Source organism: Metallumcola ferriviriculae, assembly GCF_035573695.1.
Lineage (GTDB): Bacteria > Bacillota > JADQBR01 > JADQBR01 > JADQBR01 > Metallumcola > Metallumcola ferriviriculae.
In genome coordinates, this window is sequence record NZ_CP121694.1 from 3,046,076 (window position 1) to 3,103,746 (window position 57,671).

Consider the following 57,671-nt stretch of genomic DNA (forward strand, 5'->3'; position numbering starts at 1 on the left):
AGGTTACTCTCAATATTTTCAGAACGGTACAGACGGTCATAAGTAAAGCTTAAACCGGACCAATAGGTATCCTTCCAGGGATATATCTTTACTGCCAAACTATATTTTTCGATTGCTTGACGATATTGCTGTTGCTCGGTAAACCGAGACCCCTGCCGGGCCAGCCAATCAGAACCAAACTGCATTCCCCCGATCAGCAGCATCGCCACCATGGCCAATGCCAAAAACCGCCGGCTGCTCGCCACTGTGGTGGGGTCAGTTAAAGACCAGGCCATGCCTACAACCGCCCAAAAGGTCAGGGTCACCGCCGGCATATCCCAGCTAAAATCAATACCCATATGTATAATAAAGGAAAGTAATGCCAGGAAAAATCCCCAGTAAAGCGGGTCACCACGCCTCTGCCGCCAAAGAACCCATATAACCATTGCCATTGTCAAAGTGAAAAAGAAAAAACCGAACATCCCTGTCTCCGCCAACACTTGAAGATATTGATTATGAGTAAAACGAGAATAAAAACGGTCATCATTCCAAAAATAGAAGTAAGCGTTATGGTAATTGCCAGCACCCACACCAGTAAAGGGATGGGCCTGAAATTCCTTTAGGGCCACCAGCCAGAAGCTGAGCCTACCGCCCACAGAACTTGAGGCAAAGGAGCCAGCCCGCACCAGATTATGCTCCAATAATTTCCTGCCTTTAGCTATGGGATAAGCATCTCCGACAGTCTCATTAATTGAAGTTTGCACACAGGGAGCGATGATAGATATCAGAATAACAACGGCAACCACCAGGGCAGTCACCTTCATCAATCGCCTAACTCCGCCTGGTATGCGTAATCTTACAATTTGTATTAAAGTAATAAGGTACGGTAGAAAAGCAGCAACCATCGAACCACGGGAGCCGGTAAGCATGGCCCCAGTGCCGGTCAGCAATAAAGCCAACAGATAACCCTTCTTACCGTTATAGAGGTAAGGAAAGAGGGCGAGAAAGAAACCCATCACTAAAAAAAGGCCCAGTGGGTTTGAATTGATAAAGGTTGACTCGATGCGGCTGCTATTTAAGAGCAGAAAGTAGAGAATGCCGGTAGAAGCAACCAAAGAAGTAACAACGACAAGGAAAAGGTTGAGCCGATAGATTTCCTCTCGGATCAAAGTGGATGAAGCGAGGTAACAAACACCCAAGTAAAGCAGTAGTTTCAAGCCAACGTACAGAGTTTCATGAGGGTCAATCCCCGAAAAGAAGGTTAAAAATACTATGATAATGTAACCGGAAAAATAAATTACAGTCATCTTATGCCAGCGGGGTCGAGCGCCTTTTCCTAAGGCATAAAGTACTGCAAGCCCTACCAGCATCATGTCTAGATATAATATCCAGTGATAAAATCCGTTTTTCAACAACGGAGTGACACCCAGTACCAGCATCAGTACGAGCAGGTAAATGTTTGTGGCTGCACGCTGCACTATGTCATCTCCTTAATATCACCAAGTACTGAAATACCAGCCCAGGAGAGTTTCCCCCCATAAAAGTGCCAATAGCGCTCCCACTGCCAAAAAGGGGCCAAAGACGATAGCATCCTTACGCCCTTTTTTTCCCGCCAATATCAGTGCCACACCTGCTGCCGCCCCTAATGCCGAGGCAAGTACCAGTGTCACCAATACCAGCTTGGGGCCGAGAAATATACCCATTACTGCGGTCAATTTAATATCGCCGCCACCCATTCCGCCCCGGGATACCACAGCCAGCAGAAGCAGCAACCCGCCACCGGTAAAAAAACCCAGTAGCTGCTGCTGCCAGGTAAGTGAAACATTAAGAAAAATATCTGCCAGGCCAACAACCAGCCCAGCTATTATTAATTGATTGGGAATAATACCGTGTTTAAAATCAATGGCTGATGCGGCAATTAATATTGCTGCCAGAAATAATAGGCCAATTAACTGCCATCCCTGGAAATATAAAGAAAGAATAAGAAAAACAAGTGCCGTAAACAGTTCAATCAGAGGATAGCGCCTGGATATCCGTGTCCCGCAGTTGCGACAGCGTCCCTGAAGGAAAAGCCAGCTTAAAACCGGAACCAAGTCCCGAATCAGTAGGTGCACGCCACAGTTTGGGCAATGAGAAGCAGGAAATATTATCGATTGTTTTAGAGGCAGGCGATATATTACTACGTTTAAAAAGCTGCCTATTACTAAGCCAAATAGAAAAACAATAATCTGTGTCATACTGCCACCCCAACAATAGGAATAAGGCCCCCGGAAGGGGGCCAGATAAAACGAACAAATTATAAATCATTTGAAGCTATATCGTCGCCACCGTCAGTAGTATCAGGACCTTGAGAGTAGAAATACAGTAAGCTGTCACTTGTACCATCTTGGTAAGAATTACCCCAAGGGTCATTTTTAGCAGTTGGGTCATACCCAATCTCATCAACTAAGTCCGCTGCTGCAGGCGAGGCATTATACTCTAAATAATACACCTCAATCGCATTCTGCATGGACCTCAATTCGGCCTTAGCCCTGGCAGCTCTTGCTTTGTCAGTACTATTACTGAACTGGGGAATAATCACCGCGGCTAAAATGCCTAAAATAACTACAACCACCATTAACTCAATTAGGGTAAAACCAGATTCATTGTTCTTTAACCACTTATTGATTTTGGCAAACATTTCCTTCACCTCCTCCCTTGACATGTCAGTGTACGTCCTAATGCAGGAAAAGCACCTCTTTTTTGTCTCCTGCTTCCATCCGAAAATATGTCAGCCGATGGCATCAACCATGCTGAACATGGGCAGCATGATGGAAATGATAATAAAGCCGACGATCCCGCCAAGAAGCACTATCAGGATGGGCTCAATGATAGTAGAAAGTCTGGATACCATCTCATCCACTTCCCGATCATAAAAGACGCTAAGACGTTCAAGCAAGTCATCTAAGGTGCCGGTCTCCTCACCTACCTGAATCATCTGAATGACCATGGGCGGGAAAACGCCTGTATCTTTTAAGGGCTTCACCATGCCCTGCCCCTCTCGGATAAAATCTTGGGCCCGGCTTAAGCCTGCTTCAACCACCGAATTGCCAGCTGTCTTTTTGACTACCTCGAGAGCTTGCAGTACGGGTACACCACCGCGAACGAGGGTTCCCAGCGACCGACAAAAACGTGAAATAACAGTCAACTTATGCAGTGAACCGGCCACCGGTACCCTAAGGAGCAGTCTATGCCAATACATTTTCCCGGGGTTTTGCCTGATGGCGTTGTAAAATATGAGAGGCAGGCCAATAAATAATAACGGTAACAGGTACCAAAAACGCCTTAGAACATTACTTGTTCCAATGACAATTTTTGTGGGCAGCGGCAGTTCCGCACCTAAGTCAGTGAGCATGGCCGTGAATGTAGGAAGAACGAATGTCAATAAAAAAATGATTGCAACTAAAGCAATGATCAGTACCACCGCAGGATAGGTCATTGCCGACTTTACTTTTTCCCGGATATCATGTTCACGCTCATAATTTACTGCCAGCTGCTCAAGCACTTCATCCAGCACACCGCCCATTTCCCCTACCTCGATCAGGTTAATAAAGAGAGTGGGAAAGAGCTTGTCATGCTTCTTGAGGGCTTCGGCAAAACTGCTGCCACTTTCCAAGTCTTCTGCTACGACAGATAATACATCCCGTAATTTGTCATTATCCAGCTGTTTGGTACAAATGTCTAATGCATTTAACAGTGGTAGACCGGCGTTTATCATGGTAGCCAACTGCCTGGCAAACACCGATAAATCCCGGCTGCTAATCCTTCTGGCAGGTAATTTAATAGAAAACTGCCGATTACTTACTTTCTTCTTATTAATATCAATAACGAAGCAGTTGCGGTCCTGCAGGCGGCCCACCACCTGGCCCACAGTATCCGCTTCAATGGTCCCCGTCATCATTCGCCCGGTTCTGTCTCTTACCTTATATTTAAAATGGGGCACCGTTAACACCTCTAGACACTAGTCACGCTATTAATATCCATGTCAGGATCTATTTCCTAGTAAAGACAAATTTTAACAACTTATTTCTAAGCAACGCTTCGACATTATCGTCCATATCCCTGCTGAAATATGGATTATTTCCGCTATTTAGAGCATTGTCGCTGTGCCGGAACTGAGCCGCGCATACATATCATCGGAAGAAATCAAACCGCTCTGCATTAACTTCTTTAGATGAGAGTCCATCGTCTGCATGCCGTACTGACCGCCGGTTTGGAGGGCATGCATCAGTTGGTGACTCTTTCCTTCCCGGATGATATTACGTACGCCGGGAGTAGCAACCAGAATTTCCACTGACGCAACCCGACCGCCGCCTATTTTGGGAACTAGCTGCTGAGCAATTACTCCACGCAGGGTTTCCGCCAGCTGCACCCTGATCTGGGATTGCTGATAAGGAGGAAATACATCGATAATCCGGTCAACAGTTTGTGCGGCATTGTTGGTGTGCAGGGTTCCTAACACCAAATGCCCCGTCTCTGCCGCTGTGATAGCAATGGCAATAGTATCTAGGTCCCGCAGTTCCCCTACCAGAATTACGTCGGGATCCTGACGCATGGCAGAACGCAGGGCGGCGGTAAAACTCTTAGAGTCCGCACCGATTTCACGCTGGTTAACTATACATTTGTGGTGCTGATGGATGTATTCGACAGGGTCTTCTAAAGTAATGATGTGAGCGGCTCTCTCCCTGTTAATCATGTCAATTATGGCAGCCAAAGTGGTAGATTTGCCGCTTCCGGTAGGTCCGGTGACCAGGACCAGCCCGTTGGGCCTACGGCTTAATTCCTTCACTACCGGGGGCATCCCTAACTGTTCTAAGGCCAAGATTTGAGAATTAATTCTCCGCAAGGCCATGGCCATGCTGCCGCGCTGGTGAAAGGTGTTGACACGAAAGCGTCCTAATCCAGCCACAGAATATGCCAGATCCAGTTCGCCGCTGGTTTGAAATTGTTCAAACTGTTCTTCAGACATTACCTGAGTCACAAGGTCTCGGGTATCATCAGGCATTAATACTGCAAAACCTTGTACCGGAGATACAGAACCATTTTTACGAAAAACCGGCGGCCTGCCTACGGTGATGTGAATGTCAGAAACGCCCTGTTCTACTGCCAACTCCAAAATTTCATTGATATTCACTAAGGTCCCCTCCCTAATCTATTACCTGATCGGAATGTGCCACCCGCATAACTTCCTGAATGGTAGTCAAACCTTTAAAGGCTTTATCTATGCCATCTTCCTTCAGGGTGGCCATTCCCTCGGCAATGGCTGTCTGGCGTAATTGGTCTTGGCCTTCTCTTGCCACCAAAGAGCGTAGTTTAGGGCTGAGCGGCAGCACCTCATGGATGGACAGTCTCCCCCTAAAACCTGTATGGTCACAGTAGCCGCAGCCCTCACCACGATAAAGCTCCACTGTCTCATTCTGTCCGACACCCAAATAAAGTCGGGCCGGGTCTTCCGAGTCCAACTGGTAGGTGGTACGGCAGCGACCGCAGATTCTACGCACCAAGCGCTGGGCGACCACGCCCACCACCGATGAGGCTACTAAAAACGGCTCGGCACCCATATCAATTAACCGCGTCAACGCACCAGGTGCATCATTGGTATGCAGTGTGCTGAAAACCAAGTGCCCGGTGGTGGCAGCCCTAATGGCTATACTTGCCGTCTCTCCATCACGAATTTCACCTACCATTACCACATCAGGGTCCTGACGCAGGATAGAACGCAGGCCCGCAGCAAAAGAAAGGCCGGATTTCATATTTACCTGCACTTGATTAATACCGCCCAACACATATTCTACCGGGTCCTCCACGGCAATTATATTCAAATCCGGGGTGCTGATGGCGTTAAGTGTAGTGTAAAGGGTAGTGGTTTTACCGCTGCCGGTTGGTCCGGTGACCAAAACCATCCCGTATGTACTGCTAATCATTTCTTTAAACCTTTTACCGGCGGCAGGAGAAAATCCCAACTCATCCAAGCTAAGCATAAGCTGTCCTTTATCCAAGATACGCAGCACTGCTTTTTCACCGAAGATGGTTGGCAGGGTAGAAATCCTCAGATCCACTTCTTTTGTCAGGATATGTACCCGAATGCGTCCGTCTTGGGGAATACGTTTTTCTGCTATATCCATCCCCGCCATAATCTTAATTCGTGAAATCAAAGAAGGATGAGAATCCCGGGGTAGATTCATATAGTCCCGCAGTAATCCGTCAATACGCATGCGTATCCGCACCGTTTCTTCGTGGGGCTCAATATGAATATCACTGGCCCGCTTTTGCACCGCCTGGCCGATAACAGAGTTTACCACTCGTACTATCGGTGCTTCATCCATCATCTGATTTTCCATTTCGTCCAGTTTAAAAGTCTTATGGTCACTTAAGTTTTCCGAAATCTGGTCAAGGTCAAATGCTCGGCTCATTAGATCCTGCATTCCAAAAAACTTCTGGATAGTTTTATCTATTGACCTCTCAGCAACCATCACCGGCTTCACTTCTAGACCGGTAGCAACCTTTATATCATCTGCGGCGACAATGTTTAAGGGGTCAGCCATGGCCACCGTCAGCACATTACCTGCTTGGGCAATTGGTATTACTCGATGCCGCCTAATCATTGATTCGGGGATTTTATTAATAACCTCAGGGTCCACCTGGGTGTTTAAAAGGTCTACCTGGTCAATGCCCAATTGGAACTCCAGTACGTCCATAATGTCCTTTTCGGTAACGTAGCCCAGGTTAACCAGGATTTCGCCTAACCGCCCTGCCGAATTTTTTTGTATACGCAGTGCTTCTTGGAGCTGGACATAGGTTACTAATTTATTCTCAACCAGAAACTCGCCAAGCTGCTTTCTTCTTGCCACGATGTCATCACCCCTCTTCCCCCTGGTATTTCGATTAACAGCGACGTATTTCCTTTTTTTTCTTATTTTAGGCGCACAATAAATAAACCGGCGATTTCCGCCGGTTAAAAAATATGTTCAATTGGAAGTAGACCTTATTCTACGGGAAGGAGGTCATCCAACTGCTGGTCAGATACTTTTTTAATGTGCACTCGCCCAATACATTCCGGTAGCACAAAAAACATTTCGTTGCCCACCGCCTTCTTATCTTGGCGCATTAGTTCTATCGCCTGCTGCTTATGCCATTCGCCGGGCAGAGAAATATCCAGCGGTACCTTTTGAATTAATGCCATTAGACGCTCCAGTTCCTTTACATCCAACTGCCCCATTTGCCGGGCTAACACCGCCTCCATAACCATGCCCACTGCCACCGCTTCACCATGATTCTTCAAATGATAGCCGCCTAATGACTCAACGGCATGGCCGATAGTATGACCGTAGTTTAATATGGCCCGCAGGCCGCTTTCCCGTTCGTCCTCGGCCACTATCCCGGCCTTTATCTCACAACAGCGGGCCACAACCGCTTGCATGACCCGGCTATCCAACCCCATGGCTGCGTCCAGATTACTCTCAAGGTATTGAAAAAATGCATCATCCCAAATTACCCCGTATTTAATTACTTCCGCCATACCGCTGCGCATCTCGCGGACCGGTAGAGTATCAAGCAGGGAAAGGTCACTGATTACCGCCGATGGCTGATAGAAAGCACCGATAATATTCTTCCCCCTCGGGTGATTGACGGCTACCTTGCCGCCCACGCTGCTGTCTACCTGGGCCAAAAGGGTTGTGGGTATCTGAATAAAGGGCACGCCGCGCATATAAGTGGCGGCAATGAACCCCGCCAAGTCTCCAACTACGCCGCCGCCTAAGGCAATTATCGGCGAACGGCGATCTAGGCCATGCTCAAAAGCGCGGTCATAAAGCGCTTCAGCACCCGCCAGACTTTTGCTTGCTTCTCCAGCCGGGACCACTACCTTGGCCGGTCGGAAACCAAGGCTCTTTAAGACGTTGATCAATCTTTGTCCATAGATGGGATCCACATTATCGTCAGTTACCACTAGGCACCTGGAACTGAGCTCCCGGGGGAGAAATTCTTCTAAGCGCGCCAACAAATCCCGCCCAATAAATATTTTATAATTCCTTCGGCCCAAAGCCACTGTCACCGTATTCATTGCCGCACCTCGATCTGCTTAAGAATTTCTGCGACTATTTGGTCGTGATTCTTGTCCTTAGTATCAATCACCATATCTGCTGCATCACGATAATATTTTTCCCGGGCGGCCAGCATCTGCCGGATTTTATCCAGGTCAGGACGCGGCCTCAGCATCGGTCTATTTCGACTTCGCCCGATACGATTAGCAACTTCCCGGCTATCTGCTTTTAACCAGATAACAATACCGTTTTCCTTAAGCCGGCGGACATTATCAGGATTTAATACTACCCCGCCGCCCGTGGCTATAATGGCATTACCCCCGGCAACTACCTTTTGCACCATTAACTCTTCCTCCGAACGAAACCGCCGCTCGCCGTGCTTGATAAATATCCGCGTAATGGTCAATCCGGTCAGCCTTTCAATCTCCGAATCCGTGTCTATGAATTTTCTTTTCAAAGCACGAGCCAAGCGAAAACCGATGGTGGTCTTCCCCGAACCCATAAATCCAATTAATACAAGATTGGCCATAACATCCATCCTTAAACACTTTTTAGATACTGCTGCCATTCCTGCCAGCGCTGCTTGATTGTCTCTAAATCGTCCCCGCCGAAATGTTCCAAGATGCTTTGGGCCAAGGTGAAAGCGACAACCGCCTCACCAACGACACTGGCGGCAGGTACCGCGCAGGCGTCAGACCTTTCCACAGCAGCATCTTCGGCGGCCTTAGTATCCATATTTATACTACGTAAAGGCTGCATCAGGGTGGGAATGGGCTTCATCGCTGCCCGCACCACCAGTTCTTCACCATTAGTAATACCGCCCTCGATACCGCCGGCACCATTTGTTTCCCGAAAGATCCCCCGTTTCGGCCCATGAAATATTTCGTCATGTACTTGGGAACCAGGCAGCATGGCACTTTCAAAGCCAAGGCCTATTTCCACTCCTTTGATAGCTTGAATACTCATCAATCCTTGGGCCAGCATCCCGTCAAGGCGACGATCCCAATGAACATGGCTGCCCAAACCTACCGGCAGCCCCTTCACCCGCACTTCAAAGACTCCGCCCAAGGTATCACCTTGCGCACCGGCCCTATCAATGGCAGTAACCATTTGTGATGAAACATGGGGGTCGGCACAGTAAACCGGGGAGGCGGCCGCTGCCGACAGCTGCTCCCAGGGCAGCAGCTTTTCTGCTGCAGCTTCACCAACACGCACCACATGAGCAGCCAACTCTATCTCCAGTTCGCCGAGCAGTTGCTCAGCCACCGCGCCAACCGCCACCCTTACTGCGGTTTCTCTGGCGCTAGATCGCTCTAGCACATTGCGCATATCCTTATGTCCATACTTTATGCTTCCAGACAGGTCCGCATGCCCAGGCCGCGGCCGCCTCACTACCCGCTTTTCAGTATCCGCCTCGGCAGCAGCTGACATAATCCCCTGCCAATTTTTCCAATCTTTATTTTTAATGTTAAGGCAAACCGGACTGCCTAAAGTAAAACCGCCACGAACACCGGCAGTTATTTCTACCCGATCTGTCTCTATTTGCATACGGCCGCCTCTGCCGTGGCCGCCCTGACGCCGAGCCAGCATACTGTCAATAATGCCAACATCTACTGGTAATTTCGCCGGGAGTCCCTCTATTATCGCCGTCAATGCCGGCCCGTGGGATTCCCCGGCCGTAAGAAATCGCAGCAATTGTACCGCCTCCAGTCCGTTTTCATCTGTTTCGCCATTTACGACATATTTCCTGCTAACCTGCCTCGGGAGTTCTGGCGGACAAACGGCTTTTAATCATTTCCAGAATAGTCTTATTCTGTTCTTCAACCAGTCGTTGTTCCATCTGCTCTTTCTGCTCCCGCAACAGTTCAATTTCCCTGGCTAATTTCTTGCTTTCCTCCCGGGACTGCTGCAGTTCATCCATAATTGCGGAAAACATATATAGCACCGTGGTTTTTAATGTCTGCTCGACACCTAATGCAGAAGTCAGAGTTCGTTCCAAATCCAGCCGGCGTTTGGCCCCTTTAATGGTGTACTGCTCGGTATAGAGAAGTTCCTTAATTTGGCCGAATACCTCCATGTGGTTCTGATTATAACGGCGCCTTTTTTTCTTGTCTACCTTAGTTAGATAATCTTCAAATTCCTTTTCCCAAAAACGCACCGTACTCACTTCAACTTGAAGGATATTTGCCAACTGCTGAATGGTTAATACTTGTGACATATGCCCTCACCTCAGTTACAAACATTCCCCTTTCACGCCATAAATTCCTTCCTCTTTTTTCCAGCAGAAACGCAAAAAAATCGACAGACTTACTGCCGATTTTCCTTTTTGAGTACCTGAAGCATTAGTTCCACCGGTGCTTCCCGGCCGGTCCATATCTTAAAGCTTGCCGCTCCCTGATAAATGAGCATACCTAGTCCGCTGACAGTGCGACATCCCCTCGCCCGGGCCTCAATCAACAGCTCAGTCTCAACGGGGTTATAGACAAGGTCCGCCACTATCAAATGGGATTTGATAAGCTCAGCCGGAATGGGTAGTGCTCCGGCATGAGGATACATCCCCACCGACGTGGTGTTGACTAAACAATGACATGCGTCAATAACCTTTGTCAGATCATCTCGAAAAAATCCGGCGGCTGCTCCGATATTAGGCGGCAATGCCCCCGCTAATGCTTCGGCACGGTTGAATGTACGGTTAGCAATAAATACTTTATCCGCCCCTGCACCAACTAGGGCAAAGGCTGCCGCCCGGGCGGCCCCCCCGGCCCCCAACAGAAGAAACCTCTTTCCCGTAGGATTAAAGCCTGCCTCAGCGAGGGAAGCAATGAAGCCTGCCCCATCGGTATTGTAACCCTGCAATCGGCCTTGGTGCAGCGTCACCGTATTGACCGCCCCCACCGCTTGGGCGTAGGGGTCTATTTCGTCTAGACAGTCCATTACCCGCACTTTGTGAGGGACAGTAACATTAACACCCTTTACACCCGCCTGAAAAAGGCCGCGCACGGCCCGAGCCAACCCTGTAGGCGGCACCGGAAACGGTATATAGGCGTAATCCATATCCAGATATTCAAAAACTGCATTATGCATCGCCGGAGAAAAAGAATGCTCCACCGGCCAGCCCAGCAAACCGACAATTTTTGTTGTTCCCGAAATCCGTTCCTTCATTATTTAACCTCATTTTTACTGAGAAATGGCAGTACCAGCCGCTCAACCCGACGCATGATACGAGTACCGAAAAACTCCACAGAACTAATTGGCGCTACCAGGATGGTATACAACCCGGCACGATTGCCGCCCAGTACATCAGTAAATACCTGGTCTCCAACCACCGCGAGCTCTTTTTGATCTAATTCCAGCAAAGACAAGGCCTTCCTGTACGCACGCCTCCGGGGTTTTGCTGCCTTGGATAAAAAGGGTACACCCAACATCCTCCCGACCCGGGCTACTCGGTCTTCATTATTATTTGAGGCAATGCAAAGCTTAAAACCCTTAGCATCCGCCTTTTTAAACCACTCTATTACTTCCGGGGTAACCTCTTTGTTGTTCCATTCAGTGATGGTATTATCCAAATCAAGCACAAAACCCCTAATACCCTTGTTATGAAGTCGGCCCATAGGTATGTCGTGCAGGGAATCAACATATAAATCAGGTCGCAATATATTCATGATAAAACTCCCTCTAATAGTATGTTTTGACCAAGCCGCAACCTTGCCCAATTCTATCACCATATTATACCATAGGTAAATACTTACTCAAAATACTGAAGAGCTCAGCCCCTTACCAACTCCCCATGTATAGGAAATTATCCACAACCCATAATTTCCCATACATAAAAAAAGACAGCTCACCGATAAGGCAAGCTATCTTGGAGCTCGGGCCTGGCATATACACTGCCGGTTATTTCATGTAGTCAGCCAATCTATCAAGCTCTCCCAGCAGTTTTTCGTGGGCACCTTCACCCATCACATCAACCTCAATTCTCTCAAACTCCGCTATCACCTTTTCCCCTTTTTCCTCTATCATCAATTTATCCGCCAGGGGAAACAGCACTTCATTTTCTTTGACTATATGGTCACGCAGCATATTTACGTAACTCCTCGCCGCTTCTTTTATTTGGGTGAGGCGGTGGTGGTCAGCGCCGTCCTCAATTGCGGCAATCAGCTTCCTGCCCCGCTCGTGTTCCGTGAGCATTTGGCCGATAGGGCCGCCATCCACCGGCACACCTACCCGTTCTAGTTCTGGGAAGAGCACCTTTTCTTCTTTACCATGGTGGCAGGTATCCGCAAATTGCCGCAGGAAGCTTACTGAACCGTGGAAAAAATCCATATCTACTTCCTTACCATCATCCAGACGTCTACAGGCAGTTTCCAACAATCCCAATAACCGCTTAATCACTTCGTGTTCATGCACCAATTCTTCAGTTACTCTCATCAATAATCACCCCTTATTAATATAATCCTCATAAGTTACCCCTGTTTGGTAATATTCCGTAGAACCGGAAAATAAGCCAAGGCTGTCTTTGACCAGCCACAACGTCCCCCAAGCAAAGAAGAAACCGGCAACTAAACGCCATAACAACCAGAAGTTGGTAAAGCTGTTCTTGACGTAGGTGAAATCAAGGCCCATAATCCGCTCCATATACACCTGGGTGATGCCCGCGCCAAACATAATCAGACTCATGGCACACATACTGAGCAGCATCATCCAAAAGATACGGGAACCGCTTTTACGGGAAACCAGTGCACCGGTCATCTCCGGAACCATGTAATACATAGCCGCTATCACCAGCATGGCAAAAGCACCGTAAAAAGCCAAGTGACCGTGGGCAGCAGTCAATTGGGTCCCGTGCGTCCACTTATTAATTGAGGGTAATGTCTGCACCACACCCATCAAACCGGCGCCGACAAAGTGGGTAATAGCAGCACCAACCAGCCACAGCAGCGCCACCCGATTGGTACCTGCTGTCTTCATGCCCTTCGTGTGACGAAGGGTATCAATAACCATCAGTAGTATGGGAATTGGCTCGAGTAAGCCAAACAGCCCGCCTATCATTAACCAGTACTTAGGCGTGCCAATCCAGTAATAATGATGTCCAATACCCAATACTCCGGTAAAGACCACTAGAGTTACTTCAATATACAGCCATTTTGCCACCACTTTAGTATTCACGCCGGTGAGCTTTACCAGTAAATAAGCAGTAATGGCCGCAGCGATTAACTCCCATGTTCCTTCAACCCAGAAGTGGATAACCCACCACCAAAAAAACTGGTCCACACTGATCGAGCCGAAAAACTTCATGCCTACCAAATACATTAATGATAACCCTGTCATACCGGCAAACAGAACTCCCATAATGGCGGTCCAGCGCCGAGATTTCAAAATAGTCGCTAACACATTGAAAAGGAAAATAAGCGCGCCAATGACAATCAACCAATCTAGCAGTCGCGGCGCCTCAATATATTCTCGTCCTTCTGTCCAACCAAAGAGGAAGCCCACCACCGTGGCAACTCCTGTCAGGCCTAACAGCCAAAACTGCAAAGAAGCGAGCTTTGTGCTATATAGCTCAGATTGGGTCTCTTCCGGAACTAAGTAGTATGTCGCACCCATCAATCCCAGCAGCAGCCAAAAAACCATAGTATTCAGATGAACCTCTCTGCCAACGCTAAAGGGCAGAATATTCCTTAACAACTGCGGCCAGATAAACTGTGCCGCTATAACCAGGCCAAAAAGCACCTGCAAGCCAAACAATATCATTGCCAGCACAAAATACGGATAGGCCGCCCTTTGAGATTTATACTTCATGTTCTGCACCTCCTATTTTAATGTCACTAAGTAATTAACCAAAGCATCCAGCTTTTCTTCAGAAAGATCTGCCGCAGGCATAATAGATCCCGGAATCACTGAACCAGGGCTGCTGATAATGTTACGTAGATACTTGTCACTGCGTTTGCCACCAATATGGGATAGGTCAGGACCTACATTGCCGCCACGGTCGTCAACCGTGTGGCAGTTTGTGCATCCTGCAGTGAGGAAGATGTTCTTACCGTCAAGGCCACTTCCTTTACCGCTATCAGCACCGCTACCTTCTTGCTCCTGCCCGGTGCGTGTCGACGAGGAATCGCTGGACATTATCGCCTCGGGCGGCCAATCATTAGTATCCACCTCGTTCACCCATTCCAAGAAACGTACCACATTCTCTGCATCCGCAGCATCAAGCTGCACCGAGCTCATAGCCGTTCCCGGCATTACCGCATCAGGGTTTTGAAGAAACTTCATCAGCCAATCACTGCTGCGCTTACTGGCCTCTTTGGTTAGGTCAGGCGCAAAATAAGCACCATTACCCAAAATTGTATGGCAATTGATACAGTTTTCCCGCTGCCACACTTTCTTACCCTCTACCACGCTGACAGTAAGCGGTGGTGAACTAGCCTGAATGTGCTGCAGCGAGTCAATAGTAAGAAATATAAACACCGTGAGACTTAGAAGTGAAACAACAATAAAGAGATTCCGATGTGTTCGTGAACTTGCCATTTACACCATCCTTTCAAATTTTTATCTTAAGGTGTCCGCTTACTAAAATCCTATCGGACTTTCCAAATATGGCATATGATTCCTATCACTAATCTGATGTGACATCACTCACAGTTAACTTTAAAGCTCAAGAAAAGCGATTTCATCGCCTTCGCAATCTTAAGGTAATCGTTTTTCCTCTCCGAACCTATAATTGCCTAAACATTCAAAAAAGCCCATCTTCTCCGATGAGAAGATGGGCCGTTTTTTTTTAGTATCTAACTACCTTTGTCCTACGGGGCAGGCAGCAAGACATTTGAAGCAGAAATATTGAAATCCAATAAACCCTGCCTGATATAACCGCCAAAAATAATCATCCCGCAGCATTTCTTTCCTGTCTTCCGGTGATGCGTCAGCAAACTTACTCCAAAAACGAATGTTCCCTCCCAGACCATAAGGCTGGGAGTTCTTTAAGCACTTGAAAAAGTCAGTTTTACCCTCTTCATTTAAAGCCTGCGCCGGACATGCCTCTACGCATTGATTACATTGGTCGCATGGGTTCTCCTTTGGCGGCGCATCAGAGGTGATTTCCAAATCAGATAGTATCGCAGTAAAGATCATCCGACTGCCTAATTGGGGGTGTACCACCAGATTATGCCTGCCAAACGCCCCCAATCCCGCTGCTATGGCGGCATGCCGCAGGGAAACCTCCCCGATTACCCCTTTAGTTTTGTTATTAATATCCATCGGCCAAGAGGCAGGTACGGTCATAGCCTTGGCACCACACTCCCTTTCTAAAAACTGGGCCACCTTATAATTGCAGGAACGAGAAAACTCCATTACATCTAGCCTGCCGTTCATAGCAATCTGCGGGTTTGGGCTTTCACAGGTGGACAATTCCCTGTATGCCAGCACCACCATGCTTTTAGCTCCTGGGTAAATACTTTCCAGTGCCGGTGACTGAGGGCTTTGGTAATCTTCCACTGCGGCAATACCCACATCTTCTACGCCAAGCTCCACTGCATATTTTTTTATTTTCTCTCTCATTTTTAAACCTCCTTGTAAATGCCTTTGTTACTATATTATTTAAATATTCTGCACTTTCCTGCTTAAGACCAAAATAATTAGCAGCTTCAAATTTAATAGCAACTGTCACACCCCTGGAATAAACTAATAGAAAAAGAACACAACAGCTAAAATCAGAGAAAGGAGGCTGTCCATTGTCTCATCATGATCTTTCAGCCGGAATAGCAGAAAAAAGTATTGAAACAGAATGTATCGATGTGATATATCCCCAGGTATCACTAATTGACCAAAATGTGGAAAACAAAATTAACAGCATGATCGAACAGATGGTCAATAGCTTAGTACCCACAGATGTAGAAGATGCGGAAGGCTGTACCGTCAATGTCACCGGCCGTTATGAAATCACCGTTAATCAGGATGGTATCTTGAGTTTGTGGATTGACGTTTTCACAATTCGCCGCATGGCAGCTAATGGTATCACCATACGGGATTCTTTAACTGTAGATTTAGGTACCGGTAAATCTTACGAACTTTACGAATTATTCAAGCCGGGTGCCAATGACCGCATAGTTATCAGCGACATCATTAAGCGAGAAATAAAAAAGCGTGATTTACCCACAATTACAGAGTTCATAACTATTACTGATAACGAAGGATACTATCTTACTCCTACTGATTTGGTGATCTATTTCCAAGAAATTACCTATTTCCCCCATGCAGCGGGTATCCAGGAATTTCCTATTCCCTTCGTGGTGCTGGCCAATATGGTGCGTCCCGGCACCCCCATTGCCAAACTCCTTAATGCCTAAGGTAAGATGAACCCTTAAGCCCTTCTTTTTTAAAAGGCATCAAAAAACCCGCTTATAAGCGGGTTTTTCATGTTAGATAATGTTTCGAGTTTTTTTCGAGGAGAGTACCGCATCTATTTTTTCCAGCGCTTTTGTAATATTCTCCTGCGAATTGGCGTAAGAGAAACGCAGATAGCCATTCCCTGCTTCACCAAAAGAACTGCCGTTGAGAGCCGCGACACCACCTTCTTCCAACAGCTTATTGGCCAAGGTTTTACTATCAAACCCAGTGCCCTCTATATTGGGAAACGCATAAAAGGCCCCCTTAGGAGTAGGACAGCGAAAGCCATTGATGTTTCGCAAGCCCTCTACTAAAATATCTCTTCTTTCTTTGAACTCCTTGACCATTCGTTCCAGGCTTGCTTGCCCTTCTTTAAGAGCCTCCACACCGGCCAACTGCACGAAGGGCGGCGTACAGGAATGAACATTAACTGCCAGCTTGCTGAATTGCTCCACCAACATTTTAGGCATAATACCATAACCTAATCGCCAACCGGTCATAGCGTAACTTTTGGAAAACCCATCAATAATGATGGTCTTCTCACGCATTCCCGGAAAAGAAGCTATGGTAATTGGCGGCTCATCATAATAAATATCGCTATAAATCTCATCAGAAATGACCAAAATATTTTTATCCTGCAGTAAAGACACAATGGCAGCCATATCCTCCTGCGGAATAATGCCGCCGGTAGGGTTATGCGGCGAATTTAAAATAATTGCCCGAGTACGAGGGGTAATTGCCGCCTCCAATGCATCAAGGTCCATGGTAAAGTTGTCATCCTTCTCAATAATAGGGACATGCTTAGGAACGGCACCACAGTAGCGAATCACAGACTGGTAAATCGGAAAACCAGGATCAGGCAGGATAACTTCATCACCCGGGTTGACACAGGCCTGCATGGCAAAAAACAAAATTGGTTTTGCACCCGGTGTAACCACTACCTGCTCCGACAGCACTTCTATCCCCCGCCTGGCGCCGGCATGACCGGCAATCGCCTGGCGCAGTGCAGGCAGCCCTACCGGCGGGCCGTACTTGGTGTGCCCTTCCTCTAATGCTCTGGCAGCAGCCTGCAAAACACTACTGTCAGTACTAAAATCCGGTTCCCCTATTTCCAGGTGAACCACTTCCATACCCTGAGCTTGCAAACGATTGGCCTTTTCCAAGACTTCAAATGCTGACTCTGTCTCCAATAACTTTACTCTATCTGCTAATTGTATTCCGCTCAACGGCAATGTCCTCCCAGTGTGTATATTTGTATCTGCACCAAAAACAAAGATTGCTTGAAAAGATTGTAGAACTTGCAGCGAAATTTGTCAACCTTTTTGTCCTTTTTTACCATTATGAAGTCTAGGCTTAAGATAACATCTATTTATTAGCTTTAGGACATCTGTTTAGGACATCCTTCATAAGAATTAATTTTCCTAAAAGTTCCATCATGTTTCTAAGCTTTTGGTAAGAAACTATGCTTAAGGGGTGATTTAATTGACCAAGGAAGATAATAAGGAAAAGAACCTGACAGATAAAAGTACGCATGTCCCATTATCCGCAAAATGGCGGGATACTACCGCAGAGGAATTAAAAAAGATGTACGCTGTAGACATCCCCAGAGTTTCAGCCGGTGAATTGGAACAGGAATATAATTATGATGAGGGTTCTGAAGAAGAATAGTTAGTCCGACCGTAAGAAAGGTCGAAACTTGTCCCACCTCCTGCCAATTTAATTTTTCAACAAATGTTTTTATGTTATAATTTTTATGATGCGCATTGGTAAAGGAGGAAGTTATGAAAATAGTCTTAGGAATAACCGGTGCCAGCGGTGCCATGTACGGTATACGACTGCTGGAAGTCCTGCAGCAAAAGGGACACGATATCGAACTAATTATCAGTCCCTGGGCAGAGAAAACCATACACTTTGAAACTGATTACACCTTGGCTGATATTAGGCCGCTCGCAGCCAAAGTATATAACTTCGACAATTTGGCAGCAGCAGTTTCCAGCGGTTCATATCATGTAGACGCAACGGTTATTGCCCCCTGCAGCATGAAAACCTTAGCGGCCATTGCTCACGGGTATACCGATAACTTAATCAGCCGAACAGCTGATGTGGCCTTAAAAGAAAAAAGGAAATTGATACTAGTTCCTCGGGAAACACCACTAAATGTGATTCATCTAGAAAATATGAAAATAATTGCTGCCGCCGGCGGGATACTACTGCCGCCTATGCCGTCCTTCTATCACATGCCCAAGACCATTGATGACATTATTAATCAAACCATTGGCAAAATCCTTGATTGCCTTAATATCTCCCATAATCTGTTTGACCGATGGGGAGAAACTAACATCCGTGACTAATAAATAACAAATTTATTAAAACTAAGCTCAATCCACCGATTGAAGCTCATTTATTATCTAGTATACCATCCCATATTGTGTTTAAATCAACACAAATTAACCTGTACTAGTTTCGTTTATCTGCTTTACTTTTTTCCTGATAAGCACAACTACAATGAAATAGAGTAGAAAAACGGGCGCAGCCAGATAGAACTTGCTAAAATCATTAATGACCGCGGCCAGCAATCCATAAACCAAGGTTTCCGGCAAAAATCCTAAAAACGAAGCCGTAAAAAAAGAGGTAAACGGGACATTGGTTGTACCTGATACTGCGGATAAAATGTCGAAATGTACCAACATACTCCCACGTAGAAACAATATGGTTTCGAATCCGTATTGTTTTGTTTTCTTCAACCACCGATTATTGGCCCAGTATTTCAGTAAAGGATTTGCAAATCTGCGGGAGATAGAAAAGATAACTGTAGAACTAATGAAGGCGGATATGTTGAGAATAATGATACTTCCAAGAGACGAGTGGGTGGCCGCTACGATAAAGCCCAGCATAGAAATGGGTATCAAGGTAAATGGCCTAATCAAAGAAAGCACGACAATCCATCCTATTGATGTCAGATGATGACCTAAAATAAAGTTTTGTAGGTAATTATAATATACGGTGAAAAGGTTTAACCCAATAGATGGGGATAATGAGCCCATAGAATTCAACTCCCTGCTGTCCAAAAACACCTACCAAGGAAGTGGCTCTCGGCTAGCTTTCTTATAAACCACAACCTTTTGATGTTTTACTACATTTTATCCCCAATCGTTAAAAAAGTGAAGCAATAAATAGTTCCGGATCATTCGATTTCCACCATGGTACCAATGGATACCATGTCGTACAATTCTTTCACATCTTTATTATACATTCTGATGCATCCCCCGGAAGCATCAGTGCCAATAGTAGTCTCATCATTAGTTCCATGAATGCCGTATTTTTGGCCTTTGGGTGCCCGGTGATCCGGCCCTCCGTCAACCTTATTACCACGCCTATCCTTAGCAAAGGGAACCTCCATCCCCATCCATCTAGGGCCCATTGGTGCTTCAGGAGCCTTTCCTTTAGGATATAAAAGCTTATTAGTTATTTCAAACACTCCCTCAGGGGTATAGTAAGGTTCTTTCCCTGTCGACACAGTATATTCTTTTGCCAACAATCCTTGTTGAAAAAAATATAGACGATTTTTCTCTTTATTTATTAGGATATAATCTTTGGTTTTATAAATAGTCGGGTATCTACTTAAGAGGCTAAATTCAGGCATAATCTGTACCACAAAACTTTCTTTGTCACCAACCAAGAGAATGCCTTTCTCAAATGTTTCATTAATCAACGGAACCTGCCCAAGCGCTTTATCAGTAAATATCTCAGTGCGGTTTAATGCAGCCTCACCAATTCTTAATGTTTTTTCCATGCCATTAGCTTTATTTTGTAAGGTTATAGTGTCTTAATTTTGGTAGAGGATATGTTCTTTATCTTCGATAAGCTTTTTGCCTGATGTCGGGGTAGGTGGCTTTTTATTCTGACCAGGGATTGGCTTTTGTATCGGCGGTACAGTTCCAAGTAAAAAACCATAGATAATTATCGCCAATGTCACTACGATTAAAGAAACTATTGATGCCTTGCGCCACATTTCATTCACCTTCAGTTCGAGATTGCTTTAACCATATTTTTTAACAAAACCCGCACTGATATTTGTGAAAATCATGGTAACAGTTAAGTAGTAATCTAGATTATAAAGAGCCTCGGCATGAAAACCAAGGCTCTAAGGTACTAATTGGTAGTAATTTTTAAAGCGTCTACCATCAACCCTCTCTCTTCTAAAAATTGTCGCAAATCATCCATCCCACTTTTGAAAGATGCTAGCTCTTCCTCAGTAATTAACTCCCTGCCAAAAGGGGTCAGCGTAGTTTCGGTAATTTCTTGGGCAGAGTAACCACCCGCATAAGGTTCATATTTATTTACAGTGCTATCTCTATCTTGCACAACACTCTTAAGTACCATTACTCTAAAGTCCTTACCCAATTTATCTTTTACCTTTAACGTGTTACTCTCGGATAAATAATCTTCAATACGTAGTGGTACAATATTCCCTTCCGTAACCTCCAGTAATAAAAGGAGCCCTTTACCTTTAACAACTTTATAAAAGCTGTCGTTATAATTAAACCACTTACTGATTATTGGTTCTATATTTTTCTCCAGGGCCTTTTGATGCTCTAATAGAACCTCTTTTTCTCGCCAATCCATTCCAATCAATTCCTCTTCTTTACCTTCCTTACCGCAAACATTACACCTGAAGGTATGTGGAAAAGCAAAAGGAATCCAGCAGAAGAATATCCCAAAGGGAACGAATAACAGCACAATAGTACCACGCGTAAGCCAATAGATGAAGTTCTCTCAATGTTGTCACTATAACATTCCGGGCAAACTTTCAACCGATGTCTTCTCCTCTTTCTAACATTCTCTTTCACCTTTTCCAATTAGGGATTCATCCTAATAATCCCTGCATTGAGTTTGAAATTAGACCAAAGAGCATTTTGGGTTACGAAAGCAGGAAAGGGAAAAGAAATCGGTTAATAAAAAGGACCAAAAGAAGTGTGCTGACTTCGAGACTAATCTAATCTTAGCCTTTTCTAGCCAGTATAAATGAGAATTGCCTCTCTTAAAAAGGCTGCTGTACCCGGCTGCTTTTGATCATAATATGCTCTAAACCTGTTATCATCGACATACATTTGGGCTAGCCCGGCATGGCCCTCCTTACTATATTGTCCCCAACAAAGGGTTATCCACTGCTTGTGCAAACCAGCTGCTTTTTGAGCTAGGTCACTTGCCGGGTCACCAGTTTTAATTGCTTGGGAAAGTACTTCCCTAACTTGAATTTCAAGACTTGTCATTGCTTCATATTCTTCTTGTGTCATATTCTTGAATTTTTCATTCGCCTGATTCATAATATCATTGCCATACCTTTTCCGAATTTCTTCACCGTATTTCTTCTCATTATCATCAACCATTTTTAGTCTAAATCCTTCAAATTTTTCTTTATCCGTCATTTTAAGTCTCCCTTCTTTTGAAGCTAAAGTTTTATCCACATTGGCTATCAATATATCCAACTGTTCTCTCTTTTTTAGGAGCTTTTCGCGATGTTCCCTTAGTACATTTGCTGCATCAAAGGAAGGTGCCGTTATTATATTTTTGATGCTTTCTAAACTCACACCCAATTCTCTGTAGAATAGTATTTGCTGTAGCCTATCAACTTCCGCCTGCCTATAAATCCGATATCCTGACGAATTAATTCTTGCCGGCTTAAGAATGCTTATTTCATCATAATACCTTAGTGTTCTAGTGCTAACGCCTGCCAGACTGCCGAGCTTTTGTACTGTATATTCCATCTTTCCGTCCCCCTTATAACCTTACTTTACACCTTTACGCAACGTTAATGTCAATAGCTTATTAACTGATAATATACGGTTCCACAAGATAGTGTAATAGCGGCAATTAACGGGAGTAAATATTGCTTTCCCCGTAACACACATTCCTGAGGTATCTGTTTGAGGTTCAAAAATTTAATTACCATATAGATTTGGATATCAACGTACATAAGGAACAATAGGGGCTCAAATAACTGGGTAATACTACTCGCAACACCAAACAGTAAGTCTATTTGATGAAAGTATTATAGGTAAATATCCTTCCAAAGTGTTTAAAATATAGAATTCGCGCGGTGCCCAGCACACCTGTTATGGCCTTCTTCACAGCTTGCCTTTAAACTAAAACACGTATATTATTTAATTAGGCAGGTTAAGCATGGAACCCACTTGAGACCCGACAAAACAAAGGATAATAACACGTAACCTTTAAGAAAGGGGTTTTTTCTATTAGTTCTCTCAGTCCAATACATAAATGGCTTCAAACGTACAGAATATTGTTAGTGTTCGTAGTTATGGTGACTGCCTTTCTAAAACCTGATAACGTCTTGCTATTAACTTTTATTGGATGGATTGGTTTGTTTGTTTATGTGTTAATTGTCAGCCTCAAAATGTTTGGAATCAAACTTTTGTATCGTATTGAACCGTTTCCGGCAATGATTATTGATTTGGCTTTAATTTCCGTTTTGGTAAAAGTAACGGGTGACACCCATAGTGTCCTCCACCCACTATACGTTGTTGAATTTTTATTTATGGGCTACTTCTATGGCTTTAAGGAAGTATTTACAGCGGGCCTACTGGCAGCAGCTGGCTTTTATTACGCGTCCTACTCTGAACATCATATCGCGGATACCCTTATACACGTGAGCATAACATTTAGTACCGCGTTATTTATTGGCTTTATGTCACGAAAAAGCACCCTCTTGAAAAAACACTTCCAAAAGAATGCAGACGACCTCAAGATACAACAATCTAAACTCTCTAAAACACAGAATATAATTGAATCCCTTAACGAAATAGGTCTTGCTATGAGTAAAGCTGAGAATTTAGATCAGATTGCAGAACTGCTTGAAACTTATTCCCGTTTTATAAACTACACAGATAAGGCTGCTTTTATTTTCCCCTTTGAAGACCATGGTGTTATATATTTAAAGGATATTGCCAAAGAGTTAAAAATGACCCGTTTAAAAATTAATAATTTTAGCAAATTAAGCTATCAACTAGTTATTGAAGACAATAAAACAAGGACTATCACAGATGCAGAAAATGACGAACAGTACCGACGTTGGTTTGAGAATTCTAGGTCAATCCCCGGATTACGTGATTTCTTACATGATGTTAAGAGCTTAGTAATCTCACCAAATGTGTATGCAAATGAACCTTATGGACTTATTATTATGGCTAACTGTAATCATACCCATGCTTTCGGAAAAGACCAAATGCAAGTGATAACATTGTTAAGTTATTCTTTAGCAAATTACCTAAAGACTATAGACTTTTCCACAAAATTAAATGAGAGGTACCAGGAAATAGTGAAGTTGACTTCTAGGGTTGTTGACTTAAAAGACCACTATACCAATACCCACTCCCAGCAGGTGGCAAAATACGTCCGCCAAATAGGCAGTGCTTACGGTTTTGATGAAAAGAAGCTGGAGAAACTAACTATTGCTGGTTTACTACATGATATTGGCAAGGTTGGATTGCCAACTAACCTGCTTAACAAACCAGGAAAGTTAACTAACGAAGAGTTTGAACTTGTTAAGAAACACCCAGAATACGGATCAAAACTTTTGCGCGATATGAATGATTTTAAAGAAATTGCTGATTGGGTCGAACAACATCATGAACGTTTCAATGGCAAAGGATACCCCTATGGCTTAGCAGGAAGAGATATTTCATTGGAAGGTAGAATTATTGCAGTGGCAGATGCCTTTGAGGCGATGACTTCTGATAGGCCTTATCGAAAAGCGTTTTCTTATTTTGAAGCTCTACAGAAACTTAGAAAAAATTCCGGAACACAATTTGACCCTGATGTAGTAGAAAAATTTATTAAAATTCTCGTCAATGCTGATACATTAATGGAGAACACAAACGATACTGTCCTTTAGCCCCAGTTGGTTTCATCAGACAGACGCACAACTAATCCTTTTGCACCATTTAAAAGTAATTTTTTATGTGTACTGCACAAAAAAAGGCAGCGTGCCGAAAGCACGCTGCTAAATGGTATATATATGAAAGGAGGTCCACAAGAAGTTATTGCTTTACCAGCTCAAATCCATTTCCTTCAACCCAGCCGGCATTAATTCCTCTATTAAGCGATACTGTCTTAATTCCAATGAGGTTTAATACAGCATCAGTTTGGCCGGCAGTCTGCCCTGTATAGCAGGCTACTACAGCAGTTTTACCTTTTGCCATTTCTGTAATCTCAGCGAAATGCTTGGAAACTTCTTTAAAAGGAATATCAATAGCGCCAGTGACGGTTCCTTTGGCATACTCTTCATGACCCCTAATGTCGATCATTACGAATTTTTCCGGGTTTTTCTCCAGCTGATCCTTCAGATCTGGCTCGGAAATTTTATAACTTTTAAACATCCCGTTACTTGGCATTTTGTCAAAATATTTTTCCACAGCTTCTTTAACAGGCAGTTTATCGCCCCAATCATATGCTTCTGCCGCCTTAAGCTCAACGGCGTCTTGAACCATGGGATAATTCTTTGCTTTCCAGCCTAATTCCATTCCTAAATTGATGCTTCTAGCATTTATGCCCAACATATTTAACACTGCTACCGTTTGTCCAGCTGTTTGCCCTGTCCAACATACCACCAGCACTGCCTTCTTACCCTTGGCATTAGTAGCAATTAAGTCTAGATTCTGCCCAAGCTCAGCAAACGGAATATCAATTGCTCCTTGGATATGACCCTCAGCATAATGATCATGCCCCGTGATATCCAATACCAAGTAATCCTCTAGGGTCCCACTATCAAGCAGGTCTTTAACTTCATCGCTAGTAATCTTATAAATGTGACTTGGCATTTTCTCATAGTATTTAGTAGCAGCGTCCAAAATAACTTGCTGTGCGTCGACCTTAGAACCGGTGTCTTCCTTGGGTGCAGCTTGTTCAACTTGCGGTTTTTCAGGTGTTTCTGCCAGTTGGCCTTGCCCTCCGCAGCCCACAACCAAGCTAATACTAAAAATTAATACCAATAACAAGCCAAAAAACTTTAACTTTTGTCCTTTAAAAAACATTTAACTTCCCCCTTTGTGTTTTACTTTTTAGCCTCAATGGCTTCAGGAATCTCCGTCACCACATATTCTAAAGATGCCTTACTATCGGTGGGCAGAATATCCTCTTCGGTAAGAAAGACCTTTTCCACTCCATGACAAGAATTACAATCAGCTGCCTGAGGTGTGTACAACTGGGTATTATGCGTTGGTGATTCCTTCCAGCTGGATATTTTATCGAAGTTATCTAGTTCAGGATAGCCCATACCCTCAAGCGAATCACGAACCATCGGCATATGCCGTACCGTAATGAATTTATTAGGATGCAGTTCTGTCGGATTAGGATTTTTGGCAATTTTAAAAACGTCAATAACTTTTGAAGAAGGTAAAACACTGTTCTGTTTTTCATCCTTATAGGAAACATGACAATCACTGCACCCATGCGCCTCTTGAGAATGACAGACGGAACACGATAGCAAATCGGGGTCCTCATGCGCTAAGTGCATTTCAATACCCTTTTCCTCTGACAAGGTATCCGCATGACAATTGGCTGAAATACAGGTTGGTAAATCCTCCTTAACATGCATGTTTTCCGGTAAATCCCCGGTGCCATGAAAATTTGACTTAGGATGGCAATCAGTGCACACCATATCGTAATCATAATAATGGGTATCAGCAGCCGGCCCCACATTACCAATAAATTCTCCGCCGTTTCTTGTAGAGTGGCAGCCTACGCAAGTTTTCTCCATTGGTGGAACCTTTTCAAACTGGTGAGCTGAGAGCAATCCGCCTTCCTGTACCTTAGGTCGGCTTACATGACAGCCGCCGCATTCTGCATGACATTCGTTACAATCCAATTCCCAACCCTTGGTTATGGCATTTGTCCCTTCCGCCAATATGCCTTCATGGGTATATGAAATCATAGAATTAACTTGACCATTTTGTGTGTAATGCAGCGATTCAGCATAAAATTCTGTAACGTCATCATGACACTTTTCACAGACACCAAATTGCAAACCTTCATCGTTCCATTCGGGTGATGCGGGACTTTCTATCATTCCTTCATGAGCAGTTTCAGGTTCCATAGCGTTCTTGCCGCCGTGGCAGCTGCGACAGCTAATAAACCCATGGGTAGTTGTAGAAAAATCCTGAGACACGACAAACTTGTCGGTCAGCGAAAGCTTTGGAGGCGGAGCTCCTCAACCGCCACCGGCTTCTTCTACTTCCCCTTCCCCCTCCGGCTTTTCATAGGCACTTATTGCTTCAGCATCCGTATGGCATCCTTCGCAACTGGTACTGTCTAAAATCTCAATCCCTGCTTCCGCCGGGGTCTTTGGTATAGCATTTGTAGCAACAGTTGTTTGTTGAGCACACCCGGCAAAAGCTGCAGCAATCAATATGGCAATGATTACGAGAAGCAGCAGTCCATAGTAGTTTCTATTTTTAGTCAATGATTTCACCTCCTTTTAGTTAAGTAAGCACCTGTGGTAGGAAATAAAGATATAAAGCAATCAATATAGCAGCATATAACATAATCTCACTAATGAGTAGCACTAGGTTGTTGTGGTACTTCCCTGCCATCCAACGATCCCTCCTTGTTCTCAATAAGGGCTAACTCCAAGGGATATTCATGTTCCATTACTTCCCGGCTTACTTTACCAGTTAGCCAAACATTATTCATGGGGAAAAAATCCAGTGAAAAGTGTACCGCGTAAATATGCCAGGTAAAAATAACCAAAAAGGCAAGCATTCCTTCTCCCTGGTGGGCAAAATGCGAGCATTCAATGACCCACCTGGGCATGATAGCTATTGCTTTTCCCGGATATAACAAAATCAAGCCAGTAATAATCATCAGCGGCGTACCCCAGTATTCTGCCAAGTAATCTATCTTTTCTTTATAGGAGTATTTCGCAAACTGCGGTGCACTTCTTGTTAAACCACAGTAAAAACAAATATTTAATGCAAAATCCTTTAGGTCTTTCCAAACAGGCAGCATAGTTCCCCTTAAATTGCCCTTGAAAACTCTATGCACCAAATAAAACAAATGATAAACTCCCGCAATAATCATGATGACAGCCCCAGCCAAATGTATTGCAAATAATGTATTGAAGTTACCAAATAACTTGGCAAAGCTCTGCGCCCACGTTGTATACGCGAATTTAATCACGATACCGGTTACGGCGCAGCTTAAGAAACTTATCACCGTTAGATAGTGCTGAAGGCGCTGATGAATATCCCAACGTTTGTACATAGTTGATGTTCCAGTCATTTTTACACCCCCTTTGTTTCATCTTTCTTCCTAGTCAAAGCAGTTCGCAAACGATGGAATAAATCTAACTCAATGTGCAATAAGAAAACAGTGACAACAACCAAGATAAGCCATATGAATATCTCTTTTGTCAAATACATCGGCAAACTATAACCCTCTGGCTGTATTACATAGTGCTCCATGCTTTCCGTTCCTAATAGACTGCTGCCATGACAGCTTTTGCAGAGAAAAGATTTCTTTTCCTCACTAGTCATAGCGACTGGATTGTCTTGACTCAGAATTTGGTGATATCCATGACAGGTGACGCAATCTGCGGAATTTTCCGCATTAAGAGCTGCGGCCTTGCCATGAAAACTCTCTTTAAAATGTTCACTCTCTTGAGCATGGCATTTCTGCCCACAGGTATCGGCAAGACTAACCGCCGCGACGGGAGAATCCACTCCGTCAATTTTCTTAATATAATGGCCCCCATGACAATCGACACAATTTGGCTGCTCCTGTTCGCTGTTTTGGTTATGCACACTGCGGCTATACTCGAAGGTAGCTCCGGTGTGACAGTTGGCACATTTTTCAGATACTCTGTTTGTCAGCACTTTCCCGTATTGATGAGGTTCCTCAAATTTGTGGCAGCCGATACAAGCAAACTGACCATGCACCGAATTCTCATATTTCTCCTGATCCACATATAGCGAGATCTTCTTTCCCTCTTTTTCAATACCAAAAGTTTCTTTTTCGTGGCAGCTTAAACATTGCTCTTTGGTTTTAAAGGGTTTTGGCTCAGTTTCCTTTGCAGTTGCATTTGTCACACCACTGATAATTGTGATTACTATCACAATTAAAATCAAAACTGTATATCTTTTCAATTCACTCCCCCCTCCCTAACTGAATTTTTGATTAAAAAAAATCAGAGGCCAGCAAAAAACACCGGCCTCTGGACTACAGTCTCATGACTTACAGTATTGTGATCTATTTCACGACCTTGCCAAAAACAATTAGTCTTAAATTCACATACAGGAGATCCTTTTGTTATTTATATTATTCACAATTCCATGTCAGTTTTCTTTTAACCTTTTTATATGCCATCAGCGTTCCACATAACCATATAGAAATGTGTTATAGAAGCGAATATTCTTAATATTTACTTAAAAGGATAACCATAATGAATAGCGAAATAATTCCATAATATAATCTTTAAAGGGGTTATGCTAATGCAGATTAACCAATTAGAAATATTTTGTATGGTTGCTCAAATAAAAAGCTTTTCAAAAGCAGCAAAACTGCTATACATGACTCAACCGGCTGTCAGTAATCACATTATCTCTATGGAGAATTATTACGGCGCTAAGCTCTTTCACCGACATAGCTACGGTGTCTCTCTCACTGAAGTTGGCGATGTTGTCTATAAGCATTCCCAGAAGCTTTTAGACTTACATGATGCTATGGAGAAAGAAATCGACAAGGTCTTGAGCAAAGAAAATAGAAAATTAGTCGTGGGTGCAAGTTCAACCATCGGAAATTACACATTACCATGCAGTATATGGGCCTTTAAAGAAAAGTACCCCACTGTTGATATTAGTTTAGAAATTGGCAATTCAGCCACAATTATTAAAACGGTATTAAACAACCAAGTAAACCTGGCCGTGGTGGAAGGCCCTATTAATCATAAGGATTTAGAAGCTACTGATGTATTCCAGGACGAATTAATCTTAATTACTCCTCCAAAGGGGAAATGGCTAGATATCCAAGAAATCACGTTAACGGAAATAAAAAAAGAACCCTTAATTATTCGAGAACAGGGCTCAGGAATTAGAAAGCTATGGGAAGAATTCTTACAATCTAATGGACTTGACCTGACCGACTTACAGGTAGTTACCGAGATGGGCAGTATTGATGCCATTAAATCAGCGGTTGAATCAGGCCTTGGAGTTGCAATCGTTTCCAAACTCTCCGTAAAAAAGGAAATTAGGCGGGCGACTCTGAGAGAGGTTAAAATAAAAGATATTGTTTCTGATATAAATTTCCAAATTATCTACCGGCCAGAGAAAAACCAACCGACAATTACTAAGCGTTTCATCCGATTTTTGACTGTGCCCGAAGAAAGGTCCTTTTGTTAAATCCGAATTTTAAAAAATTCATTAGTTAGTAAGGTAACGGGAAATCACCTTAAGTCCCAACCAAGCACCCGGTAAAAGAAATATGCCAAATACCCAGCCATGCAGCGATAAGGAAGCACTGCCGCCAACCAAAGCACCGACACTACAGCCGCCGGCTAAACGGGCACCGTACCCCATAAAAAGACCGCCCAGCAGTGCCGCCATCACTTGTTTTATATTTCTCGGGCGGCGAATACGAAATTCGTGATAAATCAGGGCAGCAAACATAGCCCCAAAGATGATACCAATATTTAATAAAGTGCCAATCAAAAACGGTTGGTATTCAGTTAAGTGGTTATGCATCTGAATTTCCCCAAAGTATAACCACTGCTCAGGGGCCGCACCAAAAAACTTACTAAATTCTGCACCCCAATGGGACATAGCGGTTGTAATGCCCCACGGTTTTTCACTGAGCATAAACACAACAATATTAAGCAGTCCGAGCGCTACTCCTCCCAACCAATAGGGCAATCCGGTAAAAATAGTATTATTCTTCATCTTTATCCCAACCCATTATTTTTCTATTCTAACCTGCCAGACACCGGCCCCTTCCTCATCGACATCGATGGTAAAACCTTCCCGGCATGCCCAATCAAGTATATTCCTTACTGCCCTGGCATGCTCGGTCTCTAAAATTAATACATCCCCCGGAGCTAGTTCCTGAAATTTTTCCTTTGTCCGCATTAACGGCACCGGGCACACATAACCCAATAAGTCTAAATTATATTGAGTGATTTTCCCCACCTTCCTTTCGGAGCATCTCATTTTTAGCAGCTTTTTCAAAATGTAATATTAAAACCATTATCCCGACCAAAACCAATAATTGAACCAATATAGCTATCGGCCACCCAAAAACTTCAGGAAAAAATACCACTACGGAGGAATGCTTAATACTACCCCAAAGACCATAATGGTAAGCACCCATAACTGAGCCAAAGATTAAACCTAACAATGTGGGAATAAATAATAGATATCCTTCACCAATTCTCATTAACGTCCCCGCTGCACAGCCACCCGCTATAGTCATTCCAAAGCCAAACAATAATGCTCCAAGAACAGTTCGCCACCCAACGGTTACTAGGTATCCCTCCCCGCCAGTAATTTGTATAAAAGTAAAACCCAATGTTGAAACAAAAATAAAAGCCACCAATGCTTTCAACAAATTCCCGTCACGAAATAACAAAAAATCACTAAACGCCGAGGCAATACAAAATCTAGATCTTTGCATTATAAAACCCAGGCTTAACCCAACTACAGCAATCGCCATTAGGCTATAACCTATTTGACTGAAAATGATTGCAGTAAAAGTTAGGAAACCAGGCAGCAGTAAAGTGAATTTATTATCGGGTCGAATTATCATTTATAGTCCTCACTTAAATTATGGTTTTATAACTCCTCCATTAATAAATTCTATTTTTATTATATATTTCCTTTGCCTCCGGCCAACTGTTTATTTTCAATTTTAACCCCTCCCCACCCCGAAATTACCGCTTATCCACCCCTGTGGGGTCCTTTAAAAATCTCAAGCCCGATGACAAAGCCTAGCTAAAAAGTTAAGAGCCCCGGTATAAAACCAAGGCTCTTAACAAACTTACTCCATCGTTGATGGGTCGCGCATGCGGTTAGATGACTCCGGAATATCATCGTATAGTGATTCATCAACATCGGAAACTGACCCATCTGCTAAAGATTTTAAAATCTCATATACCGGAACTTTAGCAGTCTGCTTAAGCATACCATTTTGCTTTTGCCCTAAACTGCCACTCTGCCCCTTAATTTCAATGAGCATAATAGCAGTATCGTTTAAAGCAAAGGCTCCTAAAGAAGTACCTGGTAAATTAACATCTGGATACTTCTGAATAGCACCATAATGAGAAAATCCGCGTTGAATGGCTTGATAACCTACAACATTAATCTGCTTACCAAGCTTCAGTACGGAGTCATCGACTTCGTATTCATTACCGGTAAACGGGTCAGTATATGGGTCTGCAACTACAGCAGCTATCTGAATAGGTACTGACCTAATATCCTCCTCTGACACTGTATTAAAACCCCTGTGATGAATATCAAAATATACATCTGGATCTAGTTCTTTAAACACTTTGGTAACTATTCTAGACTCAGGTGTTACATAAAAACCGCCGAAATCACTATTATTTCTGTCGCCGTTATTTAAGACTTGCTCTAAAGTCATACCTTCAGTATCCGCTTCAGTAATAAAATCTTCAGGCCTGAAGTCAAGATTAGGATTGTAATCCCTGTTTTCGTCATAACCCTTTTCTCTATCACGGTAATACCATGGTGCTTCAGTTCCGGCGGGTAAACCTAGAAATTCAGGATCCCAGAGTTGATGCGTCCTTCTCTGAGGGGACCATTTTCCCTCCACCTCATTCATTGCACCATCAGGATTTATTCTGGGCATAAACCATACCGTAACATTGTCTAAAATTTCATTGAATTCTTTACCGCTGCCGGCAAATTGTTTCATTAACTCAACCATAGCTTCTGTGCCCAAGGGTTCATTACCATGTATTTGAGTGGTAATTAAAACCCGCTTTTTATTCGGATCATCAGCTCCACCGAATTTGGCAACATAAAGCGGGAAACCCTCTTCCTCCATAAGGTCACCATTAATAGCATTGGAATATCCTACCACTTCTAATTCCATCTTTCCCTTTGAAGACGCTTCTATCTTCTTCAAAGTGTCTGCCAGTTCCTCATTAGTCATAAAACTAGAAAAGGATACGTTTTGCTCGCGTTCTACATACGGACCGTTTGGAATTGATTGTGGCTGTGCCATAGCAATGGAAGACAACAATAACATAAATATCAAACCTACACCCAATAGTTTAGCAGCCCTTTTCATAAAAAATCCCTCCAGTTTTTCATAATATTAAGTTAATTTAGCTTGGCTTTTGGTGCACCTCCTTCCATTTATAATTATACAAGCTTCTCTTGGTAATTTTTGTAAGAATAAAGGGTGGGTCCTTTTATTTTTATCGCAAATTTCGACGGTACAATCTATGAGACTAAATTTACTCTTCATAATCGCTGATAGCCGTAAAATTCGGTACAAAAAAAAGATGGCTTCTGTATAACAAAAACCATCTCTTTAAATTTCTTATAATCTACTTATTGATTCCCCTGCAAAAACCCCTAAAAAAAGGTCTTAAAAAGGAAGATTTTACCCCCTTCGCGTCGAAGTAATAATGGTAGAAACCATTGGTAGGTCTACACTTGAGGCGAAGGGGCGTGCAAAGAATGTTTAGAAAAAACGATGGTCATTTGCAGGAAGAATTGTTCAGTCACTATCAAACCATGAACCCTAAAATAGCTAAAATGCTGAAAGATACCTGGGCACCGATTTTTTATGAGCATGTCTTTTGTAAAATAGATGAAGAAGTGTTTGCTCCACTTTACTGTTTTGATAACGGCAGGCCTAATTTCCCGGTAAATATCCTTTTATCATTGGAATTAATAAAGAATATGTTCGACTACACAGATGAAGAAATCTTAGAACAATTCTATTTCAATTATCAGGTAATCTACGCTTTAGGTATCAAAAATATTGGCGAAATATACTTTGCTGAACGCACCCTGTATGAATTTAGAGAACGCCTCGTCAACTACGTTAAGGAACACCCCGATGAAGAAGAAATCATGTTTAAGCAGTTTGAAATCTTAACTCGGCATTTCATCGATAAAGCCAATATTAAAACAGACGAACAAAGAATGGACTCAACCTATGTTACCCCTAATATTAAAAGAGCTGGAAGGTTATCCCTTGCTTATGATTTTTTAGAAAAAGCCGTGAAAGCAATACCTCAAAAACATTTAAGCAACTCACTAAAAGAAGTACTGGAGCCTTCCTTCAAGACCAAACTGCTGTTTAAAACCAAGGCCAGTAAGATAAATGCCAAGCTTGAGACAGTACTCATACTTTGTACAGAAATTTATGACCTCGCTAAAGCAAAACAACTAACTTCAAAAGAGGAAATCAAACTGTTAGCTCGTTTTCTCAATGAACAAGCACATTATGATACAGAAAAGAAAGTCTGGGTGCCCGAAGATAATAAAGAAATTTCTTCCGCATCCATGCAGTCTGCCCATGATACGGACGCTACCTTTAGAAATAAAAACGGTAAGACGAACCAAGGCTATGTTGTTAATCTAGCTGAAACATGTTCGAAAGATAATCCGGTGCAGCTAATTACAGATTACGATCTGGATGTCAATATAAAAAGCGATACAGAACTGGCACGAAAACGTGTAGATACTATCAAGAAAAATACTGATGTTACTGACCTCTACGTAGATGGCGGCTATTACGGCGAAGAAACAATTAACAAAGCTGATGAAGCAGAAGTCAAACTGCATTTTACAGACATGACCGGCAGGAAAAGTACCAGTAACAAATTACCTCTGACAAACTTCAACTTCAATGAAGAACATGAGGTGGAAAAATGTCCTGCAGGTAAAATACCACTTCGAAGCGACTATAGTAAGAAATCTAAAAGTACAACGACCCATTTTGAGAAGTCAGAATGCCTTTATTGCCCCATAAGAGAGCATTGTCCCGTAAAGCCGCAGAAAAAATCAATGGTACTGAGAGCCAGTAAAAAAGCAATACTAGCAGCCAACACCCGCCAAGAAATTTCAAAAAAGGAAATACGACGTGAAAACACCAGTAAAAGGGCTGCCATAGAGGGTACCAACTCTGCAATTAAAAGGGGCCAAGGTGCTAACAAACTTAGAGTAAGAGGCCTGATCAAATGTCAGTTACAAATTGGCCTCAAGGTAATTGGTCATAACTTCAAACAATTTTCCCGAGCAATGAATAAGCCTAAACCAAAAGGCAGGGAAGTGGTGTGTCCAATGTAGAGCAAAACACAGTGAAAACAAGGATTTATTGATGTATATGTACATCATATACCTGAAAAAATCCGGCTTTGAGGTAACTAAACAAAAAATGAGCTTATTTTAAATTCTCCCAAGGGGTTAATAGGGGGTAATCACTCCCTTTCAGCAGGGGAATCACTTATTATATATTACGAAATTAAGTCGGGTGAAACCTAAATAACATGGGTATTGGCTATCACTTTGTTGGCTGGTAAACGTCCCGGCATTTCTTATGCTTAACATACCGATTGAAGTAATATCCTGCTAAAACGTAAAAGCCCCGGCCAAAACCGGGACACTACTTATTTACCTCATATTCATTTATAGCCTTCATCTTTTCAACCACGACCCTATCCAGCTTTTGGCTGAGAGCCAGAACCTCTTCGGATGAGAGTGGCTTTTTATCTTCAGTAATTAACATGTTTAACCGGTTTCTTAATTGCTGGACTTGCTGAGTAATATTCATTCCATAATCCTCTCCCTTGAGAACCTCACAAATCAACATTTTACATCATTTAAAATGAAAATCGAGGGGTCATTTGTCACATTTTTCCACACTTCCATATTTTTTAGTTTATTGAACTTCTTTCGTGTTTATATAGCGCAATCTAAAAAAAAGATGACTTTTATAAAATATAAAAGCCATCTCTCTGTGCCTAGAATTCTTAACTTACAAGCCCTCATCCATTAACTCAAATAAAGTCAATAAGTAGGCTTTTAACTTCAACCCTTAACTTCCCTAACTTGTTTTCCTAAACCGCCGCCCTTCCTTTCCCCGATAGGCGCAGGAATCATTCATGCATACATACTCACCCGGTGTTTTGTGAGTCACCTTATTAATATATTCCATGGTGCTTCCGCAATGGTCACATACTACTTTAGCTCCCGGCAAGATTGACCCTCCTTCCCTGTACTTTTCTCAAAATGTTATTTAGGCAATATTAAGACTGTAAGTCTTTAATCAACTTCTGAATCGCCTTCTTTTCAATTCTCGATACATAAGACCTAGATATCCCAAGCTTTTTAGCAATATCCCGCTGTGTCTTTCTCAAGCCGTTAAACAGCCCGTAACGCCACTCCAGCACCTGCTTTTCCCGCTTATTCAAATTCTTCACATGTTCAAGCACACGCTTTCTTTCCTGTTTTAATTCCACGGTTTCAGCGACTGTATCCAAATCCGTCCCTAATACATCCATTAGGGTAATTTCATTCCCCTCTTTATCTACCCCAATAGGGTCGTGTAAAGATACTTCACCGCGAATTTTTTTTCGTGATCGTAAATGCATCAAGATTTCATTTTCAATACACCGGGCAGCATAGGTAGCAAGCTTCGTTCCTTTTGAAGTATCGTAGGTATTAATACCTTTAATTAAGCCAATGGTTCCTATGGAAATTAAATCATCTACATCCACTCCGGTGCCCTCAAATTTTTTAGTTATATGAGCAACCAGTCTGAGGTTATGCTCAATCAATGTGTTACGTGCATCCTGATCACCACGGGCAAATTCCTCAAGGTAGCGTTTTTCATCTTCGTCGGAAAGAGGATAAGGGAAAGCATTATTGGACATATATGCCACAATTAAAGCGATGGTTTGGAGCACTAACAAGCTGCCGAAAGTAGTTAAACCGGGAATCATGTATACACCTCCTGAAATTCGGTACTTTATACTATATGGTCTTTGACTGACATATGTGACTGCCCTAAAATGGAAATTTTTTACCATTAAGATTTGCCATAAGTTTAGATGAGAGCGGAAAAGCTATACTAAGGAGGTGATATAAATGAGTAAAATTCACTGCACGGTAAATAACTGCCACTATTATAAGCAGGGAAACATTTGTGATGCATCAGAAATTCTGGTGACGTCTGACCAAATCGGCGCAACTTTGCCGGATAATGCAGATGCCACCCAAGCCCAGAATATGGGCGTAACACCGACTAACACCTGTATGGAAACCTGCTGCAAAAGTTTTGTCCATCAAAATTCGGCACAAACAAACGTTGATGGCATAATTAGGAAATAGAAAAACCTTCAAGAGAAACAATTTAATCGCCTTGGCGCATTAAGGTCTAACTTTTCAAAAAAATTAAGCCCCACCCGGGGCTTAATTTGTAGTAATATATTTTTTCGCCAAGTTATGGTGACACTCCAGTAAACGGAACGCCGGCAATGTCAGCCACATCCCGATCTATGGCACAGAGATCATCCAGGCCGATGTCGTGAATGTTTCTCTTCCCCAGCGCCCTAATCCCGTCCCCCATTTCTTCTGAAGCGGATTTCAAGTATTTATGCGTACTCATTATACCTTTCTTCAAATTAAATTTATCTGCCTGCTTCCCATCTGCCCATACTACCTGGGTTGGCGGTTCCCAGGGTAGAGACTTTAATACTTGAGTATGAGCCATAGCAAAAAGAATCATTGTGCCTGTATTGACTGCGTCAGCACCCAGCGCAATTGCTTTTAAAAAGTCACCGGGAGAAAATAACCCCCCTGAGGCAATTAGACTCACCTTGCCATTAAGCTTATTTTCCCTAAAAAACTTTCCTGCCCGGCACAGAGCATGGAGGGTGGGAATGCCAAAGTCATCTTGGGTAATGGGAGGAGACCCGTGAGTAGCTGCTTCGGCACCATCAACAACAATATAATCTACTCCCGCATCAACCAATAACTCCAAATCGCTTTCCAATGACTGCCCCGCCGCAATTTTAGCCCCCACCGGTACCCCTTCGCTGATTTTTTTAAGATGTTTAATCATTTTCGGCAGCATATTTTTTTCTTCCACCATATTAGCAAAACGACTATCGGAACGAAGGGCATCGCGATAAGGAATCGGCATTTTTTTTCGGACAGCATCCAAAACTTTTTTATTGACCACTCTATGCCCTAATCCAGCGGTTGCTCCTTGGCCCAGATGTATTTCTATCGCGTCTGCCTGTTTCAATATTTCTTCCTCTTTTTGCCAATGGTACTTGGTGTACTGGATAATTAGCTTTTTTGCTGCATCTCTTTCAGATTGAAGAAATGGCCCTTCTCCTGTATTTGTAGCAGTTCCGGACATACCTGCCCCTTTGGCCAAAGCTATCTTAGCTTTTTCACTAAGGGCCAAGCCGAATGCCATACCTGATATCATGATGGGAATACTGATACTTAATGGCTTTTCTGCTTTTGGACCGATAACTGTACCCATTTCAATTGGCGTGTTCGGGTTTTCGGGCAGTGGGTGCAGTTGGGCAGTACGAAACATAAGACTGTGCATACGGGGGAACTTTCTTGGGCTTCCCAGAGGCCTTTGAATAACCTTTCCCTCCTGGGCTCGAAGGTTAGTTTCCATAATATTTTGTAACCCCGCCCTTGTGACAGCGGATACAAATTCCCAGACGTTCTCATTGTAGGGGTCCATCATTAAACGGCCCATGGCACTTTGCACGCTCTTGTGGACTAATTTTCTAGCCGCTAAGATGCCTCCGCCCACTAGTGCTGTACCAAGTAAAATATCCTCAAATTTTTCCCCGGCACCTTTCCGCATACTGACCCTCCTTACGAACCTCGGTTTTAAAGTTGCTTTCTTAGTATAAACAAATTGGCTAAAAAAAAATCCACCCCATGGGCAGATTATTAGTGCATCTATCGATAAAGTAGGTCTTTCCTTTTTAGTCGGTTGCCAAGTTTTGAATTGCCCGGTTTTCTCCCACGACCACCAATACATCATTTTCTTTAATGATGGCGTCTGCACCCGGTGCAACATTAATTTTTTCTCCGGTCTTCACAGCCAAGACGCTGACACCATGGCGTGCCCTAAGGTTTAATTCACCCAGTGATTTGCCATGCGCAATGCCGGGGGCAACGATTTCCATAATACTATAATCTTGAGCAAGTTCGATATAGTCAAGCACATTCGCACTAACCAGGTTGTTGGCTACGCGATGACCCATGTCTCGTTCGGGATAAACCACCTTATCGGCGCCAACCCTTTCCAAGACCTTGCCGTGCAGTTCATTCTGCGCTTTGGAGACAATGTACTTAACACCCAGTTCTTTTAGAATTACCGTTACCAGTATATTGGCTTGAATATCCTTCCCAATGGCCACCACTGCCACATCGAAGTTTCGCACACCTAATGATCTCAAAGTTTCTTCATCCATGCCATCTGCCTGAACAGCATGAGTGACCACATCTGCTAAATGCTGTACCTTCGTTTCGTCGATGTCAATTGCCAACACCTCATGTCCAAGTTCTGTCAAAGTTTCAGCAACACTAGATCCAAACCGGCCCAAACCCAGAACCGCAAATTGTTTGCGCATATCTCGCCCTCCTTATCCAATCATCAGCTGTTCTTCGGGGTATCTGATTTTACATTTTCTGCGCCGCTGGGCAATGGCAAATACCAATGTCAACGGCCCCAGTCTTCCTAGAAACATTGTTAAAGTTATCATGATTTTGCCCAAAATTGAGAGTTCTGTAGTTAAACCCAAGGATAAACCCACGGTACCGAACGCGGAGGTGGTTTCAAACAGGGTAGTAAGAAAATCAGCATGCTCTGATACTGTCAGGATAAGCGTAACAAAGGTAACCCATATGAAGGCGACAAATGTTACCGCCAGTGCCTTATCCAAGGTTTCTCTGGGTACTCTTCTTTCAAAAGCTGTAGGTTCCTCTTTACCCAGCAATGTCGCGCGGGCAGAATAAAAAACTGCGGCAAAAGTAGTGGTCTTAATGCCACCGCCGGTAGACCCGGGGGAGGCGCCGATGAACATCAGCAGTATCAGTAGAAATTGCGTAGGTATCATTAACCCCGCCGTATCCAACGTGTTAAAACCTGCCGTTCTTGGTGTAGCCGAAGAAAAGAAAGCGGATAACAACTTACTGCCCACAGAGAGATTACCCATAGTAGCGGGATTATTCCATTCTATAATAGAAATAATGGTAAAGCCAAATGCCAGTAATCCCAAGCTGGTTGTTATTACTGATTTCGCATGCAGGTTTAAATCCTTTTTGCACCGGGTCTGAGTTAATACCACAATTACACTAAAACCCAAACCGCCAATGATAAATAAAAACGCGACTGTCAGACTAACTACCGGATCATTGGCATAAGCAGTCAAACTGCTAAATTTACCGGTAACTGTTCCGAAAAGGTCAAAGCCGGCATTATTAAAAGCGGATATAGAATGAAATATACCATACTTAATTGCCTTTGCTAAAGGCATATCCTTTATAAACCTCAGCGTCAAAATTACTGCACCGGCGCTTTCGATGATAAAGGTAGTAAGCAATATCTGCTGTACCAGCTTAACGACTCCGGAAACGCTAAGTTTATTCAATGCCTCCTGCAGCAGTAGTCTTTCCTTTAAGCCAATCTTTTTACGCAACAGAAGCGCGAAGAATGCAGCAAATGTCATGATCCCCAAGCCGCCTATTTGAATTAAGAGCAGAATCACTATTTGGCCAAACATAGACCAGTGAGAAGCCGTATCTACCACCACCAACCCAGTAACACATAATGCAGAAGTGGCGGTAAACAATGCATCCAAAAAGTTAGTGGCGGTGCCGCTGGCCGACGCCACAGGCAGACTCAAAAGCACCGCGCCAACCAATATTAATACAGCAAAACCTAATACTAATATTTGCGGCGGACCCATACGGTTTAGCACTCTATTCATAGTATTGTCCCCCTTAGCAATTCTCACTAATTAAGATAAGCAGTCTTAGTCATAATAATCGAAAGCGATAAATATATTTACTGAATGAAAAAAATAAACTAAGGCGTTTCCCTCAAACGCCTCAGAGGTTAGTAAAACTCGCCTTTCATTCACTTTCCTAAATATATTACTCCTTAATGGCCGTATTGTAAAGAGTACCTCTAATACTTTAGATGTATACTGCTGTAAAGGCCGGGGATTATAAGGAATAAAAAAAGTTGCAGGACTTTGTTTACTTTTCTTGAAGGTAATTAGTTGGGATGATTCCCGGAAAGGAAGTGGTTTGTTTTCTTGTAGCTACCTTATCCGCTAAGACAAAGCTTAGGTTGCTAAACAACCCAAAAATATTCCGTTGTTTTACACCAACTACATATAAAAAACCGCTCTGAAGCCCGAGAAGTCGGGCTTTTCTTTTGTCAATCTTTATGCATTTATATGTTGTATATCGTCGTGTATTGTGATATTATGGGATTAGAGGTGAATTTATGTATGTAAAGAAAAGTATCAGTAATGGTAAGGTCTATTTGTCTTTTGTCCAAGGTTATAGACAGAATGGAAAGGTAAAACAAAAAACAGTTGAGAAACTTGGCTATCTTGAAGATCTGGAAAAGGAATATCCTGATCCTATTGCACATTTCAAGCGGGTTGCAAAGGAACGTACCAAGAACGAAGTTCCGCAAAAAAAACTAGAACTTGACCTGTTAGCTAAGCTTCCGGATCAAGCAGCATTGCGCAAAAATCTTGGTTATACTGTGCCAAAATCAGTATACTCTCTACTTGGTCTTAGAGAATATTTCCAGAACAAGCAAAGGCATTTAATCGTAGATTATAACCTAAACAGCATATTCAGTCTGCTCATTTTCAACCGCTTTTTATTTCCTTCATCAAAAAGACACGCCTTTGAAACCAAGGATTATTTCTTTGAATCCTTTGACTTTTCACTGGCTGACATTTACCGTGCTCTGGATTACTTTGCCGGATATTCAAATGAGATCCAACGGCATCTCCATAGTAGAATATCGGAACTTATAGCAAGAGATAACCAGCTTGGATATTATGATGTCACCAACTACTACTTCGAGATCCCTTATGAGGATGAAGATGAATACGATGAAGACGGGAATATGATTAAAAAGGGTCAAAAAAAACGTGGCCCATCTAAAGAGCACCGTAAAGATCCCATCATTCAAATGGGACTCCTGATGGATACTAATGGAATCCCCATGGCCTTCAATACTTTTTCTGGTGGCGAAAGTGAAAAACTCTCTCTACTTCCAACAATTCGCCGTGTAAAGAGAGATTTCGCCTTGGAACGTATTATCGTTGTAGCAGACAGGGGGCTTAACACTAGTGATAATACCACTTTTCTTTCGGGAAAGAACCATGATGACATGGCAGGTAATGACGGCTATGTTTATGGACAGAGTGTTCTCGGTGCTGACAAAGAATTTAAAGAATGGGTATTAAATCAGGAAGATTATTTAATAGACAAAGAAGAAGATAAGGATGGAAATACCGTCTTTTTTAAGCACAAATTCCGCATTCATGCAAAGAAAATACAGTTAAAGGGAACAGATGGCAAGCGTGCCCAAAAGATGGAAATATTTCAGAAACAGATGGTCTACTATTCCGATAAATACGCCAAAAAACAGAAAAAAGACAGAGATAAGGCTATTGCGAAGGCAAAGGAACTGATTGCCAAACCCGGAAAATATACAAGAGCTACCAGCATTGGAGCTGCCGGCTATGTAAGCAATATCAAATTCTTAAAACAAACAGGTGAAATACCTGACGGGCTTGTTCTTTCCCTGAATGAAGCAAGAATTCAGAAGGAAGAAAAATATGATGGATACTATTCCATTGTTACCAGTGAAAAGCATTTATCAGATAGAGAAATTCGTGATATTTACAAGGGACTTTGGGAAATCGAAGAATCCTTTAAAGTAATCAAGAGTGAATTCAAGGCGAGACCTGTATATGTAAAAAAAGATGCACATGTAGAAGCACATTTTCTGGTATGTTTTGTAGCACTCGTAATCATGCGGGTTCTTGAACAGATGCTAGAGAAAAAACATACTGTGAAGCAGATTCGCAATTCTTTGATTAGCTATTCCTGCTCCTATTTGGAACAAAACTATTACCTGTTTGATTATCGAGATGATGTAATAGAATCCATTGAGTCTGTCTTTGGCTTTGACTTAAGTAAAAAGATTATGTCTCAGGCAGCGATCAAAAAAATTTTGCAATACAAAAAATAAGTGTCAATACACTACAAGTTTTTGACAAAATACAAAACCCGCTAGCCCTTGGTAATACTGGGGCAACGGGTTTTTTTAATCGTTTTTGCTGTAAAACTCAGGTTAATGGCCGTATTGTAAAGAGTACCTCTAATACTTTAGATGTATACTGCTGTAAAGGCCGGGGATTATAAGGAATAAAAAAAGTTGCAGGACTTTGTTTACTTTTCTTGAAGGTAATTAGTTGGGATGATTCCCGGAAAGGAAGTGGTTTGTTTTCTTGTAGCTACCTTATCCGCTAAGACAAAGCTTAGGTTGCTAAACAACCCAAAAATATTCTAAGGAGTGTCAAATTATTTTAGAGCAAGAAGAAGTGTTGTCTCGAGTCGCTGAGGAAAACGTGGAATTTATTCGGCTGCAGTTCACTGATATATTCGGTATCGTCAAGAATTTGGCCATTACCGTAGAGGAATTAGAAAAAGCACTCAACGGAGAGTTGATGTTTGATGGCTCCTCAATTGACGGATTTGCCCGTGTCGAAGAATCCGATATGTACCTGCGTCCGGACCCAAGCACCTTCGCAATCTTCCCCTGGAGTAGGGCTGAGGATAAAACTGCCCGGCTAATCTGTGATGTTTACAAGACCATTGATGAACCATTTGAAGGATGTCCTCGGGGAATTTTGAAGAAGGTGTTAAAAGAAGCAAACGAAATGGGGTATACGGTAAACGTCGGCCCGGAGGGGGAGTTTTTCCTCTTTCATACCGATGAACGTAATCGCCCTGTTTTCGATATACACGACGAAGCAGGTTATTTCGACCTTTCACCTACCGATAAAGGCGAAAAAGCACGACGTGACATGGTATTGGCACTAAAAAAATTGGGCTTTCGCATTGAAGCTTCGCACCATGAGGTAGCGCCTTCACAGCACGAAATTGATTTTCAATATGATGAAGCGTTAAAAACTGCGGATAGGTTTGTAACCTTTAAGTATGTAGTGCGTAATATTGCTCATGAGCACGGTCTTTATGCGACCTTTATGCCCAAACCACTGGCCGGAGAAAATGGTTCTGCAATGCACTGTCATCAGTCACTTTACCAAAATGGTGATAACGCATTCTATGACCCACAGTCAGATTTTGAATTAAGCACGATTGCTAAACAGTATATAGCCGGTATCCTCAAGCATGCGAACGCTATCGCTGCCATTGGTAATCCTACGGTTAACTCTTACAAGCGATTAGAACCCGGCTACGAAGCACCGGTCAACGTGGCTTGGTCCACCCATAACCGCAGCGCGTTGGTGAGGGTTCCTCCCACACGAGGCAATGGTACGCGGTTAGAGCTTAGAAATCCCGATGCAACCGCTAATCCCTATCTGCTATTTGCGGTAATGATTAAAGCTGGACTTGACGGTATCAAGAACAATCTAGAAGTTCCCGAACCGATTAACGGCAATGTTTATGAACTGACTGAAAAAGAGCGTGAAGAGGCACAGTTAACCACTCTGCCGCGGAACCTTGAGGAAGCTCTTGAAGATCTGCAGCAAGATGACTTGATCTGCCAAGCGCTTGGGGAGCATACATTAAGCCGTTTTCTTAATATAAAATACAAAGAATGGCAGGAATACAGATCCGAAGTTCATCCCTGGGAAATCAGACGCTATTTTAAAAAATTCTAATATCACTATCAAGAGAGCAGATAATCTTATCTGCTCTCTTTTTTTTAGTTCACAATAAATTCAACAATCCTTCACGATTTCTTCATGAATTTATTGTACTATAGGCTGTAGTAAGATCATACTAATTGTGAAAGGAATGAATTGAATGAGAAAATTAAAGATAATTTCTAGCGTAAGTTTGCTGGCCGTTAGTCTTTTCGCTTTTTCCGGCAACGCATTTGCAGCCAATATGGTTAGTAAAATGGCTGTTGAAAAAGGTGGTCAGGCCGTTGCCCAATGCGCTCAAACCATGGACAAGGGCGTCTCTCAATGTGCTGCCGCAAGCAGCAGTATGACTATGGAAATGCAGTAGCAGCCAAAGGAAGGGTGAATACCCTTCCTTTCTTTTTTTAAGAAAGAATATGATCAAGGCTAATCTGACAGCGCCTATGCAAGGTATACTTAAGTTCCTCATTACCGGTCTTATTCATTAACCTGCTGCTATGACGGTAGGCAAAGAAAGCATGTTCCGCCTCGCGACATTGCTTGTCGTCTATGTCAAACACCTCCTTAACTATCTTTTGCACCTAATAAATATTCGGCTATCTCACGGAAAATTGGTGCCGCCACTTTCCCACCGTAGTTCCCGCCTTCCACCAACACAGTAATGACATATTTTGGGTGCTCTAGAGGGATAAAGCCGGTAAACCAAGCATTTATAATTTGCCGCCCTTGCTCATCTACTTGACCCGTCTCTGCTGAACTGGTTTTGCCTGCGGCTCCCTCGGGAATCCACGCACTTTTCCCCGTACCGATGGTCGTGGTCAATTTCATCATTGCCTGTACTGTCCTGGCAGTTTCCGCACTAATTATTCGCTTTTCTTCTCCCTGAAGTACGTTTTCCAGCACGCGTCCGTTACCATCCACCACGCCTTCCACCAGCTTAGGGGTATGAAAAATACCACCTGATGCCACCACCGAGGTCATAGCTGCAATCTGCAGCGGTGACACATGCACGCCTTTCTGGCCTACGGCAGCATTGCCCAAATCACCGGCACTATAACCCACATTTAAAGAATTATAGCCGGGCAGTGCGTAACCGGTAACAAGCTCTTTCTCTAACCCAAAAGCCCGGGCATACTCTAATAATTTGCTCCTTCCCAGTCTCAAAGCCACCTCAATAAAGGTAGGGTTACAAGAAAACCCCAGGGCCTCAGCAAAGGTGAGCTCACCATGCCCGTCAGTATTCCAACAGGGAATTTCCAAGCCGCTGTCAAATTGATAATTTCCCGTACAGTTAAATATCTCTTGTGGGCTTACCAACCCTTCTTCTAAGGCCGCAGCAGCAACCACAATCTTAAAAATGGAACCGGGGTAATAGCTATTGAATATACGGTTTAGTAATGGTGCTCCCTCCGCATCAAGCACCTGCCCTACACGATCCTGGCGATAATTGGGCCTGCTGGCGGCCGCTAAAACAGCGCCGGTGCCTGCATCCATTACCACCACTGCCCCTTGGGCCACTGTCTTATCCATGATGCTTTCCACTTCTGCTTGTAGATTGCCATCCACTGTAAGTACCACGGAATAGCGCTCTGATTGCTGCTTCCGCTCAACTTTATCAAAACTCAACCCGGGCACCAGATTGCCCCTAGCATCGAAAAATAGCGACCAAAGACTACTGCTTTCGCCGTAAGATAATTCCGGGTCATACCGTTTTTCAATACCTGAGCTGCCTGTATAATCCGGCTTTTGCTTAGACATTGAGCCTGTCTGGCCAAATACCGGTGCCGAACCTTCTTTACCTGAGGTAAGATGACCAACCAGATGCCTGGCTAAGGAATCTGGCCCATATCGGATAGTGAGCGGTACTATGAAGACTCCGGGCAAATTGAGATCTTGAATCTTTGCCACTTTTTCAAAAGAGGTAAATGTATTTAATACCACCGGTTCTTCCCAATTCTCTGCCGCAGTCAATTGGTCAATGTTATAAATTTCGCCAAATACCGAACGTATTTCTTGGGATACCAGGTCCATGTTTTTTAGCAGATTGGGAAAGACCATCAGGGCCAAGCCGGTACGAGTGTCCGTCAAACTGGTCAAGTTTCTATCCAAAACATCTCCTCTGGGTACCGGTTCATTACGAATATAACGCTGCTGCATCAAGGCAGCCTGTTGGGAAAGGCCGTCACCGTCCACAAGTTGAATTAGTATCAACCTGCCTGCCAAAAAGAGCCCCACCAGTATTAAAATACTGAAAACTACATTTAGTCGCCTTCGCATGATTAATCACCGCCAAAAACATACTTTTTATCCAAGGGCCTTTTATAAGACCCTGCTAAGTATATTTTGGGCTTAAAATACCAGTGCTATACCATCAGTTTCTTTTGTTGTACACGATGTTCATGGTAAATGCACAAGGGCCCTGCCTCTACCGTAAGAAGCTATGGTTTTCTTTCAAACCATTGGCTCGGCAGCATGCCTCGCAAACAAAAAAAAGCGAGGCTTTGTCCCCGCTTAGTACCACCCGTTCCGTCCATCATCAGGAACGTCCAAATTCTCTAGCTTATCTTGATAATCTCTGAGAAATTCCGCAGCTTTTGCAAATTCCTGCCTGGTTTTTTCCAAAACTGCGCCATCTTCAGTATTTAGGTATTCTTCAACTGTTTCCAATGCTTCCTGATAATAAACCAAGCTGAAATTTAAATCGTCTCGTATATCCTCAAGCTGCCCGGGAGCGTTGATTGCCTTAATCTCGGTAATGGACTGCCTAATTAGCTTTCCGGTAGTAATAAACACTGCATTAGCCGCAAATTTATTGATATCGCCGTCCAGCAGTCTCCCCAGGGCCTCCTGACACTTTTTGTCGGCTGCTATGTATTCTTTCTCGATTAGCCCCGCCTCAAAGGAAAAGGTCTGCACCTGTAACGGCGTTGCCACATCCTTACCACCGTCAGTTGGCCTAACGCCTACAGAACATCCGCTTACCGCCAGCATAATCAGCGATAACACAATTAAAGTAACCCAGCGTTTCATCTACCCACCCCCTAAATATTTTACCATTCTATGGTATACCACACAAGCTGTCTTTAGCTGTGAAATTCCTCTATCTGCAGGGGCACCGGCATATCCTCCAAGATGATCCGGACGTCTTCTTTTGTATCAGGGGAGACGTATACTCGTACTACCCCTAAGGCAGCGTCCACGGTTGTCACTATTCCCAACCCTTCGTATCCTTCTATTATTTTATTAACGAAGTCGATATCGTGAGGCTTCACTCTGACTAAAAAATACATGGCTTCACTCTCCCGGCGGCCTGCGCAGTAAGGAATATACAGGAAATTGTACCTCTGTTGCAATGCGCACTTCCTGCTGGGGATGAGGCGCAGCGGCTATTTGTTTTCCATTCTGGTCAAACATCGGTTCAACTGTCAAGTGTTCAATGTTCCCTTTAGGCGGCATTACTTCCAAAACTTCCCCCGCTTTAAAATTGTTGCGCTGCTCCAGAATCAGCTGCTTAGTTTGGCGGTCATATCCTTTTACCATAGCAACAAATTCGTAGTCTCTCAAATATCTGGAGGTTAGATAATTATGATCCTCCGCCTGAGGCTTGTCGTGGTAAAAACCGGCAGTATAACCCCGATGACTTACCTTCTGCACTTCAGCCAATAGTTCCGGGTCTAAACGGTAATTATCTGGATCGCCTAAATAGCTGTCTAATGCCCGCCGGTAAGCACGTACTACCGTAGCCACGTAATGTACACTTTTCATTCTGCCTTCAATCTTAAAGCTGTTAATCCCAGCCCCTACCAGTTCAGGTATGTATTCAATCATACATAGATCTTTGGAATTAAGGATATAACTGCCCTGCTGATCTTCAGTTATTTCCATTTGCTCGTCGGGACGCTTATCTTCCACCAAATAGTATTTCCAGCGGCACGCCTGGGCACATTCACCTCTATTTGCATCCCTGCCCGCCATGTAATTGCTAAGCAGACATCGACCTGAATAAGATATACACATCGCACCATGAACAAATGACTCCAAAGTCACGTCAACCTTGTTTCTTATTTCCTTTATTTCATTCAACGAAAGTTCCCGAGCCAACACTACCCGTTCAATACCCTGCTGCTGCCAAAATTGTACACTAGCCCAATTGGTGGTATTAGCCTGGGTGCTTAAGTGAAGCGGCATCTGAGGAATTTCCCTACGGGCAATATTGATTATTCCCGGGTCGGATACAATGATACCGTCTACGGCCAATTCCCCAAGCTGATGTAAGTATTCAGTCAGGTCATTAATATCCTGGTTATGAGCGAATATATTAACTGTCACATAAATTTTTGCCCCATGCTTATGGGCAAAATCAATACCCTGCGTCAGCTGTTCCACGGTAAAGTTGTCGGCAAATGCTCTGAGGCCAAAGTTTTGACCCGCACAATAAACGGCATCGGCGCCGTAGCTGATTGCTGCCTGTAATTTCTCTAAATTTCCTGCGGGAGCCAAAAGTTCTACCTTATTATTCACGTTAATTCCTCCTGTAAAAGGCTGACAGCCACACCATCACCTAACGGCAAAATTACTGTAGTAAAGGGCGGGCGCTGCAACTCTTTTAGATATTGACGCAGGCGGTTTACAGCTGTTTTTTGCCGACGGGGCAGATATGAATTTGGCAGTACCATTCCTTGAAACATCACATTATCTGCTACCAATATTCCCCCCGATGACAGCATTTTCTTCAAAAATGGATGCCAATTAAGATACTGCCCTTTCGCAGCATCCACGAAAATCATCTGATATGGGCCCTGCAAGTCTTTTAGTATGTTGGAAGCATCCCCAAGCAAAGAGTTAACTGTCCGTTCCAACTGTGCTTCTTGAAATATTTGGAGAGCCCGGTGCCGACGTTGAGGGTTACGCTCAATGGTAGTCACCGTCCCACCCCAAGCAGCAGCCTCTCTGGCCATCCACAAGGTGGAATAACCGATGGCAGTACCCACCTCGAGAATATTTTGGGGTTTTGCTATTTGGGTAAGAAGACGAAGCAGCTGCCCCACTTCTCGCCGTACTATCGGGATATTCTCTTGCCGAGCCTCTTGCTCCAGCTGCTTCAGGTATGGGTCTTCGACTAAAACATTATACCTTAAAAATTTTTCCACAATATCAGATAAAATATAACCCATCAAGCACCTCCTTAAACGCAATGCCGCCGGCCAACGGGAAATAGTATTAAAAAGAACAAAAGCATTTCATGCCTTTCGGCACTTAAAGGTAATGCTTTTGTTCTTACCCAGGGAACCCCTGGTTCCCTAGGTCGCTTCGCTATGACCCTCCTAAAATTAACATAAGGGGGCACACCCCCTTAATAACCCCCATGTATAGGAAATTATCCACAACCCATAATTTCCTATACATAGACAAAAGGTGTGGCATTCGCCACACACTTCATAGTCTTAGTATTATAACATATATTTCCACGAAGCAAAAACCACCAACTAATGTCGGTATTGACGTATCGCCCTGTTATGTTCGGCCAACGTCTTGGTAAATTCGTGGCCGCCGTCAGGTTTGGCGACATAGAAAAAATAGTCTGTATCAGCTGGATAAAGGGCTGCTTCAATAGCAGATCTACCCGGTGAAGCGATTGGCCCCGGGGGCAATCCGACATTTTTATAGGTATTATATGGCGATTCTACCTCCAAGTCTTCAAACAAGACCCTTTCTTTATGCTCGCCCAGGGCGTACTGTACCGTTGCATCCAGTTGTAAGAGCATTCCTCTCTCTAGACGATTGCTTATCACTGAAGCAATTGTCGACTGTTCAACCTTTTGTTTGGCCTCTCGTTCAATCAACGAAGCCATAGTTACCACATCACCGATATCCAGGTCCATCAGCTTCGCTCGCTCTCGCCAATCTTCCGAAAATACCTCACTGAACCTACGCAGCATTAGATTAATAATCTCTCTTTCGCCAAAGCCCTTGGGTATTTGATATGTATCTGGGAACAAATATCCTTCCAGCCGGTGTTTGTTCTTGGGCAGTCCCTTGATAAAGGAATAATCAAAATCTCCCTCTTTCACAAGATAAAGGAACTTTTCCTTATCCACAAATCCCTTATCCGACAGCAATGCAGCAATTTGGTCAACCGTATAACCTTCAGGAATAGTAAATGAATAAGTCTTTACCTGACCACTGGTAATTTTATTAACTATTTCCGGTAAGGACTTGGATGGGGAAAATTCATATTCACCGGCTTGCAGACGGGTGTCTAATTTATGCAAACGAGCGTATACAGTAAATAATAATCTATGGCGTATAAGACCCTCTTTCTGCAACAGCTTACCTATCTCATTTGAAGATGATTGCGGCGGGATAAAGACTACCTTTGACGGCGAAGGGCCATCAGTCATTGGCCGCATCATCTTATTAACCTGATAGAAACCTGCCCCACTAAAGATTAGCAGCAAGACCACTGCTATCGCCACAAAGCCTAAAATCAGCTTTTTAAGCCGATTTGTCTTTTCTCTTCGGTCATAATCCTTTTCAACAATGTTGGTCTTAGATGACTCGGACATCATTATCTCCCCCAGTAGACAACATCTTATCTACTATATTATACAAGTTTCCAGGTCCCCTGCCAACCCTGTGTATTATTCGACATCACCGGCGCCTACACGCAGAATTTTACTTTGACTTGGATAGGTATCCCTAGATACCACTTCTCGAGATAGTTCTTCACCCTTCATCATAAGCACTTTTTCTACCCTTACCTGAAACCCGACAATACCTTGTTGCTCAATAAAATTTTTACCCTTAGGTATCCGGGCGTCTTCTTTAATTATTGTTTTATAGGGAATTTTCCGTTCCACAATGCTCCTTAACTCGACTTCTGCCGGGTCAGGGGTGCCGAACAGACGTACATTAAAGCTGTTATTATCCACGGCAGTTTTGATTACCAGATAATTACCAGTGTTATTGGTGAACTTAAAGTCTTTGGCACCGTATGCCACGGTGGCATCCTGACCAAGGGGCACATAACCTATCAGCAGTGAATGGCGATATCTTTCTAATACTGGTAAATTAGCTCGTAGTACTGCATTATAAAGGGTGGAAGAGACCTGGCATACCCCGCCTCCAATCCCCGGAACAAAATCATGGTTAACAATTATCAACGCGTTTTTAAAACCTCGCTCTGCCGTCCTGGGTCCCACAGTATCATTAAATGAAAAAACTTCTCCCGGGGCGATTTCCCTGCCATCCAAATTAGCTGCTGCAACGCGTATGTTTTCTACCCTTGGCTTGTTAGATGGATTAAAATCGGTTACATATTCTGCCACCAGACCAGTAATACCTTTTTGTCGAACATCATTACTGCTAATTTCCGGCCAAATCGGCGTAGTGCTGACGGGAACAAATCCTTTGCCTTGAAGGGGCAATACATCCAGCAAGTTCGCCATCGTCTCTTCCACTACCAATTCCCGGCCCACCCGGGACGGTCGAAGGACCACCTGATCCCCCCGGAATTCTAGTATGGCATTTACAGGTTGACTATTAATTAAGCCTGCCAAACCGGAAACCTTTTCTTTGATTTTTTTCTCATCCCATTTAATTTTTATCGGTATATCATGACCCTTATGCCTTAGCTGCCACCGCTGTTTTATTTTATGCCAAAGAGATCCATTCTGTCCATAATCTAAGGCATCAGTTATCAACTGGTCTAACGGTACTGATATGCCCAGTTGGCGGTATGTAAACACCTTACTGCCATCGCCATAGTTCAAGGATATATCCTGAGCCAACAATTGGTCCTCTTTCTTCATCAAAACTTTTTGGGCTTCCTCGGCCATCAATCCCCCCACGTCCTGGCCCCCTATTGACAAGCCAGGAAGAATGGTAGGCAGCGGTGACTTCTGCTCGGTAAAACCAAAAAGCAGTGCTGAAATAAAAAGGCCGAAAGCGAGAAAACCACCAACAAGAGACAGTCTATGCCGGAACAATGCACCCAATAAAAGCACCCCTTATATGTGTACTAATATTACTGTATTCAAGCACCACCTTCGCATATCAAGGGAAAAATTGGAAAAGCGAAAAGGGATTACCATAAAATCGGTAACCCCCTCACTTAGGTTAGTTAATTTGAAGCAGACCAGAAATGCTTCTTACTGGGTTTCTTCGGAAATAGTTTCCTGCCATGCTGTTGCTACCATGTCCCACTCATCCTGGTCTTCGATAGCAAAGAGGAAAGTATCCCCCTCTTCATCCTCGCCAACCTTTAGTATCATAGCTTCTTCAGCATCAACTTCATCAGGAAGCAGTATAGCATATTGTTCTTCATCAATTTCCAGCATATCGATTATTTCAAACCTATGTTCCGCACCGGTTTCGTCGGAGAGAACAATTATGTCCTTTTCTTCTTCAGTCATAGCGATCACCCCTTTGGTAATTTGTGCCACAGAAATTACTGTTTGGAATCTAAATATCCCTGCAGAATAAATACAGCAGCCATTTTGTCAATAACCTTTTTGCGCTTTTTCCGGGATAAGTCAGCGTCCAACAGCGTCCGCTGCGCTGCCACGGTAGACAGTCGTTCATCCCATGTTTCCACAGACAACGGAATCTTATCTTGCAATTGTTCAATAAATTCCTCTGTCTTTTCCGCTCTGGGCCCGTAGGTTCCATTCATATTGCGCGGCATTCCAACCACAATTTTCTCTACCTCATATTGGGAACATAATGCCGCCAACCGCTGCCAATAGTCAATCTTTTCATCCCTTCGCACCGTTTCAACACCTTGAGCAGTCAATCCAAGTAAATCACTGACAGCAACACCGATTGTTTTGTCCCCTACATCCAGACCCATTAGTCTCATTATGCCACCTCAAAATTGATTGCATACAAACAAACCTCATATCAACGATATGAGGTCATTCGGCTTTGTTTAAGTATTCCTTGACCAATTCTTCCAGCAGTTCGTCCCGCTCTAATTTGCGAATCATATTGCGAGCATTTTTATGACTGGTAATGTATGCAGGGTCGCCGGATAGAAGATAACCTACAATTTGATTAATCGGATTATATCCCTTTTCCTTTAACGCATCAAAGACACTGAAAAGTATATCCCGGGCGGCTATTTCCTGTTCCTTATCCACCTTAAACATCATTGTCTCTTCAAACTTATCCTTAGGCACTGTCCCACCCCCTGCGTCATTACTATACCTATTGTATTCGCTGTCTATCTATATATTCCTCTAAACAATCCAAATAATACCTATCTCGCGAAAAACTTTTGTTTACCCGTGAACATGTGGTAAAATTATCCTGAGGTGTTGCCTTTGGATGCTGTAAAGAGACTGTTTTTAGCATTGGCCCTGATAAGTCTGCTGATACTGGTGGGCGTAGTTACATTTATTTACCTTGAGGGCTTTACACCCCTAGAAGCGCTATGGCTTACCGTTGCTAGTCTATCCACTGTGGGTTATGGTGACATTGTACCCCATACTGATGCAGGGCGCCTTTTTGCTTTGTTTCTCATTGCCGGCGGGGTGGGACTTTTTACATATGCTTTAGGTACCATAATTGCTATTGTGGTAGAAGGTCATCTCACAAATGTATTGGGGAGAAAGAGGATGGAAAAGAAAATCCAAACATTACAGGATCATATTATTATCTGTGGTGCCGGTAGGGTAGGCGAACAGATTATTGGTCGGCTGAAAAAGGAAAAAGCACCTTTTGTGGTCATTGACTTAGATGAGGACAAGCTTAACCATTTACAGCAGGAAAAAATATTTGTTATTCAGGGGAATGCAACCGAAGATGCGACTTTGGCCCGAGCAGGTATTACTAAAGCCAGTGGCCTGGTCACGTCCCTACCCGATGACAGTGAAAACGTCTTTGTCACCCTTACGGCCAGGGGCATGAACCCAAATATTAAAATTGTTTCCCGGGCAAATTTGGATTCATCGACACCGAAACTGCGCCGCGCAGGCGCTGATAAGGTAATATCTCCGGCTATCATTGGCGGACGGCGAATGGCCATATCTATTCTTAAACCTGCCAGTGTAGATTTTGTGGAAACCTTGATGTACGACAGCGGCCTGGAATTTGAAATAGAGGAAATTCGGGTTAATGAACTTTCGCTGTTGGTGGGCAAAGAATTGAAGGACTCCCGCATCAAACAGGAGTCCGGTGTTATGGTAGTAGCTATCAAACGCCAATCAGAAGAGGTAATTCATAACCCCAATTCAGATACTATAATTCAGATGGGCGACTTATTAATTGTACTGGGCACCCGCAAACAGCTAGAACTTTTGGAAAAACTGGCTGCTGACTAGCCCAACTGCTCACGAACCACCTCTGCTGCTTTCTCCAAAGCAGCAGTTATTTTTTCTGGCTCCTTACCGCCGGCCTGAGCCATATCGGGACGGCCTCCACCTCCACCGCCGGCAATTTTGGCAACCTGGCCAATAAGTTTACCGGCATGAATTCCCTTGGGCAGTAAATCTTTGGTAATTGCTGCAACAAAGTTAACTTTTCCTTCTGCCACAGCCCCCAATACAATTACCCCCGACTGCAGTTTATCTTTTAAGATATCTGCCATGGAACGAAGGGCTTCCATGCCATTAGCCTCTACCCGCACAGCCAGGACTTTAATACCTTCTACATCCACGGCGGCATCCAGCATATCTTCTGATTGGTAACCTGCCAAGCGGTCCTGAAGACTATTTACCCGGCGTTCCAATTCCTTCGCCTGCACTATCAAATCTTCAACTCTATGCGGTACTTCTTCGGGCCTGGTCTTCAAAAGCTGAGCGCCTGTTTCCAGTAGCTCCGCCCGCTTGTTAAGAAACTCCAAAGCACTGGCGGCGGTTAGGGCCTCAATGCGCCGCAGTCCCGCCCCAATACCGGCCTCACCGATAATTTTAAATAAACCTACTTCCGAAGTACTATCGACATGGGTACCACCGCACAGCTCCATGGAGTAGTCACCCATTTTCACTACGCGCACTTCTTCGCCGTATTTCTCGCCAAAGAGAGCGGTAGCACCCATTTCTAAAGCCTGCTGGTAAGACGTTTCTAACGCCTCAACTTTCAGTCCGTTTAGGATTGACCGATTTACCCGCTCTTCCACCTGAGATATTTCTTCATTGGTTAATGCATCAAAATGAGCGAAATCGAATCTCAACCTATCTCGTGCAACCAGTGATCCCGCTTGGTTAACGTGGTCACCGAGCACTTCTCTTAATGCTTTATGCAGCAGGTGAGTAGCTGAATGGTTTTTTGCAGTTGCCTTTCTTTTTTCTTGGGCAACCTGCACAGTTACCGTATCACCCACGGCGATGCTTCCTTTTTCCAGCACCACCTCATGAATTATCTTGCCATCAGGCAGGCGCTTACAATCGGTCACCCTTGCTTTTATTGCACCACCGACAATTGTACCACTATCGCCAACCTGACCGCCTCCTTCAGGATAGCAGGGGGTTTCTTTAACCAGCAAAGCACATTCGTCGCCCGCGGCGACCTTATCTACTTTCTTCCCATCCACTATCAAGCTGAGCACTTCCGTATCCTTATTTAAGATGTCGTAGCCGACAAATTTGGTAGGTCCTAAATCGCCTAACAGATTAGTAAAAGCAACTGCATCATCCCATGCTTTCACATCTTCCCGGGCTGCCCGGGCCCGCTGCCGCTGTTCCTCCATTGCTTGCTGAAATCCTTCCTTATCCACCTCTAGTTCATTCTCTTCAGCAATATCTTCAGTTAAATCCAGGGGGAACCCATAGGTATCATAGAGAACGAATGCCTCTTTACCGCTGATGACTTTACGCCCTTCTTGTTTCACTTTAATAACTATTTCATTTACTACCTTGATGCCTTCGCTTAATGTATCTCTAAATTTTTCTTCTTCTATCTTAATTATTTTCGCCACATGTTCATGCTTGGCTGCCATGTCCGAGTATGGCTCACCCATCAATTCCACTACCTTAGGCACAAAACGGTAAAGAAAGGGTATTTCCATATCAAGCACCTTGCCAAAACGAACCGCTCTCCGCAGAATCCGTCTCAAAACATAGCCGCGACCCTCATTAGAAGGGAGTACGCCGTCGCTGATAAGAAAAGTGCAGGCCCGAGCGTGGTCGGCAATAACTCGGAAAGGAAAACCACGGCCATCAGGATGATATTCTTTGCCGCTCATTTCTTCCACCGCAGATATTAATGGCCTAATCAAATCTGTATCAAAGTTGCTGTCCACGTTCTGTAGTACCGAAGCAACTCTTTCGAGGCCCATGCCGGTATCAATACTGGGGCGGGGCAGGGGAGTCATCTCTCCATTCCCATCACGATTGTACTGCATAAATACTAGGTTCCAAATTTCCAACCACCGGTCACAGTCACATACCCCCAGGCCACATTCCGGTTCTTCACACTTATATGATTCACCACGGTCAATAATTATTTCACTGCAGGGGCCACAGGGACCGGTATCTCCCATTGCCCAGAAATTGTCTTTTTCCCCGAGACGGACAATTCGTTCCTTAGGAATATCAGTAAGTTCCAACCAAAGGTCATAGGCCTCATCATCATCCAGATAGATAGTAGCCCAAAGCTGCTCTTGGGGAAGCTTAAGATCTTCGGTAAGAAACTCCCAAGCAAAAGTTATCGCATCCCGCTTAAAGTAATCGCCAAAAGAAAAGTTCCCCATCATTTCAAAGAAAGTATGGTGCCGAGCAGTACGCCCCACCGTATCCAAGTCATTATGTTTGCCGCCGGCGCGTACGCATTTTTGGGCAGTGGTTGCCCTTTTGTAGGGGCGCTTGTCCATGCCTAAAAATACATCCTTGAACTGGACCATCCCGGCATTTGTAAATAATAAGGTGGGGTCGTCAGCGGGTACCAGTGCAGAGCTTGGGACAATGGTATGTCCTTTACTCTCATAATAGTTTAAAAACCTTTGCCGTAATTCTTTTCCCGTAATCAAAATTTCAACACTCCTTTTTTTGTTTGATAAGCATCGCCATTATAAACTTTTTGACCGGGCGGCCAGGTTTTTTAAATAAATAAAACCCCGCCCATTCCAGGGACGAGGCATCTCGCGGTACCACCCTAGTTACCGGCATCTATGATACCGGTCACTCAATTCAAGCCCGTTTAACGCACGGCTTACGGGCAGTTTGGATTTTAGTTTCACTGCCGGCTCCGGGGCGGCTGTCAGTTACCGTTTTGGAAAGACTTTCAGCCAAGGTCTTTCTTTCTGGACCACAGTAAGTTGACTCTTCCCTTCACAGCCA

58 protein-coding genes and 1 other annotated feature (2 of these 59 running past the window's edge) are annotated in these 57,671 nt (G+C 43.7%); of the genes, 11 read left to right on the plus strand and 47 right to left on the minus strand.

Translation table 11 applies throughout. The features are described 5' to 3' along the window. The 16 genes from MFMK1_RS15060 to MFMK1_RS15135 all read right to left on the minus strand — a co-directional run. A protein-coding gene (locus MFMK1_RS15060; RefSeq protein WP_366922507.1) for an O-antigen ligase family protein crosses the window boundary here: on the minus strand, positions 1-1,457 show its 5' portion. Its footprint begins 439 nt before the window's first position; the window shows 1,457 of its 1,896 coding nt (coding positions 1-1,457); it begins with the start codon at positions 1,455-1,457; its stop codon lies off the left edge, out of view. A gap of 18 nt (positions 1,458-1,475) precedes the next feature. Further along, positions 1,476-2,216: a prepilin peptidase gene (locus MFMK1_RS15065; protein WP_366922508.1), complete on the minus strand. Its 741-nt coding sequence runs from the start codon at positions 2,214-2,216 to the stop codon at positions 1,476-1,478. A 59-nt stretch (positions 2,217-2,275) separates the two neighbouring features. Then, entirely contained in the window at positions 2,276-2,659 is a 384-nt protein-coding gene (locus MFMK1_RS15070) for a type II secretion system protein (protein ID WP_366922509.1), read from the minus strand. Positions 2,660-2,749: 90 nt separating this feature from the next. After that, on the minus strand, positions 2,750-3,961 hold the full coding sequence (locus tag MFMK1_RS15075; protein ID WP_366922510.1) for a type II secretion system F family protein: 1,212 nt from the start codon (positions 3,959-3,961) through the stop codon (positions 2,750-2,752). Between the two features lie 147 nt (positions 3,962-4,108). Further along, positions 4,109-5,152: a type IV pilus twitching motility protein PilT gene (locus MFMK1_RS15080; protein WP_366922511.1), complete on the minus strand. Its 1,044-nt coding sequence runs from the start codon at positions 5,150-5,152 to the stop codon at positions 4,109-4,111. A gap of 13 nt (positions 5,153-5,165) precedes the next feature. Continuing rightward, a complete protein-coding gene (locus MFMK1_RS15085; RefSeq protein ID WP_366922512.1) occupies positions 5,166-6,869 on the minus strand; it encodes a GspE/PulE family protein in 1,704 nt (567 codons plus the stop codon). Positions 6,870-7,003: 134 nt separating this feature from the next. Continuing rightward, positions 7,004-8,080 (minus strand): 3-dehydroquinate synthase, encoded by a 1,077-nt coding sequence (aroB, locus tag MFMK1_RS15090; protein ID WP_366922513.1) that lies wholly within the window; start codon positions 8,078-8,080, stop codon positions 7,004-7,006. Further along, on the minus strand, positions 8,077-8,589 hold the full coding sequence (locus MFMK1_RS15095; RefSeq protein WP_366922514.1) for a shikimate kinase: 513 nt from the start codon (positions 8,587-8,589) through the stop codon (positions 8,077-8,079). The genes aroB and MFMK1_RS15095 overlap by 4 nt, the downstream gene beginning before the upstream one ends. Before the next feature lie 11 nt (positions 8,590-8,600). Beyond that, entirely contained in the window at positions 8,601-9,755 is a 1,155-nt protein-coding gene (aroC, locus tag MFMK1_RS15100; RefSeq protein WP_366922515.1) for a chorismate synthase, read from the minus strand. 55 nt (positions 9,756-9,810) lie between these two features. Then, a complete protein-coding gene (locus MFMK1_RS15105; RefSeq protein ID WP_366922516.1) occupies positions 9,811-10,278 on the minus strand; it encodes a MerR family transcriptional regulator in 468 nt (155 codons plus the stop codon). A gap of 89 nt (positions 10,279-10,367) precedes the next feature. Beyond that, positions 10,368-11,222, minus strand: coding sequence for a shikimate dehydrogenase (gene aroE / locus MFMK1_RS15110; protein ID WP_366922517.1), 855 nt, complete (start codon positions 11,220-11,222; stop codon positions 10,368-10,370). Then, entirely contained in the window at positions 11,222-11,722 is a 501-nt protein-coding gene (locus MFMK1_RS15115) for a YqeG family HAD IIIA-type phosphatase (protein WP_366922518.1), read from the minus strand. The genes aroE and MFMK1_RS15115 overlap by 1 nt, the downstream gene beginning before the upstream one ends. Before the next feature lie 232 nt (positions 11,723-11,954). Further along, positions 11,955-12,488 carry a hemerythrin domain-containing protein gene (locus tag MFMK1_RS15120; protein ID WP_366922519.1) on the minus strand — a complete coding sequence of 178 codons (534 nt, stop codon included), beginning with the start codon at positions 12,486-12,488 and terminating at the stop codon, positions 11,955-11,957. Between the two features lie 6 nt (positions 12,489-12,494). Next, on the minus strand, positions 12,495-13,859 hold the full coding sequence (locus MFMK1_RS15125; protein WP_366922520.1) for a cbb3-type cytochrome c oxidase subunit I: 1,365 nt from the start codon (positions 13,857-13,859) through the stop codon (positions 12,495-12,497). Positions 13,860-13,871: 12 nt separating this feature from the next. Then, positions 13,872-14,588, minus strand: coding sequence for a c-type cytochrome (locus MFMK1_RS15130; RefSeq protein WP_366922521.1), 717 nt, complete (start codon positions 14,586-14,588; stop codon positions 13,872-13,874). 261 nt (positions 14,589-14,849) lie between these two features. Then, a complete protein-coding gene (locus tag MFMK1_RS15135; RefSeq protein ID WP_366922522.1) occupies positions 14,850-15,614 on the minus strand; it encodes an epoxyqueuosine reductase in 765 nt (254 codons plus the stop codon). A 173-nt stretch (positions 15,615-15,787) separates the two neighbouring features. On the opposite strand from MFMK1_RS15135, the gene MFMK1_RS15140 reads away from it, so the two are divergent. Then, positions 15,788-16,402, plus strand: coding sequence for a DUF3298 and DUF4163 domain-containing protein (locus MFMK1_RS15140; RefSeq protein WP_366922523.1), 615 nt, complete (start codon positions 15,788-15,790; stop codon positions 16,400-16,402). Positions 16,403-16,474: 72 nt separating this feature from the next. Here the strand turns inward: MFMK1_RS15140 and MFMK1_RS15145 are convergent, their stop codons facing one another. Beyond that, positions 16,475-17,668 (minus strand): pyridoxal phosphate-dependent aminotransferase, encoded by a 1,194-nt coding sequence (locus MFMK1_RS15145; protein ID WP_366922524.1) that lies wholly within the window; start codon positions 17,666-17,668, stop codon positions 16,475-16,477. Positions 17,669-17,924: 256 nt separating this feature from the next. On the opposite strand from MFMK1_RS15145, the gene MFMK1_RS15150 reads away from it, so the two are divergent. Further along, positions 17,925-18,110 (plus strand): hypothetical protein, encoded by a 186-nt coding sequence (locus MFMK1_RS15150; protein ID WP_366922525.1) that lies wholly within the window; start codon positions 17,925-17,927, stop codon positions 18,108-18,110. Between the two features lie 113 nt (positions 18,111-18,223). Beyond that, the gene (locus MFMK1_RS15155; protein WP_366922526.1) at positions 18,224-18,793 is read left to right on the plus strand and encodes a UbiX family flavin prenyltransferase; all 570 of its coding nucleotides are present in this window, start codon (positions 18,224-18,226) and stop codon (positions 18,791-18,793) included. Between the two features lie 96 nt (positions 18,794-18,889). Here the strand turns inward: MFMK1_RS15155 and MFMK1_RS15160 are convergent, their stop codons facing one another. The 5 genes from MFMK1_RS15160 to MFMK1_RS15180 all read right to left on the minus strand — a co-directional run bounded on the left by MFMK1_RS15160 (position 18,890) and on the right by MFMK1_RS15180 (position 22,210). Continuing rightward, positions 18,890-19,486 carry a TVP38/TMEM64 family protein gene (locus tag MFMK1_RS15160; RefSeq protein ID WP_366922527.1) on the minus strand — a complete coding sequence of 199 codons (597 nt, stop codon included), beginning with the start codon at positions 19,484-19,486 and terminating at the stop codon, positions 18,890-18,892. 140 nt (positions 19,487-19,626) lie between these two features. Beyond that, positions 19,627-20,235, minus strand: a complete 609-nt coding sequence (locus MFMK1_RS15165) for a L,D-transpeptidase (protein ID WP_366922528.1) — start codon at positions 20,233-20,235, stop codon at positions 19,627-19,629. Between the two features lie 33 nt (positions 20,236-20,268). Beyond that, positions 20,269-20,454: a hypothetical protein gene (locus MFMK1_RS15170; RefSeq protein WP_366922529.1), complete on the minus strand. Its 186-nt coding sequence runs from the start codon at positions 20,452-20,454 to the stop codon at positions 20,269-20,271. Between the two features lie 140 nt (positions 20,455-20,594). Further along, positions 20,595-21,068 carry a hypothetical protein gene (locus MFMK1_RS15175; RefSeq protein WP_366922530.1) on the minus strand — a complete coding sequence of 158 codons (474 nt, stop codon included), beginning with the start codon at positions 21,066-21,068 and terminating at the stop codon, positions 20,595-20,597. 386 nt (positions 21,069-21,454) lie between these two features. After that, positions 21,455-22,210, minus strand: a complete 756-nt coding sequence (locus tag MFMK1_RS15180) for a MerR family transcriptional regulator (RefSeq protein WP_366922531.1) — start codon at positions 22,208-22,210, stop codon at positions 21,455-21,457. Positions 22,211-22,761: 551 nt separating this feature from the next. Here MFMK1_RS15180 and MFMK1_RS15185 point away from each other — a divergent pair. After that, the gene (locus MFMK1_RS15185) at positions 22,762-24,354 is read left to right on the plus strand and encodes an HD domain-containing phosphohydrolase (RefSeq protein ID WP_366922532.1); all 1,593 of its coding nucleotides are present in this window, start codon (positions 22,762-22,764) and stop codon (positions 24,352-24,354) included. Between the two features lie 145 nt (positions 24,355-24,499). On the opposite strand, the gene MFMK1_RS15190 is transcribed toward MFMK1_RS15185, so the two are convergent. From MFMK1_RS15190 to MFMK1_RS15210, 5 genes are all read right to left on the minus strand, one after another. After that, a complete protein-coding gene (locus MFMK1_RS15190) occupies positions 24,500-25,492 on the minus strand; it encodes a rhodanese-like domain-containing protein (RefSeq protein ID WP_366922533.1) in 993 nt (330 codons plus the stop codon). 20 nt (positions 25,493-25,512) lie between these two features. After that, complete coding sequence (locus MFMK1_RS15195; protein ID WP_366922534.1) at positions 25,513-26,553, minus strand: hypothetical protein; 1,041 nt, start codon at positions 26,551-26,553, stop codon at positions 25,513-25,515. 114 nt (positions 26,554-26,667) lie between these two features. Continuing rightward, complete coding sequence (locus tag MFMK1_RS15200) at positions 26,668-26,919, minus strand: hypothetical protein (RefSeq protein WP_366922535.1); 252 nt, start codon at positions 26,917-26,919, stop codon at positions 26,668-26,670. An 89-nt stretch (positions 26,920-27,008) separates the two neighbouring features. Further along, a complete protein-coding gene (locus MFMK1_RS15205; RefSeq protein WP_366922536.1) occupies positions 27,009-27,737 on the minus strand; it encodes a formate dehydrogenase subunit gamma in 729 nt (242 codons plus the stop codon). A gap of 2 nt (positions 27,738-27,739) precedes the next feature. Continuing rightward, entirely contained in the window at positions 27,740-28,600 is an 861-nt protein-coding gene (locus MFMK1_RS15210) for a hypothetical protein (protein WP_366922537.1), read from the minus strand. Between the two features lie 345 nt (positions 28,601-28,945). On the opposite strand from MFMK1_RS15210, the gene MFMK1_RS15215 reads away from it, so the two are divergent. Continuing rightward, entirely contained in the window at positions 28,946-29,851 is a 906-nt protein-coding gene (locus MFMK1_RS15215; RefSeq protein ID WP_366922538.1) for a selenium metabolism-associated LysR family transcriptional regulator, read from the plus strand. Between the two features lie 21 nt (positions 29,852-29,872). Here MFMK1_RS15215 and MFMK1_RS15220 read toward each other — a convergent pair whose 3' ends face one another. From MFMK1_RS15220 to MFMK1_RS15235, 4 genes are all read right to left on the minus strand, one after another. Further along, positions 29,873-30,388 (minus strand): YeeE/YedE thiosulfate transporter family protein, encoded by a 516-nt coding sequence (locus MFMK1_RS15220; protein WP_366922539.1) that lies wholly within the window; start codon positions 30,386-30,388, stop codon positions 29,873-29,875. A 15-nt stretch (positions 30,389-30,403) separates the two neighbouring features. Beyond that, a complete protein-coding gene (locus tag MFMK1_RS15225; protein WP_366922540.1) occupies positions 30,404-30,574 on the minus strand; it encodes a sulfurtransferase TusA family protein in 171 nt (56 codons plus the stop codon). A gap of 37 nt (positions 30,575-30,611) precedes the next feature. Continuing rightward, positions 30,612-31,250, minus strand: coding sequence for a YeeE/YedE thiosulfate transporter family protein (locus tag MFMK1_RS15230; RefSeq protein ID WP_366922541.1), 639 nt, complete (start codon positions 31,248-31,250; stop codon positions 30,612-30,614). A gap of 231 nt (positions 31,251-31,481) precedes the next feature. Then, complete coding sequence (locus MFMK1_RS15235; protein ID WP_366922542.1) at positions 31,482-32,756, minus strand: M14 family zinc carboxypeptidase; 1,275 nt, start codon at positions 32,754-32,756, stop codon at positions 31,482-31,484. Positions 32,757-33,151: 395 nt separating this feature from the next. On the opposite strand from MFMK1_RS15235, the gene MFMK1_RS15240 reads away from it, so the two are divergent. Further along, the gene (locus MFMK1_RS15240; protein ID WP_366922135.1) at positions 33,152-34,771 is read left to right on the plus strand and encodes a transposase; all 1,620 of its coding nucleotides are present in this window, start codon (positions 33,152-33,154) and stop codon (positions 34,769-34,771) included. Between the two features lie 316 nt (positions 34,772-35,087). On the opposite strand, the gene MFMK1_RS15245 is transcribed toward MFMK1_RS15240, so the two are convergent. Continuing rightward, on the minus strand, positions 35,088-35,255 hold the full coding sequence (locus MFMK1_RS15245) for an aspartyl-phosphate phosphatase Spo0E family protein (RefSeq protein ID WP_366922543.1): 168 nt from the start codon (positions 35,253-35,255) through the stop codon (positions 35,088-35,090). 475 nt (positions 35,256-35,730) lie between these two features. Next, positions 35,731-36,426: an RNA polymerase sporulation sigma factor SigK gene (sigK, locus tag MFMK1_RS15250; RefSeq protein WP_366922544.1), complete on the minus strand. Its 696-nt coding sequence runs from the start codon at positions 36,424-36,426 to the stop codon at positions 35,731-35,733. A gap of 145 nt (positions 36,427-36,571) precedes the next feature. On the opposite strand from sigK, the gene MFMK1_RS15255 reads away from it, so the two are divergent. After that, positions 36,572-36,814 carry a DUF1540 domain-containing protein gene (locus MFMK1_RS15255; protein ID WP_366922545.1) on the plus strand — a complete coding sequence of 81 codons (243 nt, stop codon included), beginning with the start codon at positions 36,572-36,574 and terminating at the stop codon, positions 36,812-36,814. 112 nt (positions 36,815-36,926) lie between these two features. Here MFMK1_RS15255 and MFMK1_RS15260 read toward each other — a convergent pair whose 3' ends face one another. From MFMK1_RS15260 to MFMK1_RS15270, 3 genes are all read right to left on the minus strand, one after another. Continuing rightward, positions 36,927-38,318, minus strand: coding sequence for an FMN-binding glutamate synthase family protein (locus tag MFMK1_RS15260; protein WP_366922546.1), 1,392 nt, complete (start codon positions 38,316-38,318; stop codon positions 36,927-36,929). Between the two features lie 124 nt (positions 38,319-38,442). Further along, positions 38,443-39,093 carry a potassium channel family protein gene (locus MFMK1_RS15265; RefSeq protein ID WP_366922547.1) on the minus strand — a complete coding sequence of 217 codons (651 nt, stop codon included), beginning with the start codon at positions 39,091-39,093 and terminating at the stop codon, positions 38,443-38,445. A gap of 12 nt (positions 39,094-39,105) precedes the next feature. Next, positions 39,106-40,452 (minus strand): TrkH family potassium uptake protein, encoded by a 1,347-nt coding sequence (locus MFMK1_RS15270; RefSeq protein ID WP_366922548.1) that lies wholly within the window; start codon positions 40,450-40,452, stop codon positions 39,106-39,108. A 524-nt stretch (positions 40,453-40,976) separates the two neighbouring features. On the opposite strand from MFMK1_RS15270, the gene MFMK1_RS15275 reads away from it, so the two are divergent. The 3 genes from MFMK1_RS15275 to MFMK1_RS15285 all read left to right on the plus strand — a co-directional run bounded on the left by MFMK1_RS15275 (position 40,977) and on the right by MFMK1_RS15285 (position 44,761). Continuing rightward, positions 40,977-42,749: an IS1634 family transposase gene (locus MFMK1_RS15275; protein ID WP_366922124.1), complete on the plus strand. Its 1,773-nt coding sequence runs from the start codon at positions 40,977-40,979 to the stop codon at positions 42,747-42,749. A gap of 352 nt (positions 42,750-43,101) precedes the next feature. Next, positions 43,102-44,409 (plus strand): type I glutamate--ammonia ligase, encoded by a 1,308-nt coding sequence (gene glnA / locus MFMK1_RS15280; RefSeq protein ID WP_366922549.1) that lies wholly within the window; start codon positions 43,102-43,104, stop codon positions 44,407-44,409. 145 nt (positions 44,410-44,554) lie between these two features. Continuing rightward, entirely contained in the window at positions 44,555-44,761 is a 207-nt protein-coding gene (locus tag MFMK1_RS15285) for a hypothetical protein (RefSeq protein ID WP_366922550.1), read from the plus strand. Between the two features lie 197 nt (positions 44,762-44,958). Here the strand turns inward: MFMK1_RS15285 and MFMK1_RS15290 are convergent, their stop codons facing one another. From MFMK1_RS15290 to MFMK1_RS15335, 10 genes are all read right to left on the minus strand, one after another. After that, positions 44,959-46,671, minus strand: coding sequence for a peptidoglycan D,D-transpeptidase FtsI family protein (locus tag MFMK1_RS15290; protein WP_366922551.1), 1,713 nt, complete (start codon positions 46,669-46,671; stop codon positions 44,959-44,961). A gap of 234 nt (positions 46,672-46,905) precedes the next feature. After that, on the minus strand, positions 46,906-47,424 hold the full coding sequence (locus tag MFMK1_RS15295; protein WP_366922552.1) for a hypothetical protein: 519 nt from the start codon (positions 47,422-47,424) through the stop codon (positions 46,906-46,908). A 53-nt stretch (positions 47,425-47,477) separates the two neighbouring features. Then, positions 47,478-47,684, minus strand: a complete 207-nt coding sequence (locus tag MFMK1_RS15300) for a DUF4911 domain-containing protein (protein WP_366922553.1) — start codon at positions 47,682-47,684, stop codon at positions 47,478-47,480. Positions 47,685-47,688: 4 nt separating this feature from the next. Further along, complete coding sequence (locus MFMK1_RS15305; RefSeq protein WP_366922554.1) at positions 47,689-48,915, minus strand: peptidase U32 family protein; 1,227 nt, start codon at positions 48,913-48,915, stop codon at positions 47,689-47,691. Then, on the minus strand, positions 48,912-49,568 hold the full coding sequence (locus MFMK1_RS15310) for an O-methyltransferase (RefSeq protein ID WP_366922555.1): 657 nt from the start codon (positions 49,566-49,568) through the stop codon (positions 48,912-48,914). The genes MFMK1_RS15305 and MFMK1_RS15310 overlap by 4 nt, the downstream gene beginning before the upstream one ends. A 312-nt stretch (positions 49,569-49,880) precedes the next feature. Further along, positions 49,881-50,960, minus strand: coding sequence for an endolytic transglycosylase MltG (mltG, locus tag MFMK1_RS15315; RefSeq protein ID WP_366922556.1), 1,080 nt, complete (start codon positions 50,958-50,960; stop codon positions 49,881-49,883). A 75-nt stretch (positions 50,961-51,035) separates the two neighbouring features. Further along, the gene (locus MFMK1_RS15320; RefSeq protein WP_366922557.1) at positions 51,036-52,391 is read right to left on the minus strand and encodes a VanW family protein; all 1,356 of its coding nucleotides are present in this window, start codon (positions 52,389-52,391) and stop codon (positions 51,036-51,038) included. Positions 52,392-52,544: 153 nt separating this feature from the next. Then, positions 52,545-52,808: a DUF1292 domain-containing protein gene (locus MFMK1_RS15325; RefSeq protein ID WP_366922558.1), complete on the minus strand. Its 264-nt coding sequence runs from the start codon at positions 52,806-52,808 to the stop codon at positions 52,545-52,547. 35 nt (positions 52,809-52,843) lie between these two features. Beyond that, the gene (gene ruvX / locus MFMK1_RS15330; protein ID WP_366922559.1) at positions 52,844-53,254 is read right to left on the minus strand and encodes a Holliday junction resolvase RuvX; all 411 of its coding nucleotides are present in this window, start codon (positions 53,252-53,254) and stop codon (positions 52,844-52,846) included. A 55-nt stretch (positions 53,255-53,309) separates the two neighbouring features. Next, a complete protein-coding gene (locus MFMK1_RS15335) occupies positions 53,310-53,546 on the minus strand; it encodes an IreB family regulatory phosphoprotein (protein WP_366924963.1) in 237 nt (78 codons plus the stop codon). 171 nt (positions 53,547-53,717) lie between these two features. Here MFMK1_RS15335 and MFMK1_RS15340 point away from each other — a divergent pair, with 171 nt between their 5' ends. Continuing rightward, complete coding sequence (locus tag MFMK1_RS15340) at positions 53,718-54,716, plus strand: potassium channel family protein (protein ID WP_366922560.1); 999 nt, start codon at positions 53,718-53,720, stop codon at positions 54,714-54,716. On the opposite strand, the gene alaS is transcribed toward MFMK1_RS15340, so the two are convergent. Next, entirely contained in the window at positions 54,713-57,361 is a 2,649-nt protein-coding gene (alaS, locus tag MFMK1_RS15345) for an alanine--tRNA ligase (RefSeq protein WP_366922561.1), read from the minus strand. The genes MFMK1_RS15340 and alaS overlap by 4 nt on opposite strands. 95 nt (positions 57,362-57,456) lie before the next feature. Then, positions 57,457-57,671, minus strand: a binding site (T-box leader); it runs 4 nt beyond the window's last position.

Bases quoted from the DNA above. Each gene is read 5' to 3' on its own strand.
- MFMK1_RS15215 (WP_366922538.1), top strand. From the start codon at position 28,946: ATGCAGATTAACCAATTAGAAATATTTTGTATGGTTGCTCAAATAAAA.
- sigK (WP_366922544.1), bottom strand. From the start codon at position 36,426: ATGATTCCCGGTTTAACTACTTTCGGCAGCTTGTTAGTGCTCCAAACC.
- MFMK1_RS15135 (WP_366922522.1), bottom strand. From the start codon at position 15,614: ATGAGAGAGAAAATAAAAAAATATGCAGTGGAGCTTGGCGTAGAAGAT.
- MFMK1_RS15160 (WP_366922527.1), bottom strand. From the start codon at position 19,486: ATGGGCTCATTATCCCCATCTATTGGGTTAAACCTTTTCACCGTATAT.
- MFMK1_RS15125 (WP_366922520.1), bottom strand. From the start codon at position 13,859: ATGAAGTATAAATCTCAAAGGGCGGCCTATCCGTATTTTGTGCTGGCA.
- MFMK1_RS15190 (WP_366922533.1), bottom strand. From the start codon at position 25,492: ATGTTTTTTAAAGGACAAAAGTTAAAGTTTTTTGGCTTGTTATTGGTA.
- MFMK1_RS15260 (WP_366922546.1), bottom strand. From the start codon at position 38,318: ATGCGGAAAGGTGCCGGGGAAAAATTTGAGGATATTTTACTTGGTACA.
- aroB (WP_366922513.1), bottom strand. From the start codon at position 8,080: ATGAATACGGTGACAGTGGCTTTGGGCCGAAGGAATTATAAAATATTT.
- MFMK1_RS15285 (WP_366922550.1), top strand. From the start codon at position 44,555: ATGAGAAAATTAAAGATAATTTCTAGCGTAAGTTTGCTGGCCGTTAGT.
- MFMK1_RS15325 (WP_366922558.1), bottom strand. From the start codon at position 52,808: ATGACTGAAGAAGAAAAGGACATAATTGTTCTCTCCGACGAAACCGGT.
- MFMK1_RS15290 (WP_366922551.1), bottom strand. From the start codon at position 46,671: ATGCGAAGGCGACTAAATGTAGTTTTCAGTATTTTAATACTGGTGGGG.
- MFMK1_RS15245 (WP_366922543.1), bottom strand. From the start codon at position 35,255: ATGAATATTACTCAGCAAGTCCAGCAATTAAGAAACCGGTTAAACATG.
- MFMK1_RS15070 (WP_366922509.1), bottom strand. From the start codon at position 2,659: ATGTTTGCCAAAATCAATAAGTGGTTAAAGAACAATGAATCTGGTTTT.
- MFMK1_RS15335 (WP_366924963.1), bottom strand. From the start codon at position 53,546: ATGATGTTTAAGGTGGATAAGGAACAGGAAATAGCCGCCCGGGATATA.
- MFMK1_RS15155 (WP_366922526.1), top strand. From the start codon at position 18,224: ATGAAAATAGTCTTAGGAATAACCGGTGCCAGCGGTGCCATGTACGGT.
- MFMK1_RS15185 (WP_366922532.1), top strand. From the start codon at position 22,762: ATGGTGACTGCCTTTCTAAAACCTGATAACGTCTTGCTATTAACTTTT.
- MFMK1_RS15130 (WP_366922521.1), bottom strand. From the start codon at position 14,588: ATGGCAAGTTCACGAACACATCGGAATCTCTTTATTGTTGTTTCACTT.
- ruvX (WP_366922559.1), bottom strand. From the start codon at position 53,254: ATGAGACTAATGGGTCTGGATGTAGGGGACAAAACAATCGGTGTTGCT.
- MFMK1_RS15115 (WP_366922518.1), bottom strand. From the start codon at position 11,722: ATGAATATATTGCGACCTGATTTATATGTTGATTCCCTGCACGACATA.
- MFMK1_RS15065 (WP_366922508.1), bottom strand. From the start codon at position 2,216: ATGACACAGATTATTGTTTTTCTATTTGGCTTAGTAATAGGCAGCTTT.
- MFMK1_RS15230 (WP_366922541.1), bottom strand. From the start codon at position 31,250: ATGATAATTCGACCCGATAATAAATTCACTTTACTGCTGCCTGGTTTC.
- MFMK1_RS15225 (WP_366922540.1), bottom strand. From the start codon at position 30,574: ATGCGGACAAAGGAAAAATTTCAGGAACTAGCTCCGGGGGATGTATTA.
- MFMK1_RS15165 (WP_366922528.1), bottom strand. From the start codon at position 20,235: ATGGAAAAAACATTAAGAATTGGTGAGGCTGCATTAAACCGCACTGAG.
- MFMK1_RS15300 (WP_366922553.1), bottom strand. From the start codon at position 47,684: ATGTATTTTTTAGTCAGAGTGAAGCCTCACGATATCGACTTCGTTAAT.
- aroE (WP_366922517.1), bottom strand. From the start codon at position 11,222: ATGAAGGAACGGATTTCGGGAACAACAAAAATTGTCGGTTTGCTGGGC.
- MFMK1_RS15255 (WP_366922545.1), top strand. From the start codon at position 36,572: ATGAGTAAAATTCACTGCACGGTAAATAACTGCCACTATTATAAGCAG.
- MFMK1_RS15275 (WP_366922124.1), top strand. From the start codon at position 40,977: ATGTATGTAAAGAAAAGTATCAGTAATGGTAAGGTCTATTTGTCTTTT.
- MFMK1_RS15295 (WP_366922552.1), bottom strand. From the start codon at position 47,424: ATGAAACGCTGGGTTACTTTAATTGTGTTATCGCTGATTATGCTGGCG.
- MFMK1_RS15105 (WP_366922516.1), bottom strand. From the start codon at position 10,278: ATGTCACAAGTATTAACCATTCAGCAGTTGGCAAATATCCTTCAAGTT.
- MFMK1_RS15170 (WP_366922529.1), bottom strand. From the start codon at position 20,454: ATGTGGCGCAAGGCATCAATAGTTTCTTTAATCGTAGTGACATTGGCG.
- MFMK1_RS15270 (WP_366922548.1), bottom strand. From the start codon at position 40,452: ATGAATAGAGTGCTAAACCGTATGGGTCCGCCGCAAATATTAGTATTA.
- MFMK1_RS15175 (WP_366922530.1), bottom strand. From the start codon at position 21,068: ATGGATTGGCGAGAAAAAGAGGTTCTATTAGAGCATCAAAAGGCCCTG.
- MFMK1_RS15240 (WP_366922135.1), top strand. From the start codon at position 33,152: ATGTTTAGAAAAAACGATGGTCATTTGCAGGAAGAATTGTTCAGTCAC.
- MFMK1_RS15180 (WP_366922531.1), bottom strand. From the start codon at position 22,210: ATGGAATATACAGTACAAAAGCTCGGCAGTCTGGCAGGCGTTAGCACT.
- MFMK1_RS15205 (WP_366922536.1), bottom strand. From the start codon at position 27,737: ATGACTGGAACATCAACTATGTACAAACGTTGGGATATTCATCAGCGC.
- mltG (WP_366922556.1), bottom strand. From the start codon at position 50,960: ATGTCCGAGTCATCTAAGACCAACATTGTTGAAAAGGATTATGACCGA.
- MFMK1_RS15195 (WP_366922534.1), bottom strand. From the start codon at position 26,553: ATGGAACCTGAAACTGCTCATGAAGGAATGATAGAAAGTCCCGCATCA.
- MFMK1_RS15265 (WP_366922547.1), bottom strand. From the start codon at position 39,093: ATGCGCAAACAATTTGCGGTTCTGGGTTTGGGCCGGTTTGGATCTAGT.
- MFMK1_RS15120 (WP_366922519.1), bottom strand. From the start codon at position 12,488: ATGAGAGTAACTGAAGAATTGGTGCATGAACACGAAGTGATTAAGCGG.
- MFMK1_RS15095 (WP_366922514.1), bottom strand. From the start codon at position 8,589: ATGGCCAATCTTGTATTAATTGGATTTATGGGTTCGGGGAAGACCACC.
- MFMK1_RS15310 (WP_366922555.1), bottom strand. From the start codon at position 49,568: ATGGGTTATATTTTATCTGATATTGTGGAAAAATTTTTAAGGTATAAT.
- MFMK1_RS15235 (WP_366922542.1), bottom strand. From the start codon at position 32,756: ATGAAAAGGGCTGCTAAACTATTGGGTGTAGGTTTGATATTTATGTTA.
- MFMK1_RS15220 (WP_366922539.1), bottom strand. From the start codon at position 30,388: ATGAAGAATAATACTATTTTTACCGGATTGCCCTATTGGTTGGGAGGA.